At 69.2% G+C, this 57,399-nt stretch carries 48 protein-coding genes and 3 pseudogenes (1 of these 51 cut by a window edge); 22 read left to right on the top strand and 29 right to left on the bottom strand.

The annotated features are described in order from the left end of the window. Positions 1-19: 19 nt before the first annotated feature. The 4 genes from tdh (at position 20) to bla (ending at position 4,309) form a co-directional block, all read left to right on the top strand. Positions 20-1,048 (top strand): L-threonine 3-dehydrogenase, encoded by a 1,029-nt coding sequence (gene tdh / locus G3I60_RS03555; protein WP_138351784.1) that lies wholly within the window; start codon positions 20-22, stop codon positions 1,046-1,048. Positions 1,049-1,124: 76 nt separating this feature from the next. Further along, entirely contained in the window at positions 1,125-2,333 is a 1,209-nt protein-coding gene (locus G3I60_RS03550) for a glycine C-acetyltransferase (protein ID WP_138351785.1), read from the top strand. A gap of 4 nt (positions 2,334-2,337) precedes the next feature. After that, on the top strand, positions 2,338-3,285 hold the full coding sequence (locus tag G3I60_RS03545) for a LysR family transcriptional regulator (protein ID WP_164292264.1): 948 nt from the start codon (positions 2,338-2,340) through the stop codon (positions 3,283-3,285). Positions 3,286-3,382: 97 nt separating this feature from the next. Beyond that, positions 3,383-4,309: a class A beta-lactamase gene (gene bla / locus G3I60_RS03540; RefSeq protein ID WP_164292265.1), complete on the top strand. Its 927-nt coding sequence runs from the start codon at positions 3,383-3,385 to the stop codon at positions 4,307-4,309. A 43-nt stretch (positions 4,310-4,352) separates the two neighbouring features. Here the strand turns inward: bla and vanX are convergent, their stop codons facing one another. Genes vanX through vanH form a run of 3 tightly spaced genes read right to left on the bottom strand, consistent with a single transcriptional unit; the run spans position 4,353 to position 6,968 of the window. Then, a complete protein-coding gene (gene vanX, locus G3I60_RS03535) occupies positions 4,353-4,961 on the bottom strand; it encodes a D-Ala-D-Ala dipeptidase VanX (protein ID WP_164292266.1) in 609 nt (202 codons plus the stop codon). Then, positions 4,958-5,998: a D-alanine--(R)-lactate ligase VanA-Sc gene (gene vanA-Sc / locus G3I60_RS03530; protein ID WP_164292267.1), complete on the bottom strand. Its 1,041-nt coding sequence runs from the start codon at positions 5,996-5,998 to the stop codon at positions 4,958-4,960. Before vanA-Sc ends, vanX begins: the two co-directional genes overlap by 4 nt. Next, entirely contained in the window at positions 5,991-6,968 is a 978-nt protein-coding gene (vanH, locus tag G3I60_RS03525; protein WP_164292268.1) for a D-lactate dehydrogenase VanH, read from the bottom strand. Before vanH ends, vanA-Sc begins: the two co-directional genes overlap by 8 nt. Positions 6,969-7,134: 166 nt before the next feature. Between vanH and G3I60_RS03520 the strand changes: the two are divergent. Then, positions 7,135-7,284: pseudogene (locus tag G3I60_RS03520) on the top strand (UDP-N-acetylmuramoyl-tripeptide--D-alanyl-D-alanine ligase); the annotation flags it as partial. A gap of 84 nt (positions 7,285-7,368) precedes the next feature. On the opposite strand, the gene G3I60_RS03515 reads toward G3I60_RS03520, so the two are convergent. Both G3I60_RS03515 and G3I60_RS03510 read right to left on the bottom strand, forming a co-directional pair. Then, entirely contained in the window at positions 7,369-8,478 is a 1,110-nt protein-coding gene (locus G3I60_RS03515; protein ID WP_164292269.1) for a peptidoglycan bridge formation glycyltransferase FemA/FemB family protein, read from the bottom strand. Beyond that, the gene (locus tag G3I60_RS03510; RefSeq protein ID WP_164292270.1) at positions 8,475-9,650 is read right to left on the bottom strand and encodes an endonuclease/exonuclease/phosphatase family protein; all 1,176 of its coding nucleotides are present in this window, start codon (positions 9,648-9,650) and stop codon (positions 8,475-8,477) included. The genes G3I60_RS03515 and G3I60_RS03510 overlap by 4 nt, the downstream gene beginning before the upstream one ends. Before the next feature lie 87 nt (positions 9,651-9,737). Between G3I60_RS03510 and G3I60_RS03505 the strand changes: the two genes are divergently transcribed. After that, entirely contained in the window at positions 9,738-10,433 is a 696-nt protein-coding gene (locus G3I60_RS03505) for a response regulator transcription factor (protein WP_164292271.1), read from the top strand. A 10-nt stretch (positions 10,434-10,443) separates the two neighbouring features. Beyond that, positions 10,444-11,538, top strand: a complete 1,095-nt coding sequence (locus tag G3I60_RS03500; RefSeq protein ID WP_164292272.1) for a HAMP domain-containing sensor histidine kinase — start codon at positions 10,444-10,446, stop codon at positions 11,536-11,538. 52 nt (positions 11,539-11,590) lie between these two features. On the opposite strand, the gene G3I60_RS03495 is transcribed toward G3I60_RS03500, so the two are convergent. The 4 genes from G3I60_RS03495 to G3I60_RS03480 form a co-directional block, all read right to left on the bottom strand. Further along, a complete protein-coding gene (locus G3I60_RS03495; RefSeq protein WP_164292273.1) occupies positions 11,591-12,208 on the bottom strand; it encodes a hypothetical protein in 618 nt (205 codons plus the stop codon). Positions 12,209-12,561: 353 nt separating this feature from the next. Further along, positions 12,562-13,224: a hypothetical protein gene (locus G3I60_RS03490; protein ID WP_164292274.1), complete on the bottom strand. Its 663-nt coding sequence runs from the start codon at positions 13,222-13,224 to the stop codon at positions 12,562-12,564. Positions 13,225-13,651: 427 nt separating this feature from the next. Then, positions 13,652-14,038: a hypothetical protein gene (locus tag G3I60_RS03485; protein ID WP_164292275.1), complete on the bottom strand. Its 387-nt coding sequence runs from the start codon at positions 14,036-14,038 to the stop codon at positions 13,652-13,654. Positions 14,039-14,043: 5 nt separating this feature from the next. Then, entirely contained in the window at positions 14,044-15,675 is a 1,632-nt protein-coding gene (locus G3I60_RS03480) for an amidohydrolase family protein (protein WP_164292276.1), read from the bottom strand. 143 nt (positions 15,676-15,818) lie between these two features. Between G3I60_RS03480 and G3I60_RS03475 the strand changes: the two genes are divergently transcribed. The 5 genes from G3I60_RS03475 (at position 15,819) to G3I60_RS03455 (ending at position 24,835) form a co-directional block, all read left to right on the top strand. Continuing rightward, complete coding sequence (locus G3I60_RS03475; RefSeq protein ID WP_164292277.1) at positions 15,819-16,631, top strand: uracil-DNA glycosylase family protein; 813 nt, start codon at positions 15,819-15,821, stop codon at positions 16,629-16,631. Between the two features lie 138 nt (positions 16,632-16,769). Beyond that, complete coding sequence (locus G3I60_RS03470; RefSeq protein ID WP_343241915.1) at positions 16,770-18,743, top strand: copper resistance protein CopC; 1,974 nt, start codon at positions 16,770-16,772, stop codon at positions 18,741-18,743. 264 nt (positions 18,744-19,007) lie between these two features. After that, complete coding sequence (locus G3I60_RS03465; RefSeq protein ID WP_343241911.1) at positions 19,008-23,681, top strand: DUF6531 domain-containing protein; 4,674 nt, start codon at positions 19,008-19,010, stop codon at positions 23,679-23,681. Between the two features lie 30 nt (positions 23,682-23,711). After that, a complete protein-coding gene (locus tag G3I60_RS03460) occupies positions 23,712-24,455 on the top strand; it encodes a hypothetical protein (RefSeq protein WP_164292280.1) in 744 nt (247 codons plus the stop codon). Between the two features lie 5 nt (positions 24,456-24,460). Beyond that, positions 24,461-24,835: a hypothetical protein gene (locus G3I60_RS03455; RefSeq protein ID WP_343240755.1), complete on the top strand. Its 375-nt coding sequence runs from the start codon at positions 24,461-24,463 to the stop codon at positions 24,833-24,835. 85 nt (positions 24,836-24,920) lie between these two features. Here the strand turns inward: G3I60_RS03455 and G3I60_RS03450 are convergent, their stop codons facing one another. From G3I60_RS03450 to G3I60_RS03435, 4 genes are all read right to left on the bottom strand, one after another. Beyond that, on the bottom strand, positions 24,921-25,574 hold the full coding sequence (locus G3I60_RS03450; protein WP_164292281.1) for a GNAT family N-acetyltransferase: 654 nt from the start codon (positions 25,572-25,574) through the stop codon (positions 24,921-24,923). A gap of 130 nt (positions 25,575-25,704) precedes the next feature. Further along, the gene (locus G3I60_RS03445; RefSeq protein WP_164292282.1) at positions 25,705-26,517 is read right to left on the bottom strand and encodes an SDR family NAD(P)-dependent oxidoreductase; all 813 of its coding nucleotides are present in this window, start codon (positions 26,515-26,517) and stop codon (positions 25,705-25,707) included. A gap of 78 nt (positions 26,518-26,595) precedes the next feature. Further along, on the bottom strand, positions 26,596-26,934 hold the full coding sequence (locus G3I60_RS03440) for a helix-turn-helix domain-containing protein (RefSeq protein ID WP_164292283.1): 339 nt from the start codon (positions 26,932-26,934) through the stop codon (positions 26,596-26,598). Further along, on the bottom strand, positions 26,931-27,380 hold the full coding sequence (locus tag G3I60_RS03435; RefSeq protein WP_164292284.1) for an SRPBCC domain-containing protein: 450 nt from the start codon (positions 27,378-27,380) through the stop codon (positions 26,931-26,933). Before G3I60_RS03435 ends, G3I60_RS03440 begins: the two co-directional genes overlap by 4 nt. A gap of 334 nt (positions 27,381-27,714) precedes the next feature. Between G3I60_RS03435 and G3I60_RS45030 the strand changes: the two genes are divergently transcribed. Further along, on the top strand, positions 27,715-27,990 hold the full coding sequence (locus G3I60_RS45030; protein WP_239069461.1) for a hypothetical protein: 276 nt from the start codon (positions 27,715-27,717) through the stop codon (positions 27,988-27,990). A 17-nt stretch (positions 27,991-28,007) separates the two neighbouring features. Here the strand turns inward: G3I60_RS45030 and G3I60_RS03425 are convergent, their stop codons facing one another. Further along, positions 28,008-28,904, bottom strand: coding sequence for a LysR family transcriptional regulator (locus tag G3I60_RS03425; RefSeq protein WP_164292285.1), 897 nt, complete (start codon positions 28,902-28,904; stop codon positions 28,008-28,010). Between the two features lie 220 nt (positions 28,905-29,124). On the opposite strand from G3I60_RS03425, the gene G3I60_RS03420 reads away from it, so the two are divergent. The 4 genes from G3I60_RS03420 (at position 29,125) to G3I60_RS03405 (ending at position 32,130) form a co-directional block, all read left to right on the top strand. Continuing rightward, positions 29,125-29,859, top strand: a complete 735-nt coding sequence (locus G3I60_RS03420) for an alpha/beta fold hydrolase (RefSeq protein ID WP_239069460.1) — start codon at positions 29,125-29,127, stop codon at positions 29,857-29,859. Then, a complete protein-coding gene (locus tag G3I60_RS03415) occupies positions 29,856-30,674 on the top strand; it encodes an LLM class flavin-dependent oxidoreductase (RefSeq protein ID WP_164292286.1) in 819 nt (272 codons plus the stop codon). Before G3I60_RS03420 ends, G3I60_RS03415 begins: the two co-directional genes overlap by 4 nt. Before the next feature lie 64 nt (positions 30,675-30,738). Continuing rightward, positions 30,739-31,587, top strand: coding sequence for a class I SAM-dependent methyltransferase (locus G3I60_RS03410; protein WP_164292287.1), 849 nt, complete (start codon positions 30,739-30,741; stop codon positions 31,585-31,587). Between the two features lie 63 nt (positions 31,588-31,650). After that, positions 31,651-32,130: a hypothetical protein gene (locus tag G3I60_RS03405; protein WP_164292288.1), complete on the top strand. Its 480-nt coding sequence runs from the start codon at positions 31,651-31,653 to the stop codon at positions 32,128-32,130. A 98-nt stretch (positions 32,131-32,228) separates the two neighbouring features. Here G3I60_RS03405 and G3I60_RS03400 read toward each other — a convergent pair. The 3 genes and pseudogenes from G3I60_RS03400 to G3I60_RS03390 form a co-directional block, all read right to left on the bottom strand. After that, positions 32,229-32,666, bottom strand: a pseudogene (locus G3I60_RS03400) (phosphotransferase); the annotation flags it as partial. A gap of 101 nt (positions 32,667-32,767) precedes the next feature. Next, positions 32,768-33,010, bottom strand: a pseudogene (locus tag G3I60_RS03395) (helix-turn-helix domain-containing protein); the annotation flags it as partial. Positions 33,011-33,177: 167 nt separating this feature from the next. Then, entirely contained in the window at positions 33,178-33,846 is a 669-nt protein-coding gene (locus G3I60_RS03390) for a Type 1 glutamine amidotransferase-like domain-containing protein (protein WP_164292289.1), read from the bottom strand. 318 nt (positions 33,847-34,164) lie between these two features. Between G3I60_RS03390 and G3I60_RS03385 the strand changes: the two genes are divergently transcribed. Next, positions 34,165-34,530 (top strand): hypothetical protein, encoded by a 366-nt coding sequence (locus G3I60_RS03385; protein ID WP_164292290.1) that lies wholly within the window; start codon positions 34,165-34,167, stop codon positions 34,528-34,530. 134 nt (positions 34,531-34,664) lie between these two features. Here the strand turns inward: G3I60_RS03385 and G3I60_RS03380 are convergent, their stop codons facing one another. Beyond that, positions 34,665-35,069, bottom strand: coding sequence for a VOC family protein (locus tag G3I60_RS03380; RefSeq protein WP_232485746.1), 405 nt, complete (start codon positions 35,067-35,069; stop codon positions 34,665-34,667). Between the two features lie 393 nt (positions 35,070-35,462). On the opposite strand from G3I60_RS03380, the gene G3I60_RS03375 reads away from it, so the two are divergent. Next, complete coding sequence (locus G3I60_RS03375) at positions 35,463-36,482, top strand: aldo/keto reductase (protein ID WP_164292291.1); 1,020 nt, start codon at positions 35,463-35,465, stop codon at positions 36,480-36,482. 292 nt (positions 36,483-36,774) lie between these two features. Here the strand turns inward: G3I60_RS03375 and G3I60_RS03370 are convergent, their stop codons facing one another. Then, the gene (locus G3I60_RS03370) at positions 36,775-37,320 is read right to left on the bottom strand and encodes a DM13 domain-containing protein (RefSeq protein ID WP_164292292.1); all 546 of its coding nucleotides are present in this window, start codon (positions 37,318-37,320) and stop codon (positions 36,775-36,777) included. Between the two features lie 103 nt (positions 37,321-37,423). Here G3I60_RS03370 and G3I60_RS03365 point away from each other — a divergent pair, with 103 nt between their 5' ends. Then, the gene (locus tag G3I60_RS03365; protein ID WP_239069459.1) at positions 37,424-37,960 is read left to right on the top strand and encodes a protein kinase; all 537 of its coding nucleotides are present in this window, start codon (positions 37,424-37,426) and stop codon (positions 37,958-37,960) included. Positions 37,961-38,029: 69 nt separating this feature from the next. On the opposite strand, the gene G3I60_RS03360 is transcribed toward G3I60_RS03365, so the two are convergent. Beyond that, positions 38,030-39,343 carry an MFS transporter gene (locus tag G3I60_RS03360; protein WP_164292294.1) on the bottom strand — a complete coding sequence of 438 codons (1,314 nt, stop codon included), beginning with the start codon at positions 39,341-39,343 and terminating at the stop codon, positions 38,030-38,032. A gap of 56 nt (positions 39,344-39,399) precedes the next feature. Here G3I60_RS03360 and G3I60_RS03355 point away from each other — a divergent pair, with 56 nt between their 5' ends. Beyond that, entirely contained in the window at positions 39,400-40,368 is a 969-nt protein-coding gene (locus G3I60_RS03355) for a DUF5937 family protein (RefSeq protein ID WP_164292295.1), read from the top strand. Positions 40,369-40,441: 73 nt separating this feature from the next. On the opposite strand, the gene G3I60_RS03350 is transcribed toward G3I60_RS03355, so the two are convergent. Both G3I60_RS03350 and G3I60_RS03345 read right to left on the bottom strand, forming a co-directional pair. After that, positions 40,442-40,804: a VOC family protein gene (locus G3I60_RS03350; protein WP_164292842.1), complete on the bottom strand. Its 363-nt coding sequence runs from the start codon at positions 40,802-40,804 to the stop codon at positions 40,442-40,444. Positions 40,805-41,659: 855 nt separating this feature from the next. Beyond that, entirely contained in the window at positions 41,660-42,967 is a 1,308-nt protein-coding gene (locus G3I60_RS03345; RefSeq protein WP_164292296.1) for an ROK family transcriptional regulator, read from the bottom strand. 137 nt (positions 42,968-43,104) lie between these two features. Between G3I60_RS03345 and G3I60_RS03340 the strand changes: the two genes are divergently transcribed. Next, positions 43,105-45,702 (top strand): alpha-N-acetylglucosaminidase, encoded by a 2,598-nt coding sequence (locus G3I60_RS03340; protein ID WP_164292297.1) that lies wholly within the window; start codon positions 43,105-43,107, stop codon positions 45,700-45,702. A gap of 122 nt (positions 45,703-45,824) precedes the next feature. On the opposite strand, the gene G3I60_RS03335 is transcribed toward G3I60_RS03340, so the two are convergent. The 7 genes from G3I60_RS03335 to G3I60_RS03305 form a co-directional block, all read right to left on the bottom strand. Beyond that, positions 45,825-46,430 (bottom strand): sarcosine oxidase subunit gamma, encoded by a 606-nt coding sequence (locus tag G3I60_RS03335; RefSeq protein WP_164292298.1) that lies wholly within the window; start codon positions 46,428-46,430, stop codon positions 45,825-45,827. Then, on the bottom strand, positions 46,423-49,647 hold the full coding sequence (locus G3I60_RS03330; protein WP_164606464.1) for a sarcosine oxidase subunit delta: 3,225 nt from the start codon (positions 49,645-49,647) through the stop codon (positions 46,423-46,425). The genes G3I60_RS03335 and G3I60_RS03330 overlap by 8 nt, the downstream gene beginning before the upstream one ends. Positions 49,648-49,660: 13 nt before the next feature. Beyond that, entirely contained in the window at positions 49,661-50,893 is a 1,233-nt protein-coding gene (locus G3I60_RS03325; RefSeq protein ID WP_164292300.1) for a sarcosine oxidase subunit beta family protein, read from the bottom strand. A gap of 14 nt (positions 50,894-50,907) precedes the next feature. Further along, a complete protein-coding gene (locus tag G3I60_RS03320) occupies positions 50,908-53,355 on the bottom strand; it encodes an FAD-dependent oxidoreductase (protein ID WP_164292301.1) in 2,448 nt (815 codons plus the stop codon). Positions 53,356-53,607: 252 nt separating this feature from the next. After that, on the bottom strand, positions 53,608-54,600 hold the full coding sequence (locus G3I60_RS03315) for an ABC transporter substrate-binding protein (RefSeq protein WP_138351828.1): 993 nt from the start codon (positions 54,598-54,600) through the stop codon (positions 53,608-53,610). A gap of 22 nt (positions 54,601-54,622) precedes the next feature. After that, the gene (locus G3I60_RS03310; protein WP_164292302.1) at positions 54,623-56,647 is read right to left on the bottom strand and encodes a proline/glycine betaine ABC transporter permease; all 2,025 of its coding nucleotides are present in this window, start codon (positions 56,645-56,647) and stop codon (positions 54,623-54,625) included. After that, positions 56,647-57,399, bottom strand: the 3' portion of a protein-coding gene (locus G3I60_RS03305) for a glycine betaine/L-proline ABC transporter ATP-binding protein (protein ID WP_138351830.1). Its footprint extends 342 nt past the window's final position; only the last 753 of its 1,095 coding nucleotides appear in the window; its start codon lies off the right edge, out of view; it ends in the stop codon at positions 56,647-56,649. Before G3I60_RS03305 ends, G3I60_RS03310 begins: the two co-directional genes overlap by 1 nt.

Here is a 57,399-nt window from a genome sequence, read left to right as displayed (position 1 = left end):
GATTCCGAGGGGCTCCGCCGTGAAGGCACTGGTCAAGGCGAAGGCAGAACCGGGTCTGTGGCTGATGGACGTGCCGGAGCCCGAAGTCGGACCCGGCGAAGTGCTCATCAAGGTGCTCCGCACCGGCATCTGCGGCACCGACCTGCACATCCGCGACTACGACGGCTGGGCGCAGCAGGCCGTGCGGACCCCGCTGGTGCTGGGCCACGAGTTCGTCGGCGAGATCGTGGAAGTCGCCGCCGGCGTCGCCGACTTGGCCCCGGGCGACCTGGTCAGCGGTGAAGGCCACCTCATCTGTGGAAAGTGCCGCAACTGCCTGGCCGGACGGCGGCACCTGTGTCGCAGCACGGTGGGCCTGGGCATCGGGCGCGACGGGGCGTTCGCCGAGTACGTGACGCTGCCGGCAACCAATGTGTGGGTGCACCGGGTACCGGTGGACCTGGACGTCGCGGCGATCTTCGACCCCTTCGGCAACGCCGTTCACACCGCGCTGTCGTTCCCGCTCGTGGGCGAGGACGTACTCATCACCGGGGCCGGGCCCATCGGCATCATGGCCGCAGCGGTCGCCCGGCACGCCGGAGCCCGGCAGGTGATGATCACCGACGTCAGCCCGTTCCGGCTGGAGCTGGCCGAGAAGGTCGGCGTGAGCCTGGCTCTGGACGTCAGCAGCTCCACCATCGCGGACGGGCAGCGCAGGCTCGGTTTGCGCGAGGGCTTCGACGTCGGGCTGGAGATGTCGGGACGGCCCGAGGCGCTGCGCGACATGATCGCCAACATGACCCACGGCGGACGGATCGCCATGCTGGGCCTGCCGGCCGAGGAGTTCCCGGTCGACTTCGCCCGGATCGTCACCTCGATGATCACCCTCAAGGGCATCTACGGCCGGGAGATGTTCGAGACCTGGTACGCCATGTCGGTGCTGCTGGAAGGCGGGCTCGACCTGAGCCCGGTGATCACCGGCCGTTACTCGTACAAGGACTTCGACGCCGCTTTCGACGACGCCGCCGGGGGCCGCTGCGGCAAGGTCATCCTCGACTGGACCGCCTAGCTCCCGCTCCCCCGGCCTCCGCCGGAACCAGCCCGCGCACCATCAGACCTCCGCAGGAACAAGGAGAGACCCCATCATGCTCGACGCCGTCCGCGAGGACCTCCGTGCCACCCTCGATGAGATCCGCTCGGCCGGGCTGCACAAGCCCGAGCGGGTCATCGGCACCCCGCAGAGCGCCTCGGTCGACGTCACCGCGGGCGGACGCCCCGGGGAGGTGCTGAACTTCTGCGCCAACAACTATCTGGGCCTCGCCGACAACCCCGAGGTCGTGGCCGCCGCCAAGTCGGCACTCGACCGCTGGGGCTACGGCATGGCCTCGGTGCGCTTCATCTGCGGAACGCAGGAGGTGCACAAGGAGCTGGAGGCCCGCCTGTCGCGCTTCCTCGGCATGGAGGACACCATCCTCTACAGCTCCTGCTTCGACGCCAACGGAGGCGTGTTCGAAACGCTGCTGGACGAACGCGACGCGGTGATCTCGGACGCGCTGAACCACGCCAGCATCATCGACGGCATCCGGCTGTCCAAGGCACGCCGCTTCCGCTACGCCAACCGCGACATGGCTGACCTGGAGCAGCGGCTGAAGGAGGCCGCCGGAGCACGGCGCACGCTCGTCGTCACCGACGGCGTGTTCTCGATGGACGGCTATGTGGCCCCGCTGGAGGAGATCTGCGATCTGGCGGAGCGCTACGGCGCGATGGTCATGGTCGACGACTCGCACGCGGTGGGCTTCGTCGGCCCTGGCGGGCGCGGCACCCCGGAGCTGCACGGCGTGATGGACCGGGTCGACATCGTCACCGGGACGCTGGGCAAGGCGCTCGGCGGCGCGTCCGGCGGCTACGTGGCGGCCCGGGCGGAGATCGTGGAGCTGCTGCGGCAGCGCTCCCGCCCCTACCTGTTCTCCAACTCGCTGGCCCCGGTGATCGCGGCCGCCTCCATCAAGGTCCTGGACCTGCTGGAGGACGACACCACCGGCGAGGGCGCCGCGCTGCGGGCCCGCCTCTACGCCAACACGGAACTGTTCCGGCGACGGATGACCGAGGAGGGCTTCGAGATCCTGCCGGGCGACCACCCGATCGCCCCGGTGATGATCGGCGACGCCGAGCAGGCCGGACGCATCGCCGACCAGCTCCTGGAGCACGGCATCTACGCGGTGGGGTTCTCCTACCCGGTGGTCCCGCACGGCAAGGCCCGGATCCGGGTCCAGCTGTCCGCGGCCCACTCGGCGCCGGACGTGGAGCGCGCGGTGGCCGCCTTCTCGGCCGCGCGAGCGGCACTGGCAGAATGACCGGGTGATCGACACCCGCAGACTGCGCACGTTGCGGGCCGTGGCGGACCACAGGACGCTGACCGCCGCGGCTGCCGCGCTGTATCTGACTCCCTCCGCCGTCTCGCAGCAGCTGGCCGCCCTCGAACAGGAGGTCGGTCACCAGCTGCTGGTCCGCGACGGCCGCGGGGTCCGGCTGACGGCGGCGGGGGAGATCCTGGCCGCGCACGGCAACACCGTGCTGGCCCAGCTGGAGCGGGCCGAGGCCGAGCTCGCCGCCTACGCGGCAGGGCACGCCGGCGAGGTGACGGTGGCGTCCTTCGCCACCGGGATCGCCACCGTGGTCGCCCCGGCGATGACGGAGTTGGGCACCAGCCATCCCGGCATCAGGCTCCGGGTGCGCGACGCCGAGGGCGACGCCAGCCTGACCATGGTGCTGGACGGGCACGCCGACCTGGCCGTGGCGGTCGAGTACCGGGGCGCGCCACGCGAGGACGACGAGCGGCTGTCGAGGGTCCCGCTCTACGCGGAGCCCTTCGACGCGGTCCTGCCGCGAAGCCACCGGCTCGCCGACAGTGCCAGTGTCAGGGTCGCCGATCTCGCGGAGGAACCATGGATCGGCCCCTACCCCGGCAACCCCTGCCATGAGGTGGTCATGCTGGCCTGCGAATTCGCCGGCTTCCAGCCCCGCGTAACGCACTCCTCGGATGATTTCAGGGCCGTTGCCGCCCTTGCCGGGGCCGGAGCGGGGGTGGCTCTGGTGCCGCGCTCCGCGCTGCGCGGAGTGGATCTGCCGGAGGTTGTGGTGCTACCGGTCGCCGGGGATCCAGCGACCCGCCGGGTGTTCGCGGCGGTCCGGCGCGGAGCGGAGCAGCACCCGCTCGTCCGACCCGTGCTGGATGCCCTGGCCATGGCTGCCGACCGCGCCCGGCCACGGGAGGACCCGGCTGAACTACTCGGCCTCAACGGGTGATGTCCGCCGGGGCAACCGCCTCGACGACCGGTCGTCACAGCACTGGGCATTCACCTGTTCCCTTGGAAATCGCAGCACGCTTGTCGGAGGTTTGACCATGCCGTACACCCGTGCGCGACGTGCCGTTCTCGGCGGACTCGCCGTGCTCACCGTCCTCCCGCTGGCAGCTTGCGGCTCTGGCCATACCCCGGCTTCACCGGCTCCGTCCACCACGGCTTCCCGGCCGGATCCGGCCGGGAAGCCGTCCGCCGGCGATTTCCAGCGGCTCGAGCGCACATACGGTGCACGACTGGGGATCTACGCGGTGAACACCGGCAACGGGAGGGAAGTGGCCTACCGGGACACGGAACGGTTCGCCTATGCCTCCACGTTCAAGGCGTTCGCCGCCGCTGCCGTCCTGCGCGAGTACTCCCTGAACGGCATGGGCAAGGTGGTCAAGTACTCCCGGGCCGACCTGCTGAGCAACTCTCCGGTCACCGCGAAGCACGTCGAGACCGGGATGACTCTGCGTGAGCTGTGTGACGCCGCCGTCCGCTACAGCGACAACACCGCGGCCAACCTTCTGTTCGCTGCGCTCGGTGGGCCGAAGGGCCTGGCGGCCGCTCTCGCCGAGGCAGGCGACACTGCGACCCGGGTGGAGCGCCGCGAGCCGGAACTCAACGAATGGACCCCCGGCGCCACACGGGACACCACCACACCCCGCGCATGGGCCGCCAACCTGCGGGCCTTCGTTCTCGGAGACGCGCTCGGCAAGGACGAGCGCGCACAGCTCGCGCAGTGGCTGCGGACCAACACCACCGGCGACGAGCTCATCAGGGCCGGCGTCCCCAAAGGCTGGACAGTCGGTGACAAGACCGGCGGAGGCGGTGTCTACGCCGTCCGCAACGACATCGCCGTGGTGTGGCCCCCCAACGCCGCGCCCATCGTCATGGCGATCATGACCAATCGCGGCACAGCAGACGCCCCCTATGACAACAAGCTCATCGCGGAATCGGCGTCCGTGGTCGTCCGGACGCTGTCCTAGTGCGCTGCGTCCGAAATCCGTCGGCCCTGTCGGCCCGGACGAACTACGCGATGGGGAAATCAAAATAGGTGTCAGGATAAGGTTCGTCCTCGAGAGTGTAATGCCACCACTCGCAATCGTAGGCGCTGAAACCGCTGGCCTCCATGATGGAGAGAAGCTTCTGACGGTTTCTCGCTTCGCCGTGTCCGATCTCTTTTGCTCCATGATGTGAGATGTCGTCCATCAAGTCATGGTCGCCGCCCATGGGAGCGAGTTCACCGGTGGACAAGTCGTAGAGGGTGAGGTCAACGGTGCTGCCCCGGCTGTGGCCCGACTTCGCGGCCACATATCCCCTCTCGAACATCTCGGCTCTGCCGATGTTCGGATAGTGTCGTGACTTCGTCCGGCCGTCCTCCGGAAGCTTCGACCAGCGCAGAAAGCAGTCGACGGCGCGCTGGGGGCGATAACCGTCCCAGAGAAGCAGACCGAACCCAAGGGATTGGGCCTTCTCCCGCGCTCGTTCCAGGGCTGCGCACAAATCCCTCGTACCGACAACTCGATTTGCCATATACCCGTCCACCGGTTTACCGGTGAAGTTGTCCCACGTGGCGTACTTGGCGTCCCAGCGTATTCCGGATGCAAGCTCGTCCACAAAGACGAAGTCAGCCTTCATCGCCTTTTTCCCGCCAATGCCAGAGACACCGTCCGGTCGATCACCTCGGAAAGTGGCAACCCTGCGGCCGCCATCATTCTCGGATAGCGACTGTACGAGGTCAGGCCCGGCAAGGTGTTGACCTCGTTGAGGACCACTTCTCCATCGTCCTTGAGGAACATGTCCACCCGCGACAGTCCCCTGCATCCCAAGGCGCGGTATACGGCCTTTGCCGTCTCCTGAACGAGCAATCGTGACTCTTCCGGGATGGCGGCGGGAACGATGACCGCTGAGTTGTCGGAACCGGTCTCCGGCTGGTCCTCCTGATGGATCCTGAAGAAGCCGTGGGAGAGAGCGATTTGATCCACCTCGCCCGCGACCAGATCCTGATCGTTCCCCAGGATGGCGCATCCGATCTCGCTGCCGACGACAGCCTCTTCGATCAAGACCTTCGAGTCGTACTGCCGTGCGACGTCCACCGCACTCAGGAGTTCCTCTTCCCGGGATACCTTGGTGACGCCGAAGGACGACCCCGAACGGGCCGGCTTCACGAAGACCGGATAGGTGAGCCGGCCGGGATCGATCTTTTCGTCCGCCGTGATGGTCCAGAAGTTCGGCGTGGCGATTCCCGCGCTTCCGGCGACGATGTAGGCAAGGGATTTGTCCATGCACAGAACAGAACTCTGGACGTCGCAGCCGACGTAGGGGATGCCGGAGAGCTCCAGCAGACCCTGCATCGCGCCATCTTCGCCGAGTGTGCCATGCAGAACGGGCAACACGACGTCCAGGCGGATCGTCTCGTATCGCCCCTGCTCCTGGACCAGCAGTCCGTGCACGCTGCTGTCCGGTGACAGCACAGCAGGGCGGCAGTTGCCGTTCTCCCAATCCGCGTCGGGCCCGTCACCGAGCTTCCAGGCACCGCTCTTCGTGATCCCGATGTAGAAGGGCTCATACTTTTCGATATCGAGGTTTCGTGCCACCTCTCGCGCGGACTTGACGGAGATGGGGTGCTCTTCGGAACGGCCCCCGAAGATGATTCCGACCTTCAACCTAGCCATGCTGATTCCTTCTTTCGAATGCCAGACAGTTGGTGAGGGAGTTTTCCACCGTGTCGCTCAGGGCGTGGTCCGTGTAGTAGGCGGTGTGCGGACTGATGACCACATTCGGCAGCTCTTGCAGCCGCAACAGCGGTTTGCTCTCCATGGGTCTGTCCCGGCAGTCGGCGTAGAATATTCCTTCCTCTCCTTCGAGGACATCCAACGCCGCACCGCCCAACCTGCCGCTTTCCAATGCCTGCACAAGGGCCTCGGTATCGATCAGCGCACCACGCCCGGTGTTGACAATCAGCGCACCGTGCTTCATCAGCTCCATACGCTGCCGATTCAGCAGATGGTGCGTATCCGCGTTGAGCGGTGCATGGAGTGTGACCACATCGCTCCGCCGCAGCAATTCATCGAGCGGAACGTAGTCGGCAACGGCCGTGGGACGATTGTCATGGGCAAGGATTCGGCCGCCGAAACCCCGTAGTCTGTCCATGACCGCTGCGCCGATGCGTCCGGTGCCGATCACCCCGACGGTCAGATCACGTAGCTCTTTCCCGCGCACGTCGCTCAATCGGTAGTCGTGCAGGTCCGAGCGGCGGATGATGGATTTCATGTCCCGAAGTGCCATCAGCATCAACATCAACGTGTAGTCGGCCACGCTGTCTGCCGAGTAGCTGACGTTTTCCACTGAAATGCCGATGCTGTCCGCGTACTCCACATCGATATGGTTGCAGCCGATGCTCCGCGTGGAGAGGTACGTCACGCCGGCTTGGCCAAGCGCGAGAAGAGTGGCGTTGGTGACCTGAGTCTTGTGGCCGACGCTGATGCATCGGCATCCGGATGCCAGTTCACTATTGGCTTCGGACACCGGTGCGTCCGTGATGGTCAGCGTTACGCCGAAGCGCGGCGCCAGCTCTCGGAACAGAACGGCCTCATCCGGGCCACACCCGTAAATGGTGATGTGGGCCGGTTCGCTGTGGGTCATGCCTCCAGTCAAGGCAGTGTGACGTTGCCGGAACGTATGGGGTTTTCGATATGCCGGCGATACACCACCCGGCCTTCAATGAAGGAATGCCCTTCGACGAAACAGCCTCCCGCAGCCTCTGCCCTGCCGGCCTGCTCCCGCTCGGCGGCCCCCGCGCCGCGCGGTCATGATCCCGCTCAGCCTCGGCGAGATCGCCGAGGTCGTCGGCGGGAGGGTCCAGGGCGACAGCTCCGTGACGGTGACCGCGCCGGCCGTGCTCGACGGCCGGCAGGTCGAGCCGGGCGGCCTCTTCGTCGCCTTCACCGGCGAGCACGTCGTCGCCGGCGATGTGGTGCTCGTCAAGGCCTCCCGCGGGGCGCACCTCGACATGGTCGCCGCCGCGCTCGCCTGAGATACGGACTCATCGCCCGCGCCTCATATAGAGATCGAAAGCCCGGTAGACCATCGGCCGTAGCGGCAGGTCCCACTCGCCGACGTATCTCACCGCCTGACCGCCGGTGCCGACCTTGAACTGGATCAGTCCGACGTGCGGGTCGTCGGCGTCGAGGGTGGGGGTGACGCCGCGCAGGTCGTAGACGTCGCATCCGGCCGCCAGCGCGTCGCGGATCATCGCCCACTGGCAGGCGTTGGAGCCGCGGACCTCGCGCTTCCCGGTGGAGGAGGCGCCGTAGGAGTACCAGGCGCGGGCGCCTACGCGGACCAGGATGGCGGCGGCGACCGGATCGCCCTGGTGGTGCGCCAGATAGACCTTGATCCGCTCGGGGTCCTCGGCGCTCAGCGCCGCGAACATGGTCTCGAAGTAGCGCAGCGGCCGGGGCCTGAAGCGGTCGCGCTCAGCGGTGTGGATGTAGAGGTCGTGGAATGCTTTCAGGTCCTCACCGACCGTGACCTCGACTCCCTCCTTGGCCGCTTTCTTGATGTTGCGGCGCCACTGCTGGTTCATGCCCCTGAGCACGTCGCTCTCGGTCCTGCCGGCCAGCGGAACCTCGTACTTGAACTGCGGATGCCCGACCCCGAACCCGTCCTCCGGGCTCTGCGGCAGCCAGCCGGCATCCCTGAGCCGGCTGGTCACGTGGGCGCCGACCGGGCCGGCCCCCTGACTCCGCAGCTCGGTCAGCCGCTGGACGCCCGGGTCGGCGATACCCTCCTTGATCTGGGCCGCGCTCCAGGAGTCCGTGCACACCGGCGGGCCGAGCCGGATCGCGAACGCGCCGTGCGCCTTGAGGTACGCCGCCAGCGGGTCGAGCCACGCGTCGATGTCGCCGGCCCAGTCGATGACCGGGCCCTCGGGCAGATAGGCCAGCCTGAAGCGCTCGAACCGCGGCACCGGTCGGTGCAGGACGAGCCCGGCACCGACCAGCCGCCGACCGTCGAACCAGCCGAGGGACTCGCTGCGCCACTCGGTCTTGACGCGGCCCCATGCCGGGGTCTGCAGGAAACTGACCGACCGCTGGGCCCGCACGAACTCCAGGTGCTCGGCCGCGCTGATCGGCCCGACGGTCGGCCTCACGCCCGCCCCCTGCCGGTCGACCAGCTGATGCCGGCCGCCACCGGCAGGTGGTCACTGCCGGTGGCCGGCAGTGACCACGAACTTCTCGGCTGGACACCGCGGACCAGGATCTGGTCGATCCGCGCCACCGGGAAGTTCGCCGGCCAGCTGAAGCCGAAGCCGTCCCCGGCCGCGTCCTGGACCGAGCGCAGCTGCGAGGTGATGCCGGCGAACGCTCGGTCGTCGATGGTGCCGTTCAAGTCGCCGAGCAGCACCACCCGCTCGTTCCCCTCGGCGGCGATGGCCTTGCCGAGTGCCTGCGCGCCTCTGTCCCGCGAGCCTGTCCAAAAGCCCGCCCTGGGATTCACCCGCACGGACCCCAGGTGGGCCACGTACACCGCCAACGGCCCGTGATCGGTGCTCACCGTGGTGCGCAGCGCCCGGTTGTAGGCCATCTTGACCTCCATCGGCTTGGTGTCCCCCAGCGGACCGTAGTCCGTCTCGATGTCGACCGGCCGGGTGTCGGACAGTGGCAGCTTGCTCCACAGTCCGACCGTTCCCCGCACCGTGTGGTGGGGGTACAGCTTCGCCAGCTCCTTCTCGTACGTGTTCAGGGCCTGCGGTGTGAACTCCTCCAGTGCCAGCAGGTCCGCACCGGAGGCGGCCAGGTCGCGGGCGGTGCCGGCCGGGTCGGGGTTGTCGGCGCCGACGTTGTGGCTCACCACGGTGAGGTCACTGCCGGAGTGGGACTTGTCGACCAGCATCCCGCCGAAGAGGGTCAACCACATCGTCACCGGCAGCAGCAGCGCGACCACCGCAGAGGCGGAGCGGCGCCACAGCGCACCGGCCAGCAGCAGCGGGATGAACCCGCCGAACCATGGCAGGAAGGTCTCCACCAGGCTGCCGAGTCCCACGGTCCGATTCGGGATCTTCGCGTGCAGCAGCATGAGCAGGCCGAGGAGCAGCGCCAGTGCCGCGAGCACCAGGCCGCGCTTCCAGAACCCCGCCCGGAAGCCGACTGGGGCATCCCCTGCTCGAGCCCAACGGAGAACTCGGGGAAGGATCGCCCGGCGAACGCCCGCGCGCCAGGTCCCGCCCGTGCCGGCCGCCGGAACACCCGTTCCGGTACCTGTCGCGCGGGTATCCCCCGGGCTGTCCTGCGCTGTCTCCGCTGTTGGTGGGGTTCGGCTCATACCGCCAGTCAAGGCGGCGCGGTGTTGCCCGCACGTATGCGGATTTCGATACGCCGACGATATGCGCCGACCCGTAGCCTGAAGAACATGCGTGTGCTGATCGTCGAGGACGAGCCCTACCTGGCAGAAGCCATCCGCGATGGTCTACGCCTGGAAGCGATCGCCGCCGACATCGCGGGGGACGGCGACACCGCTCAGGAGCTGCTGGGCATCAACACCTACGACATCGCCGTCCTCGACCGCGACATCCCCGGACCGTCCGGCGACGAGATCGCCAAACGCATCGTCGCCTCCGGCAGCGGCATGCCGATCCTCATGCTCACCGCCGCCGACCGTCTCGACGACAAGGCCTCCGGCTTCGGACTCGGCGCCGACGACTACCTCACGAAACCGTTCGAACTACAGGAACTCGTGCTCAGGCTCAGAGCACTCGACCGCAGGCGTGCGCACACCAGGCCTCCCGTACGAGAGATCTCAGGTTTGCGCCTGGATCCGTTCCGCCGCGAGATCTACCGCGACGACCGCTACGTCGCGCTCACCCGCAAGCAATTCGCCGTGCTCGAAGTCCTCGTCGCCGCCGAAGGCGGTGTCGTCAGCGCCGAGGAACTCCTGGAACGCGCGTGGGACGAGAACGCGGACCCGTTCACCAACGCCGTACGCATCACGGTCTCGGCCCTGCGCAAACGCCTCGGCGAACCCTGGATCATCACCACCGTGCCAGGCGTCGGCTACCGCATCGACACGCAACCCGGGGCCGTCCACGGAGGAGAAGACCGTGGATAGGGCACCTGGGATGAGCGTTCGCCTCAAACTCACCCTCAGCTACGCCGGATTCCTCATGGTGGCCGGTGCCTTGCTGCTCGCGGCCGTGTGGGTGTTCCTCCTCCGTTATGTCCCGGACCGTGCGATGCTCATCAACCCTGATGACAAGCCCACGCATGGTGTCTTTCCCATCCGGTCCGGCCTCCTGAACGTCTTCGCGCCGAGAGCGGCCGCAGTACTGGCGATCCTGCTGGTGTTCGGCCTCGTAGGAGGGTGGATCCTCGCCGGCCACATGCTCGCCCCCCTGACCCGCATCACACACGCCACCCGCATGGCCACGAACGGATCACTTTCTCACCGGATCCGGCTACCGGGCAGCAAGGACGAGTTCCGCGAACTCGCCGACGCCTTCGACGCCATGCTCGCGCGTCTCGAAGAGCACAACGCCGAACAGCAGAGATTCGCAGCCAACGCCTCCCATGAGTTGCGCACCCCGCTGGCGATCTCGAAGGCACTGCTCGACGTGGCCCGCACCGATCCGAACCACGACACCGGTGAACTCGTCGACCGCCTCCACGCCGTCAACACCCGAGCCATCGACCTCACCGAGGCACTGCTCCTGCTCAGCCGCGCCGGTCAGAGGTCCTTCACCCGGGAACCGGTCGACCTGTCCCTCATGGCGGAAGGAGCCACCGAGACACTCCTCCCCCTCGCGGAGAAGCATGGCGTCACCCTCGAAACCAGCGGCGACGTCGCCCCGGCGAACGGATCGCCGGCACTCCTGCTGCAGCTGACCACGAACCTCGTACAGAACGCGATCGTCCACAACCTGCCGGAACACGGCAGCGTATGGGTCCACACCAGCGTCGGCCCCAAGACCGTGGTACTCACCGTCGAAAACACCGGCGAGCAGCTCTCGCCGCACCTGGTCGCGACGTTCACCGAACCCTTCCAGCGCGGTACTGAGCGCATCCACACCGCCCGGACAGGCGTCGGTCTGGGCCTGGCCATCGTCAAAACCATCACCCAGGCACACGACGGAACCCTCACCCTCACCCCGCGCTCTGCCGGCGGGATCCGCATCACTGTGGAACTACCCGCGACATCCCCGTGCACCGACGCGTGAAGAACTGAGCGGGTGCTGGGACCTGACCACAATCGGCGGAGTCTTCCGTGGCTCAGCCGGGTCGGAAGGAGACCCGGACGTTGGCGTCCAACGGGATGATCAGCACGTTTCCGCGATCCACAGTCCAGGACTGCGGAATGATGAACATCCGGTCGCCGGACTGGGCAAGCAAGCGCAGTCCCCGGTAGCGGAACCTGAAGTGTTGCTGCGGTGTGCCCTCGGGAAGGACGGTCTCCTGCACTCCCGGGTACTGGAAGTACAGCCGCTCGGTGGTGTCGAGCACCACCTGCGGTCTGAGCCACAGACGGTTCGTCAGATAAGCAGCGTCGCTTTTGCCATGGTCCTGGGCATAGATGTTCACCGCCCAGAACGACGAGAGCACGATCAGCGCGGCAACGATGGCCAGCGCGGCCTTCTCCCGTAGGACCGGGTACCGGCCGCCGGAAATCTTGACGAGGAGCAGTCTCCCGTACATCAGAACCACCAGACCACCGCCCAGGAACAGCGGTGTTCCCAGCGAGCCGGCGTAGAGCACATCGAACCCGCAGAGCAGCCCGACGAGGAAGAGCAGCAGCCCGCACGCGATCACGGCGAGCGAAGCCCAACGGACGTACGGCGGGGTGGGCGCGTCCGACCGGCCGAGTGACGCGACCAGGTAGTACGCGAGCACCCCCAGCAACCCGACGACCAGCGCCGCCCCGATGGGCAGGAAGAGCGCGCCGCCACTGCGCAGGGCGTAGTCCTGGGTGGAGAAGCCCAGGGTGGCCGCGTCGATCCCGAACTGCTCGTACAGCGCGTCGGTGTAGGCGAAACCGAAGTAGAGCAGCAGCGCCCCGATGAGCGTGGTGGGTGCGACCAGCGTGGTGAGCGTACCCAGCCAACCGGCCCAGGGTGAAGGACCCGCTTCGGGCTCACCGGCATCGCCCCCGTTCCCGCCGGTGCCGGGATCGGCGCCCGGGTCGGGAACAGGGGCCGGGGCAGGGTCTGGGACGGGGGCCGGCTCGGGGGCCGGATCGGCCGGGCTCAGGGTGTGCTCGCGTCGGACGTCGCGGGTCCTTCGGAGACATCGGGGGTATCGGGGGTGTCGGGGCTGTCCGGGGTATCGGGGCTGTCGGGGGTGTCAGAGGGTACGGGCGGGGCGGACGAGGGCGGATGGATCGGATCGCTGAACGTGGTGACGGGGCCGCCGCCGTCCTGGACCAGGATGCCGCACATAGTGTGCGTAATGCGCGGTGCAGTGGCGGCGAGATGGAATTCGTCGAAGTAGGTCGCCCCCGGCGCCACCGAGATGTGTCTACTCACCGACTGGGCCGGCTGCCCGGGGGTGCAGTCATGGAACTCCAACTGCGCTTCGTAGGCGGCTCCGGTGGTGTTATTCACATCCACATTGACCGGGTTGGGCCACTGCCCGGAGAATTTGGCGGACGGTTTGGGACCGTCCTTGAAGCCGCCGTTCGGCTTCGCAGTTCTTTTTTGACCCTCGCTGGACTCTTCCGAGCCCTCCACCGGTGGGGTTGCGTTCGGGTCGAGAGACTCCTCCGAAGTGGCGGACGTCCCGCCGGAGGAGCTGTCGTTGCCACCACCTGACGAGCATCCGAGGAGAAGTAGCGCCGCTGCGCCGAGCAGCGGGACCACTGCCAGGAATCGCCTGCCGCTCGCCGCGAGCATGGGCCGGGACCAGTCCATAGAGCCTCCGAGACTGAGGGGACGGACGGACCGAAAGTAGACCGGGGGCATAGGCGATGGGCACGCACAACACGGCGTCGAGGTGGAATTTCACGCGTCCGGGCGCTACGCCCTGCCCGGCGGGGAGGCCGGCCCCTTGGGAGTCGCGTCCCCCTTCGGGGCCGCGGGGTCATCGGAGTCCGGAACCTCTGACGCGTCGGCGTCAAGTTCGCGCATGCGGCGGTGAATCGCATCGCGCGGGTTGGCTGCACGAGGCTCTTCGTCTTCCGGCGGTTCCTCTGGTGTCCGACCGGCTTTGGACCGTTCGATCAGCGCATGGATCCGATCCGCGCGCGCCTTGCTGTCCTCGGAGCCCACGGAGCCCTCCGAACTCCCGGGATTCTTACGGCCCTTCGGGTCCTTGGGGCCTTTGGGGTCCGCTCTCCCCTCACCCATGGTCCCGAGCTCCACCTTCCCAGGTGCCTTCCAGCGTCTGACCTGACTGGAGACCCTGAATCTGGGTCCGCCAGGCGTCGGCGCGTGAGGTGGTGGACTTCTTGACCAGCGCGGTCAGGGTCTTCGCTGAGGTGAAGCGGTCGGACTGCGGACCGCTGTCGGCGATGCGTAGCGCCGTCTTGGTGCGGGAATCGATGGCGGAGCGCAGGCTGCCCGCGCGGGCGGCCAGCTTTCCGAGGTCGCGGAACTGGGGCTTGGCGGTGTCGAACCAGACCTGCTGCCACCAGTGGTCGGTGACCGGTTCCCGCCAGCTGAGGTATCCGCCGGGTACCGCCGGCGCTTCGCATCCGAGGAACGAAGTCCGGGTCGAGTCGTTCAAGTCCGTCAGGTCAGGAGTTCGGAGAGCTGGGCTCCGAAGTGGTCGGGCAGGTTGGGCTCGTCGGCAAGAAGGGCGAGGAAGGCGGTGTCGGACGAGGCGGTCAAGCCGTCGAGGGACAGTGGGACGAGCCGGTCCTGCCGCGCAAGGCGTGTTGCGATCTGCGGCCCCGTCGGCTGCCCGCCGTTGCCGCGCAGTGCCAGGCGTGGGCGCAGCTCCGCGCCGGTGGGTCGTATCTCGTCGAGTGCGAGCTGCCAGTGCAGGTCGCCGTCGGGCCGGGCCGTCACCCGCGGCTGCGCGGCTCGTGCTGCCAGCGCCGGCAGGTCGTGCAGCGCGTGGGAGAGCCGGCTGGTGGCCTCGGCCAGCGTCACCCCGGCGACGATCGGGTCGGCGGAATCCTGCTGGAGGTTGAGTACATGATCGGCGGGGGCGCCCGTGGCCGTGTCTTCCAGCGGCGCCCCGGGAGCCAGGGCCGTCATGAGCCGGCGGGTGCCGTAGCGGGCGACGCCGTCGATGGTGACGAGGCGGATGTCCTCGTCACCGGCGTCGATCAGGGATCCGTAGGGATCGCCGGCAGCGCCGGAGATGGTGAGCAGGTCGGCGCGCATGCCGGGCCGCAGCGAGCCGAGGGTTTGGTCCCACTGCAGAATCGTGGCCGCGTCCCGGGTGGCCATGGCGACCAGTTCGCGGTCGGAGAACACTCCCCCAGCCGCGTCGGATGCCAGACGGGCGGCTTTGAGTTCACCGAGCAGGCCTTTGCTTCCGGAGATGGCCCAGTCCGAGCCCAGTCCGATGAGAACGCCGGCCTGTTTGGCGGCCGCGATGTCGGCGGTCTTCCCGTACAGCAGCAGGTTGGACAGCGGCGACCACACCATCGAGCCGCCGTGGTCGGCGAGTATCCGGAAGTCTGCGCCCGTCAGCGCGGTGCAGTGGATGCCGACCAGGTTCTCCGTGATGGCCCATTGGCCCGGCTGGAACTCCAGAGCCTGGAAGTGCGCACGCGCGGCAGCGTCGGTGCCCTCGGCCAGATGCAGCAGGAGCCGGTGCGGCTGCCGCAGCCGGGCCAGGAACCGGGCCGCGTCCACCGCCTCGACATCGGCTATCCGGGAGCCGGCCTCCGGCAGCGCGGGGTCGTCGGTCTGCTCGACGTTGCGAACGATCCCCCGATACATCCGGCGCGCCCCGGCGTTGCTGAACAGGGCGATGCCCTGACTCGTCGTCGTCCCGTTGACCAGGGCCTTGGCCTCGACGTACCGCACCACGGCGGGCATCAGCCGGGGATCCTCGCCGAGCACCGTCATCGGTCCGGTCACCAGGCGGTGGTAGTCGGGGTTCCGGCTACCGCCCCACTGCGACCGGTTGCTGTACTTCTTGGGCACCGGCCACAACTGCAGAACGTCGTAGGGCAGATGGTTGTGCAGTTCGATCAGACCGGGGTATATCGTGCCGCCGCTGACGACCGGAACGATGTCCTCGAACCCCGGCGGTGCGGGCGCCCCGGCAGGCTGCACCGCCTCTATCACCCTGTCCCTGATGTACAGAACACCATCGGCGACGACGGTGTTGTGCGGGTCGAGGGTGACAAGCCGCCCGCGCAGTGCGAACGGTGAGGTGTCCGGGGCGTTGGCTGGGGGCGGCATAGGTGCGTCCCTTCGCTGCGCCCACAAGGGACGACCGTCGAAGCGTTCGGGCCAATACCATGGCCCTCTTCCAGAATGCCGTGCGCCTACCGATATGTCACCATTTGGCATATCCATTCGCCCACCTGGAGTAGGAGCCCCACGTGCATGAATTCGACCCGGGCTACGCCCTCGAGCCCTATGCGACCCTGGCGCGCTCCTACCCGGGCCCGGAGGTCTATCCGGCCGAGGACTTCCGCATCGAGTGGGGCCCGATCTTCCACCGTGGACGGCTCGACGGCACCGCCCGCGTCCTGGTCCTCGGCCAGGACCCCGCCGCCCACGAAGCCATCGCCCGCCGCATCCTCGTCGGCACCGCCGGCCGCCGCTTCCAGGGCTTCCTGAGCAAGCTCGGCATCGACACCAGCTACGTCATGGTCAACACCTATCTGTACAGCGTGTACGGCCAGCACGCCGGCAACGCGCACGCCACCGACCCGGACATCGCCCTCCACCGGCACGCCTGGCTCGACGCCCTGACGGGGCACAACCCGATCCAGGCCGTCATCGCGCTGGGCAGCCTCGCCGACACCGCCTTCCACACCTGGCGCAAGACCCCGGCAGGCGCCGCCTTCACCGGCGCCTACCAGCACGTGCTCCACCCCACCTACCCCGACAGCGCCGCCGCGTCCGGCGCCGACCCGATCGAGGCGATGACCAAACTCCTCACCAGCTGGAACACGGCGCTCGACGCCCTCCACGGCACGGTCACCGCCGACACCGACCGACCGTTGGTCCGCTACGGCAGCACCCTGACAGCCGCGGACCTCGCCACCATCCCCGAAGCCGACCTGCCGCCGGGTCTGCCCGCGTGGATGCGCTCCGACGAGCCATGGGCCGCCCGAAAGGGGGCCACTTCCGCCGAGAAGCGCGCCACGATCACCGTGCGGATCCCGGAGGACCTCAGACCTTTCTGACGCGGAGCCTGAGTGACCGCAGGACACTCCTCCTTCGGCTTACTGAGCAGATGAGGGCCGGAGTGCGTACTCCTTGGCATGCTCCTCGCCGCAGTTGTCTCCCTCTGTGTCTCCGCGCAGTGTGTTGCCGCTCGCCCCGTGCGGTCGGTACGGGCACGGCTTCGCGATGAGAGGACAACGCGAGGTAGAAGCCTGGGGCGCGTCCTCCTGTTGTTGTGCGTCGCTGTGGGGGTCCTGCTCGGCGGGGCCGGCTCTGCCGCCTCGCACGCGGTACTCCGTGGGAGCGACCCGGCGGACGGTGCCATTGTCAAGAGAGCACCGACGGTCGTCACCCTCACCTTCACCGAGGGAGTCACGGTCTCCGATGACTCCATCCGGGTGCTCGACCCTGGCGGTCGGCGCGTCAACGAGGGACAGCCCAGGCATGCCGCGGGGAAGTCCGGCACCGTGCAGACCACACTCCGCGGGAACATGCCCAGGGGTACGTTCACGGTCGCGTGGCGCGTCGTGTCCGCCGACAGCCACCCGATCTCCGGCGCCTTCACCTTCTCGGTCGGCGAGCCTTCGGCGACGTCGGCGATCGTGCCCCGGTCGTCGGCCGGCGACACAGCCGCGGGGCGTCTCTACGACCTCGGCAGATACGTTGCCTACCTAGGGTTTTCGCTGCTTGTCGGTACAACGGCCTTCGTGCTGGTGTGCTGGCCGGCCGGCGCAGGGCAGCGTCGGCTGCAACGGCTCGCGGTCGCCGGCTGGTGCGTCCTGTTCGTCTCGACGCTGGCCATGCTCATCCTGCGCGGCCCGTATGAAACGGGCAGCAGTCCTGGCTCCGGCTTCGAGCTCGCCGCGGTGCGTCGGACCCTGGACACCAGGCCCGGCGCGGCGCTGGGTGGGAGAATCGCGCTTCTCGCCGTAGCGGGCATCTTCCTCTTCCTGACCACAAGGACGCTGAGCCACACGCTGGTTCGGGACCCACCCGGGAAAGAGAACGCCACGGCCGGTTGGTGGCCGGAGCGGGCAGGACACCGGACTCTGATCGTGACAGGCGTCGTTCTGGCGCTCGCCCTCGCGCTGACCTGGGCGGCAGCGGAACACGCCTCGGTGGGCATTCAAGTGCCGTTGGCGATCCCGGTCGCGATGGTCCACCTCCTGGCCATGGCCCTGTGGATGGGGGGTCTGGCCGCATTGTTCATCGCCCTCCGACGCTCGTCCCAGGACTCTTCACTACCGGTCACTGCCATTTCCCGGTTCTCACGCATCGCGTTCGCCTCGGTCGTGGCTCTCCTCGGGACCGGCATCTACCAGTCCTGGCGTCAGCTCGGCTCATGGGATGCCCTCACCGGCACGTCCTACGGACGATGGCTGACCCTCAAGACCCTTGTCGTTCTCGGACTGCTGGCCGCCGCGACCTATTCACGCAAGTGGACAGGCGAGCTGATCCGCGATTCCAGTGAACCGCGTGTCCTGGCGTGCAGAGCGTCCGCCCATGTGAGCGCACTGGTCGGCGTATCACACGAGGCAGGTGGCAGCCGCTCGCTCCCGGCACCGGACGACGACCCTCCCGCCGTCGGTTCCGGCCCGGATCCCACTGAGCCGGCTTCCTCTCCCAGCCCACGTCGCCGACTGCTCCGCACGGTCGGAACGGAAGTTGCCATAGGCATCGCGGTATTGGCGATCTCCACCGCCCTCACCGGAACGCAACCCGGTCGAGCAACCATCGAGCAGTCCGCCGAAGCCGCCTCGACAACCGTCCCAGGCATTGCCACCGTGCTGGTCCCCTTCGACATGGGCACCCACGGCGGGCGTGGACAGGTACAAGTGACCCTTGAACCCGCGCGCGTAGGTGACAACACGCTGCAGGCGGTCATTTTCGCCGGGGACGGCGGCATCGCAACCGTCCCAGAACTACGCATCACCTTCACGCTGCGCAAACAGAGTATCGGCCCGCTGGATTCCAAGATCGTCAACCGTGGGGGTTACTGGGGCACGGAGAGCGTCAAGCTCCCCATGGCGGGCAGTTGGACGATGAATGTCACGGTACGAACCTCGGAGATCGATCAGATCACCACGACGAAAGACGTGAACATCGCGCCGGACCAAGCTCCGCAGGAATGACGGCAGCCCGCGCGGTTCCTCTCCCGTCCGCGGCCTTCCCTGCGGCCGACGTGCGCCTCGATGCCCACCGGCGCGCCGGACCGGGAACCGAACTGCTGCCCCCGGCAGTCTTCCTGACCGTCAACCGCACCTTCCGGACCCTCGGACGTGGGGGTCGGGTGGAGGCTTCGCTTCCGGATGTGCCTCCGCCACCCGAATGTCGATAAGGTCAAGCTCAAGCAAAACGTCGAACGTTCGGCGGTGATGGATGCACGGGGGCACAAAGTGGCGAATCGTCCGACGGATTGGCATGTGCTGGACCTGGACCGGGATCCGGTCCCCGGGGACCCGTACGAGGTGAAGGAACTCGCCCGCAAACTGGGCGACTTCGCCGACGACGTGTCCTCGGCCCTACGGTCCGTCCGCGGGCTGAGCGGCAACAACGCGGTGCAGGACTGGGCCGGCCTGGCAGCCGACGCGTATCGCGAGCAGTTCGGCGACCTGCCCGGCGAACTGGACAAACTGGAGAAGTCCTACCGGCTGGCGTCCGGGGCGTTGGAGACGTACTGGCCGAAGCTGGAGACCGCACAGGCCGACGCCGACCGGGCCCTCTCGCAAGGTCGTGCCGCCCGCCAGGACCTCGATGCCGCCAAAGCCACCCAGACCAACGCCAATGACTGGGTGAAGCGGGCCGGCGACAAGTCCAAGGAGTACCAGGCCGACCCCAAGCCGGGCGTGGAACCGCCGTCCGCAGAAGAGGTCCGCACCGCCACCCGTAACGCTCTGGACGCCTCCAACGCCCAGAAGTCCGCGAACACCGCCGTCCACGACGCCCAGCAGCGCCTGGACGCGGCGAAAGAACTCGCCGCGCAGGCAGCCCATCTGCGGGACACCGCCGCAAGCACCGCTGAACACGCCCTGCACGAGGCCTCGGACGCCGGCATCAAGAACAAGCACTGGTGGGAGAAGGCGGTCGACTGGGTCGCCGACCACTGGGACGAGATCGTCGCCGTCTGCAAGGTGATCGTCGCCGTCCTCGGTATCATCGTGATGATCATCGGCGGGCCGCTCGCCTGGATCGTGCTGGCCGCAGCCCTCGTGGTGCTCGCCGACACCCTCATCAAATACGCGCAGGGCAAAGCCGGCCTCTGGGACGTGCTCTTCGCCGCGATGGACTGCATCCCCGGCTTCAAGGGCCTGACCACCCTCGGCGGCCTCGCCAAGATGGCCAAGAACCTGCCCGCGCTCCTCAAGAGCGGCAAGGCCCTGGAGAACGTCGCCAACAGCCTCCGCAAGGGCGGCCAGGGCCTGCGGGACGCCTACAACTCCCTGCGCAAGGGCGCCAAGGACGAAATCGGCGCGGGCAAGCCGATGGAGGGCCGCTGCAAGGGCGGCGACCCGATCGACATGGTCTCCGGTGAAATGCTCCTCTCCGAGACGGACGTGGAGCTGCCCGGCCTGCTCCAGCTCGTCATCGAGCGCACCCACATCTCGTCGTACCGCTCCGGAGTCTGGTTCGGCCCGTCATGGACCTCCACCCTCGACCAGCGGCTGGAGGCCGACGCCGAGGGGCTCGTCCTCGCCGCCGAGGACGGGATGCTGCTGGCCTACTCCGTGCCCCGCCCCGACATGGCGGTCCTGCCGCACCACGGCCCGCGCTGGCCGCTGCACTGGGACGGCACCCCCGGCGGAGAGATACGCATCACCGATCCGGCGACCGGCCACACCCGCCACTTCACCCTGGCCGAGCCGCCTCCCGGCGCCTTCAACGGGCTGGTGGCGCTGCCGCTGCGTGCCATATCCGACCGCAACGGCCACCGCATCGACATCGAGCGGCTGGAGGACGGCACGCCCGTCGAGGTCCGGCACAGCGGCGGCTACCGGATCGCGGTCGAGACGCATGAGCGCCGTATCACCGCCCTGCGTCTGCTCGACACCGATGACGGCCCCGAGGGCACCGTCCTGCGCCGCTACGCCTACGACGTCAACGGTGACCTCTCCCGCGTCGTCGACGCGGTGGGCCACGCGGCACTTCTCGCGTACGACGCGGACGGCCGGATCATCGAGCGCGTCGACCGCAACGGCAGCTGGTACCGGTTGGAGTACGACAGCGCGGACCGCTGTGTCCGCGGTACGGGCTCGGACGGCTTCCTCGACTGCGTCATCGACTACGACACCGAGAACCGAGTCAACCGGTACACGGACTCCCTGGGCCACACCACCACCTACCGGTACAACGAACTGCGTCAGCTCACCGCCCGGACGGACGCCGAGGGCAACACCACCATCCGCGAGTGGAACGCCGACAACCGCCTGGACTCCGTGACCGACGCCCTCGGTCGCACCGTCAGCTACGGCTACGACGAAGCCGGCAACGTCGCTTCCCTCACCCGGCCCGACGGACTCACCATGCGGGCCGTCTTCAACGACCGGGCGCAGCCCGTAGAGGTCGTCGAAGTGGACGGCGCGACCTGGCGGTACACATACGACGAGCGGGGCAACCGGCTGTCGGTCGTCGACCCGGGCGGCGCAACGACGCGCTACACGTACGACGAGCGGGGCTGCCCGTCCTCGACCACCGATGCCCAGGGCCACACCCGGCGGGTGACCGCCGACCCGGCCGGGCTGCCCCTCGTGCTCACCGACCCGCTCGGCCACACCACCACCGCCCGACGCGACGCGTTCGGCCGCGTCCACACCGTCTCCGACGCCCTCGGGCGCGTCGAACGCTACGGCTGGACCACCGAGAGCAAACCCGCCTGGCGCGAGACCCCGGACGGCGCCCTGGAGACCTGGGAGTGGGACGGTGAGGGCAATCTGGTCGCGCACACCGACCGGATCGGGAACACGGCCCGCTACACCTTCACCCACTTCCACCACCCGGCCACCCGCACCACCGCGGACGGCACGCGGTACACCTTCGGCTACGACACCGAGGCGCGGCTCGCCACCGTCACCGATCCCCGCGGCCTGACCTGGGACTACGAGTACGACGCGGCGGGCCGGCTGGTCCAGGAGACGGACTTCGCCGGCCGGACCCTGCGCTACACGCCCGACCCGACCGGGCAGCTGACCGCCCGGACCAACGGCGCGGGCGAGACGACCACCTTCGTCAGGGACGTCCTGGGACGACCGGTGAAGGAGCACTCGGTCCACGGGACCAGCACCTTCACGTACGACCCGGCCGGGGGCGTGCTCCGCGCCGCCAATGCCACCACCACCGTGGACCACGAGTACGACGTCTTCGGACAGATGCTCTCGGAGACCATCAACGGCCGCACGACGACCTACGCCTACGACGTCCTCGGACGGCGCACGCAGCGGCGCACCCCGGCCGGCACCCTCTCCACCTGGACGTACGACGCCGCAGGCCGGCCCGTGACCCTGGACACCGACGGCAACCGGATCGACTTCGACTTCGACGAGGTGAACCGGGAGACCTCCCGCGCCCTGGGACCCGATCTCTCGCTCACCCAGAGCTGGGACGTCAGTGGCCGGCTGAGCGCCCAGACCGTGTCGCACGGCGGGAGCGCCGCCGGCTCCATCCTGCAGCAGCGTGAGTACGCCTACCGCGCCGACGGCTTCCTCGGCGGGATTCAGGAACTGACGAGCGGCAGTCGGCGCTTCGACCTCGACGCGGAGGGCCGCGTCACCGCGGTGCACGCCCACGGGTGGACCGAGACCTACGCCTACGACAGCGCCGGAAACCTCACACACGCCGACACCCCCGCCCACGCCGGTACCGATCCGGAGACCGGCGCACCGGATCCCACCCGCGAGTTCACCGGCAACCGTCTGCGCCGGTCGGGCCGTACCACCTACGAGTACGACGCCCAGGGCCGGCTGATCCGCCGCCACACACGGCTGCTGAACGGACAGACCCGTACCAGCACCTTCACCTGGAACAGCGACGACCGGCTGACCGGCACCGTCACCTCCGACGGCACCCGGTGGGCCTATCACTACGACCCGGCGGGCCGCCGCACGGCCAAGCAGCGCCTCGCTGAGGACGGCACGGTCGCGCAGGAGACCCGCTTCAGCTGGGACGGCACCCGGCTGGCCGAGCAGATCACCAGCACGGGCGCCGCGACCACCTGGGACTACGCCTCCGGCACCCACCGGCCGCTGACCCAGCTCGACCGGGAGCCCGGCCGTTCCGACCCTTCCGTGACCGACGTCCGCTTCCACGCCATCGTCACCGACCTGTCCGGTGCCCCGGCCGAACTCGTCTCACCCGACGGCCGGCTGGCCTGGCAGCTGCGCACCACCACCTGGGGCACGCCCCTCCCCGGCTCCTCCGAGGGCGCCGAGGTGGACTGCCCGCTGCGCTTCCCCGGGCAGTACGCCGACCCGGAGACCGGCTGGCACTACAACTACTTCCGGCACTACGACCCGGATACGGCCCGCTACCTCTCCCCGGACCCGCTCGGCCTGTCCCCGGACCCCAACGACTACGCCTACGTCACCAACCCGTTCACCTTCTGCGACCCGCTCGGACTCGCCTCGATCAACGGCCCTGGAGGGCTGTGGATGCGCGACCCGAACTCCCCGCCGTCGGTCGGACACAACCGCGACAGCGAGTTCCCGAGCAGCTACCGCCAGACCACCCATGACGCGATGACCGCGAAATGGACCGAGCAGGGCATCGCGCAGGGCGGCACGCCGGTCTACCTGGACGGGCCCAACAAGGGCCAGCGGATCCCGCGCAGCGAACTCGACTGGTTCAACTCCCGCGGTGAGTCCATTCCCGGCGACCCGAAGATCCTGACCTACGAACACCTGCACCCGTGTGTCGACCACTACAACGAGACCGGCTTCAACACCGACCGCGCCGCGCGCGCCGATTTCTACAACGACGTCGATAACCTGGAGCCCATGACCCGCAGCGAGAACTCGCGCGGCGGCTCTCAAATGGACAATTACCGCCAGGACACGGGGCCGAACTACTCCTGCACCTAACGGGGCGGGACAACGAGAAGGAGACAGACGATGGACCTCACATCCACGGTGTCCGCGCTCCCGGGCGCCACACCGGTCGAGGGGCTGCCTGACGCCTGGCACTGGTCGCGCGCGGTGTTCAACTTCGACGCTGTCCTCACCCCGGACAAGAGCCGGTCGTTGCAGATGAACGTCATGGGCCGGTACGACGCGGGGCTGGCCCGCGCCGTTCTGGAGTTCGCCCGTGAGCACAGCGCGGAGTTCGCCGCCGGGGACCGGCCACTGGTCGCCGTCGGGGGGTTCTCGTATCCCGGCTGGGAGTTCGACACCATTGTCGCGGTGGGTCGCGCCGTGCACGACTACCATTCCCAGGCGCTTCCCGAGCTCCACCAGGCGACGCTTGCGGTCTTTCCCGGATACCGGAACGAATTCTCCGGGACCGAGACCGAGGACGAGGCGTGGGAAAGGTTCAGGAAGATGCTGCAGCCCACCAAGCTGGAGCGCGAGCAGGTGCCCTTCCTGAAGCTGAGCTACACCAACACCCGCACCCAGGGCGGCAGCAAGGGCCCCGACCGCGTTCTGGCACCCCTGTCCCGGCTGCTGCGCGAACTGCCGCTGCTGGAAGACGCGCCCGGCAGTCACGTCGAATGGGAGAACGCGGCCGGCGAGGTCTCCCGGGCCGAGTGGGACACGGCGCTGACCCTTTCCGGGGCCTCGGGGAAGCGCGAGATCACCATCGATGAATTGCTGAAGTACGCCGAGCAGAACGTGACGGGTGCGGGCAGCGGATCGTGACGCGGGTGCGGGCGCGGACCTGGAGCGGGGACACGTGGGACGACCCCCACGAGGACCAGCTGTACGACCTGCTCAGCGAGATGAACCTGCTTCATCGATTCGTCATCGTCGAACGCGTCGATCCGCCACTGCCGGGAGAACACTTCATCCAGGTCCACCTCAACGACGACCTGAGCTGCCTGATCGAGTACCGCGAGGGCGGGCCCCAGGCCCACTTCCAGGCCGACGTCCCCGCCCCGTTCGACATGTACGGCCATGACGTGGTGGCCGACGTGGTCAAGAGCTGGGCCCGCGACGACGGGCGCTGGCGCGACGCCCTGCCCTGGAGACCGCTCCTCGGCAGTGCCGACGCCGCCGGCAACGCCGAGGAGCGGCCCTGAGACCGTGGACCGCCTCAGGGAGAGCCGCTCCAGGCACATCGGGCATGGGCCTTCTCCGAAGGCGAGGCCTGGCCGGAGAGCGATCTCACCGAGCGGCAGCCGACGGCTCGTAGCAGAGGCTCGTCATCGGGGAGTGCATGGTCCAGCCCAGCGAGGAGTAGAGCGCCCGGCCCTCGGGCGTGCCGACCAGGACGCCGGTCCTTGCACCGGCTTCGTACGCGGTGCTCTGCAGCGTGCGCATCACCAGGCCGCCGAGCCCCTGGCGCCGGTGCTCGGCGGCGGTCTCGACCTGGTCGACCACGACATGGGCGCCTGCCTGAGCGATCTGTCCACGGGCGGCGAAGTGCCCGGCAGGCGTGCGGACCAGCACTCGGCCGACGCCACCCCGGGTCCAACTGGTGAGCGTGTACCCGGCCGGCACCTCAGGGTGCTCCGGTCCCAGGTGGCAGGTCATCAGAAACCCGGGACTGTCGCACCGCCAGCCCGGCCCGGCCCAGGGCAGGACCGCCTGCTCCTCGGCGAACAGCTTCAGCCACGTCCCGGGCGCGCTCGTCGCGGCGACGATCTTGCGCACATCGGCCTCGGAGGGCTCCGGCAGCACGTGCCGGGCGACGTGCTGGGGCTGCCCGACGTCGATCGTCCACCCCCACGGCTCGTCGATCGGGTCCGAGCTGCCGCGGGAGACGACCCAGCCGCTGATCCACATCCGCGCGAGCTCACTGATCCTGGTGTCCGGCATCGCCGCCCGCCCCCTGATGGGTAATAGGTGCTAGTTCGTAGTGCACCTTACTCAACAGGGGTGGGAGTTGACCATAGGAGCAGGTCGCCCGACCGAGGACCGCAAGCGATCGCCACCGGACATGGCGGCCTCAGTCGACCAGCGCGCCGGCGGACAGGTTGGCGATGGTTCCGGTCATGGCTCCAGCCCGATCCGAAGCCAGGAACGCGGCTGTCTCCGCGATTTGGGAGAGCGTGGGCAGCCTCTTGAGAAGCGTCCCCTGCACCATCCCCCCGCCTTCGAGCATTTCCTGGACCGACTGCCCGGCCGCTGTCGCGGTCTGCTTGAAGAGGTCCTTGGTGTAGGAACCGGCTGCCGGCGCATCGACGACAGCGTGTGGACGGATGCAGATCACCCGGATGTTGTCGGGTGCCAGCTCCGCGGCCAGAACCCGCGAGAAGGCCTCCTTGCCGGCCGCGCTCACGCTGTGCCCCAGGATGCCGCGCACCGCCAGTTTCGAACCCGGCTCGGACAGGGTCAGGATGACGCCAGGACGCTCGCGGCCCATGTGCCGTGCCACAGCCTTGCTGGTGATGAACAACGTCTGCAGAAAGCCATCGATCGGCCGCATGAACTCTTCCAGCGAGAGGTCCGCCAGCAAGGTCCCCTGGTCGTGCATGACACTCACGGCGTTCAGGGCGATGTCGATGCCGCCGGCCGTCGCCGCGACCGCATCGGCGTGCTTCGCGACCGCCTGTTGATCAAGAACGTCGACCTGCGCGGTCTCGACCCTTCCTCCCGTAGCGGCGATATCACGCGCCACGGCGTCGAGCTTCGCCTGCGTCCGCCCGGCGATGAAGACCCTCGCTCCTTCCCGGGCGAACACCCGCGCGACGGCGCCGCCGATGGCGCCCCCGCCTCCATAGATCACGGCGTTCTTGTCGCCGAGCAGCAATCCACTCATGGTGTCCTCCACAGGTGACTGGTTCTTCCGGATGATGACGCAGGCAGCGCGGTGTGATCTCGCCCGGCGGCCTGTCGGTCAGTCGCGCCTCTGACGCTGGATCTCTTCCGCGATGCGCTTGATGCGGTTCAGTCGCGCATCCCACGTCTTGCCGACCTCATTCAGCTGCCGGACGGCACGGGCCAGCTGCGCCTCGTCGACCTCGTAGCGCCGCTCGCGGCCCATCGGTGTCGCGTGCACGAGGCCTGCGCGATCGAGGACGCCCAGGTGCTTGGTGACCGCTTGGCGCGAGATCGGGAGATGCTCGCTCAGGCTGGTCGGCGTACCGACTCCTTCCGCGAGCAGCAGGTCGAGCAGGCGGCGCCTGCTCGGGTCGCCGATCGCCGACCAGAGTTCGTCGTCGACGGCGACGGTCACTGCGTCACCGCGGAAGGGGCGTAGCTCTGCAGCCTGGGCAGGAACAGGTCCCAGCCGCGCTCGTGGTCGTGGAAGGACTCCTCGAGCACGGCGGCTTCCCAGCCCTTCTCCCGCCAGCCGCTCTCGATCAGGCGCACGATCGTGCCGTCTCCGGAGGGCTCGAGCTCGAAGGTGACCAGGAGAGAGTTGTCCGCATCGGGCAACTGACCCTCAGGAGCGACCCAGCGGAACGCGAACCTGCGGGGCGGATCCACGTCGACCACCGTGATCGCTTCGACCCCGGCACGGTCGCCCCACACCAGTTCGCCGACCGCTCCTGGCACAGGCTCGAACGACGCGTCATCGGACCACCACATCTTGATGTGCTCGGGACGACTCACCACATCGAACACGATCTCCGGTGCCGCGTCGATCCGGATCTCGCGCTCCAGCTTTCCGAACTCCATCACGGACCTCCGATAGGCAACCATTGGTTGCACATGACTCTAGTGGCGGCACCGGCCATCCGCAACCTCTTGTTGCGCAACGAGCGCGAGTGCGCTCCGCGGCGACATCACCCGATCCATGACTCTCTTGACAACTGCCCACGCACCCGACGGGCAACTACCCGCTGCATAGCCGCAAACCGACCGCACCGGGCGTCGCGTTCATCGGCGACGCCGTCCTGACCGGCGATCCCCTGTGGGGATGCGGGTGGGCCCTGCAGTCCGCGCTATGGCTGGCAGAGGCGGTCGCCCCCGGCCGCAGCCAGCCGGGGGCGACCTCGACAGGTCACTCGCGATGTACGCGCGCAGGCACCGGCGCCGGCTGCGCGGCCACCAGTTTCTGGCCGCCGACTTCGCCAAGGCCCGTCCGTTCAATCCCATGGAGCGGCTGATGTTCTCGGCGGCAGCGCGCGATGAATCGGCGCCCCGGCACATGCATCTGTTCGCATCCCGCCTGATCGGTCCGCTGCGCTTCTTGAACCCGGTTGCACTGGCCAAGGCCTCAGCCGTCAACATCAAGCATCGCGGGGCGACTGCGCCACCCGCGGCCCTGTCACACACCGAGTCATGACCGGCTCCCCTCCCTGCTCACGCGCGCTCGGCGATCATGCCTACGACGTCCACGGCGATCTCGATCGCCCGTGCCGCGAGTGGGGAGTGGGTCCGATCCGCCTGCCACAGCAGGAAGATCTCGCGTGGCGGGAGCGCCGGCCGGAGTTCGTGGATGGACAGCGACTCATCGGAGCCGACGTCGGCACCGCGGACGGCGAGCTGCGGCAGTACCGCCACACCCATGCCGGCGCGCACCATCGACAGCACGGTTTCGTTGCCGGCGGTGCGGAACACGATCCGCGGCCGCACGCCGCGGTGTGCGAGCGCCTGCTCCAGCCGGGCCTGGTCGCAGATCGGTGGGTGCGCCACCATCGGTGCGGCGTCGAGTCCGGCCGGATCCACCGGTCCGTCGGGGAAAGTGCCGCGGCGTGCCACCAGCAAGTAGGGATCGTCGAGCAATTTGAGGTGTTCGACGTCGCCGTCGACACGGCCGTCGAAGAACATCAGGTCGAGTTCACCGACGTGTGGCCGGTCGGTCTCCTCCTCGAACAGCCTGATGTCGCAGCCGGGGTGCTCGTCCCGGAGCCTGCGGACGACCAGCGGCAAAATCACGTTGGACACGCTCTGGAAGGTGCCGATGTCGACCCGGCCGTCGCCGGCCTTGAACCGGTCCACGGCCGCTGCCATCGACTGGGCCTTCGCCAGCAACTCGCGTCCGTGTGCCAGCACCACGGCGCCGAGCGGGGTGATCCGCACCGGTTTCGGCCCGCCGGGCCGGTCGAACACGGCACCGCCGACGGCTTTCTCCAACGCCGCGATCTGCTGACTCACCGTCGACTGGGTGTACCCCAGCCGCGCGGCGGCCCGCCCGAACGAGCCCTCGTCAGCGACGGCGGCCAGCGTGGTGAGATGCCGCAGTTCGACGTCAGGCACGCGGTCCCCTCGTAGCACTAGACATCGCTGATCGTGATTGCTTTGATCGGATTCTATCGCTTTTCGCGATGGATGGCCTGGCCTAGCGTGGGGTTCATGACCCACAACCTTTCCCACGGCGAGAAGCTCGTCGAAATTCAGCGATATCGAGCTGTGCGTCGAGACCTTCGGAAACCCCGCGAACCCGGCGGTCCTCCTCATCGATGGTGCGGCCGCCTCCATGCTCTGGTGGGAAGCCGAACTGTGCGAACAGCTCGCACACGGCGACCGGTTCGTGATCCGCTACGACAACCGGGACACCGGCAGATCCACCAGCTACCCGCCCGGGCACCCGGGCTACACGTTCACCGACCTGGCCGGGGACGCACTCGGCATCCTGGACGCCCTGAACATCGAGCGCGCCCACATCGTGTGCCGGTCCATGTCCGGCGGAATCGGGCTCATTCTCGGAGTGGGCCACTGCGACCGGGTCGCGTCACTGACGTTCGTCTCCACTTCCACGGGCGACGACCACCTCCCACCGCCGTCGCCCGAGCTCACCGGCAACACCCCCGCCGACCCGGACCCCGCCGATCACGCCGCGGTGGTGGACTTCGTCGTCGCCTCGGCAAAGGCGTACTCGGGCGGCTCGCCCTATTTCGACGAAACCGCCACGCGTGCGCTGGTCGAGCGGGACGTGACCCGCACACGCAACATCGCGTCCACCCTGACCAACCACTACGCGATGACCTTCGACGGGCCGTCCCACGGCTTCGCCGACATCAAGGCGCCCACTCTGGTGGTGCACGGCGACCATGACCCGTTCCTCCCACTCCCCCACGGGCAGGCGCTGCGCGACACGGTTCCCGGTGCTCAGCTGCTGGTCCTGGAAGGCGCGGGGCACGACCTCCCGAGGCCGCTGTGGGACGTGTTCGTACCCGCTCTGATCCGGCACACCACAGGCGGCCGGACATGACCCGGTTGCGTTCGGCCCTCTGGCTGCCGATCTTCGACGATCTCGCCGAACCGATGGTGGTCGCACGTCTCGCCGCCGAGGCGGAGGAGGCCGGCTGGCACGGCGTGTTCGTATGGGACCACCTGCGCTGGCGGGCGCCGATCCGGCGGGTGGCCGACCCGTGGATCACGCTGGCCGCCATCGCCACCGCCACCCAGGACCTTCGGCTCGGCCCCATGGTCACACCTCTAGCCCGTCGCAGGCCGCCCAAGGTCGCCAGGGAGACCGCGACGCTGGACCGGCTCAGCGGCGGCCGCCTCACCCTCGGCGTCGGTCTCGGCAGCGACCGCTTCGCCGACGAGCTCCGCGCGACCGGCGAGGAACTCGACGACCGCCGGCGGGGGCAGATGGTCGACGAGTCCCTGGAGATCCTCACCGCCGCATGGTCCGGCAAGCCGGTGCACCACCACAGCCGGCACTACACCGTCGACGGCATCTCCTTCCTCCCCCGGCCGGTGCAGCGGCCCGGCGTGCCGGTGTGGGTGGCGGGGCTTCCCGGCAACGTCAAACCGCTGCGCCGCGCAGCCGGGCACGACGGCTTCTTCCCGGTCAATCTCGAACACCCGGACCAGCTCGCCGACATCGTCGCCACCGTCACCGAGCTCCGCCGGGGACGGACGACCCCGTACGACATCGCCGTCGCCCTCCCACCCGGCGCCGATCCGACGCCCTACGCCACGGCGGGAGCCACCTGGTGGCTGACGGAGTTCCCACCGGAAACGGTGTCGCTGGACCAGGTGCGAGGCGTACTGCGCGACGGACCGGTAGAGCCTTGAGACATCGACATCCGCACGACCGACAGCATGTCGAAATCGGTATCGAGAGGATACGGTGACCGTGATGTCCGACCAGCAGGGAACCCAGACACCGCCGAGCTCCAGGCCGACCGCGGGTGAGCACGCGACCGGAGCTACCGAACTCTTCGACTACGACGCGGAGTTGCGGCTGTACAACGAGCACTTCCGCGCCGCTGCCCGGGTCGGCTCCCACGACCGTGTGCTCGACATCGGCTGTGGCACGGGCCAGACCACGCGCGAGGCCGCCCGCGCCGCCGTCGCCGGAAGCGCGCTGGGCGTCGATGTCTCCGCACCCATGCTCGAACGGGCCCGTCTGCTCAGTGACGAGCAGGCACTGCCCAACGTCAGCTACCAACTGGCGGACGCCCAGGTTCACCCCTTCCCACTGACGCATTTCGACCTCTGTATCAGCAGGTTCGGAACGATGTTCTTCGCCGACCCGGTCGCCGCGTTCACCAATATCGGGCGCGCTCTGCGTCCCGCAGCGCGCCTCGTGCTGCTGGTCTGGCAGGACCGCGACCGCAATGAATGGGCGTCAGCGATCCGCCAAAGTCTCACTGCCGCAACCGCCGCACCCATCCCGCCCGCCCCCGGTCGGGACGCGTTCTCCCTCGCCGACCCGGGCAGCACGGAAGACATCCTGACGGCGGCCGGCTTCACGGACGTCACCTTCACCGACGTGCACGAGCCCGTCTACTACGGCCCGGACACCGCCACCGCCTTCGACAATGTGCTGCGCCTGCTGAAATTCCAGGACCTGCTGGCCGACCTCGACGCCGCGACCGCTGAGCAGGCACGCACGCGGCTACGCGCCACCCTCGCCGCCCACGACACCGGCAACGGCGTGTACTTCGACTCGCGTGCCTGGATCATCACAGCCCACCGCCACTGACCAGCACGACGCACCACCGTCCCGGACGGGGCTTGTCGAAAGCACCGCATGGGAACAGCGACGATGCCAAAATCCAGTATGCGAAGAGCGATGGCGGTCCTGGCCGCTTCCATGATGGTGGTGCTGGCCGGTTGCGGGGGCGGGGACTCCGACTCGGCGTCGGTGGCCTGGACGAGCCCGTGCGACCTGCTGACCACCGCAGAGGTCGAGCAGGCGATCGGCGCCAAGGTAAAATCGGATGCCATCGAGGGCAGTTACGGCTATGAATGCCACTGGCGGCAGCCTCAAGCCCTCAGCACCTGGGTGGTGTGGCTCAAGGTCAACAAGAGCAGAGCCCAGTGCGGTGAACCGGGCACGCGCATAGCCGACGAACTGGATGTCAATGCCTACAAGGGCACGAGCGACGGGGTCGTGAGAGTCGGCGGCCCGTACAAGGACCACTGCCTGCGCCTGACCAGCTTCGTATCCACCACTCCCGGAGAGACCGTCACCGAGGACCAGGCCGTCGACCTCATGCGCACGATCAGACGCCGCCTGGAGTAACCGGCCGGCGCGACGCGCACCCGCCTCTCATCCCTTCAGTCCTGTCTGCGAGCCCTTCCACGAAGTGCCGCTGGGCGAAGGCGAAGACGATCAGGACATCCCCCGCGGTTTCGGCCCGCGGGCGCCCCGTCGGGGGCCGGTCGGTGCAGGGCTGTCAAGAAGGCGGCCAGGGTGACGGCCGCTTCCGTGGCGCGCGTGGCGGGGGCGCGGTCCGCAGGCTCGCCCGGCACCCAGGTCGTGACGAGCCAGGGCCGCGGAAACCGTTCGGAGGGCTCACCGAGGCACTGCGGGACGGGAATCTGCAGGGGAAGGTGCGGAGCGAGGATGGGCAGCCAAGCGTGCTCCTTGCGCAGCAGCGCGTCCGCGGACTGTGTCGCCCAGGGCAACCGGACGGCGAGGTCGTCGCCGAGCCGCCACACTTGGTTGTCCCAGCCTCGCGCTCCGAGCTTCAAGGGGCGATCCGCCAGGTCCGGATGCTGCTCACGCAGCAGATCCCGGATCAATTCCCCGTTGATGTCCATCTCGGTGGCTGTCATGTGGGGCAACGGTAGTTGGGGACCGGCCTACCTGGCTTTCGGGCGAACCCGAGTCGTGCCAGGCGTCGAGCCAGAACGGTCCGCCGCCCCGAACAAGCCCCCTACCCGGCATTGTCCACGCGGAAGGCGCGCCGGTAGGCGGCAGGCGTGGTGCGCAGGGCCTTGTGGAAGCGCCGGCGCAGGTTGACGGCCGAGGAAAGGCCGACCCGGCGCGCGATGGTCTCCACCGGCAGGTCGGTCTCCTCCAGCAGGGCCCGGGTGGCGGCGATCCGCCGGTCCAGCAGCCAGCGTCCGGGGCTGATGCCCAGCTGCTCGCTGAAGTGCCGGGTCAGTGCCCGGACGGACCATGCACGGCCCCACGAACACCGCCCGGCGGTTGCCGCGTCAGATTCAGTTCTCCTTGATCCAGACCACGTGGTGAGGCCCGCGAGCGGTCCTTGCATGCCGGATTCAGGATCAGGCGCTGAGCGCCGTACCGCCCCGTGCCCCAGGCTCCGCACCAAGCGTTGGGTCACGGATGAAACCGCCACCGTCCTTCGGAGATGACGTCCACCTTGTCGTCACTGACGCGAACAGCCGTCTCGTCGTCGATGAGGTAGATCGGGAAGTCCGCCCGCGCGGCGATGCGATCAGCCCAGGCCTCGTCCCGTTCCGGGAAATCCGGCGAGTTCAGGTGCGGCTTCAGGTACCAGTCGAAGAGACCGAACGGCGGGTCCACGGTCGTCGCGCCGAGCACATGGAGGTCAGCAGCGTCCCCGATCACGTCGGCGGAGTGCTCGGTGAGATTCCGGCTGAAGATCATCGATCCGGCACTCACTCCCACATACACCCGACTCTCCAGCACCTCCAGGAAGCCGCCGGCCAGGTCGTTGTTGGTGATGCTGCGCGCGAGGTGGTAGTGATTGCCGCCCTCGACATAGATGACGTCGGCGTGGAGCAGCCGGTCGAGCACCATCCGCCGGGGCAGGCCGTTCAGCTCCAGGACGTCGAACTCCCGCCAGCCGAGACCGTGCAGCCTGCTCATGTCCGCAACGAGCGACCCGTGGTCCCCGGGCTCGGCGAGGGACGCCGTGGGAATGTATGCGACGTTCGCCGACCCGAACGGCTTTCCCAGTGTGTCCCGCAGCGCATCCTGCAGTGTCTTGTTGCGCAGCCCGCTCGACGTCAACAGAAGCTCCATCCGGCGAGCCAACCACGGCCGACAGGCGCGCGCAACGAACTCTTGATCACCATGACTGTCATGGCATGACGGCATCGGAAACAGGCACTCGGAAACAGGCACTCGGCCGCCAGGAACGAGCTGGTCGGGCGCCGGGCTTCGGTGCTCGCGCGCAGCGATCGGCGTGCAGCCGATGACCAGGTGTCCCCACGCTGATCGCCGCCACCCGTGGTCCTGGCCGCCAGGCCTTGCGGACCCCGCGTTCGATGGCCTGCTTCGGCGGCCCGCGGTGGCGCCGCCGCCCAGGCACTACAGGACAATCACCGATATTCTGGAGGCATGACGCATCCGTCGCAGAACGCCGCGAACGGACCGCCGGACGCGCTCGCCGCCGCCCGAACGGCGGTCAGCGGGTATCTGGATCGGCAGGTGGCGGTCGGCACGTCGGGCGCTGCGGACCAGCTGAGCCGATGGCAGGTCACCGGGACCACCGACGAACACATCGCCGAGGCGACCGCCCAGGCGGCCTGGGACCAGGTCGGCGACAAGCCCAGCGGTCTGTACGTGACCGGTCTCGAGGACCTGCGGAAGGAGTACGCCCGGCTCTGGCACGAGGCAGACCTCGTCACCCGCGGGTTGCAGCAGCTCGGTCATGATGTGGCCGGACTCGACATCCCCCACCCCCCGGACGACGAGGGCGCGTGAGTACGCCGTAGAGGTCGCTGGCCGTCCCGCTGCAGCACGGCGAACTCATCGCCGCCGGAGGCGCGTGATGAGTCCGTCGCGCTGTACGGCGAGGACAACCCGCCCCGCCCCTGACGAGGACAGCACGCGCCAGGTCACTGCCCCTCGGGCAGATTCAGCTGCCAGGAGACGCCGAAGCGGTCGTTCACCCAGCCGAACTTGGTACTGAAGCCGTACGAGCCCAGCGGCATGAGCTCCGTGCCCTGGTCGGCGAGGGCAGCGTAGAGGCGGTCGAGCTCGGCCTCGGTGTCGCAGTTGACGAACAGCGACACCGCCGGGGTGAACCCGAATTCGTGCTTGACGTAACTGTCGATGCACATGAACCGCTGTCCGGCGAGCGAGAACGTGGCGTGCTGAACCGTGCCCGCCTCACCGGGGCCGTCAGCCCCGTAGCGGGTGATGTCGACGACGCCTGAGTCCTCGAACAGCGACGTGTAGAGGGTCAGCGCCTCCTCTGCCCTGCCTTCGAACATGAGGAAGGTGGTGATCTTCTGCGGCATCGAGGCCATGGTGCTGCCCTCCGGGTGATGACGTTGGTCCTTAGAGGACGAGGCTAGGACTTACCGCTGACGCCGGCCTCACGGACACACGTCCCGACCACTCGGGGTTGAGCCACTCGGACACATGTCCGTGGTTGCGCGGCAGGGACGCGACCCGACTGCGGTGGGGCGCCCAGCGGCCGCCCATCACGGTCGCCGCCGTACCCCGCGCCACATCCTCGGCCGGCCGCCGGCTTGCCAAAACGGAACGTCGTTCCGTATCGTTAATCGGAACGCGGTTCCGTTTGCTCGCGATGTCGGAGCAGGGGCCGCGGAGGCCACAGGGGCCGCAGCGGCCCGACGGCCAAGCCCTGTATTGCCACCACGCTTCACCCGCAATGGAGGAACACGGTCATGCAGTACCGCACTTTGGGCCGCACCGGTGTGCAGGTCAGCTCCCTCGCACTCGGCGCGATGAACTTCGGCAGGATCGGGCGCACCACCCAGGACGAGGTCACCGCCATCGTCGACGCCGCCCTTGAGGGCGGGATCAACGTCATCGACACCGCCGACGCGTACAGCGGCGGCGAGTCGGAAGAGCTGGTCGGTAAGGCCATTGCCGGCCGTCGCGACGACATCGTGCTGGCCACGAAGGCGAGCCTGCCGATGGGTGACGAGCGCAACCGTCAGGGCAGTTCGCGCCGCTGGCTGGTCACCGAGCTGGACAACAGTCTGCGCCGCCTCGGTGTCGACCACGTCGATCTCTACCAGATCCACCGGTGGGACCCGAGCACCGATGACGAGGAGACGCTGTCGGCGTTGACCGATCTGCAGCGCGCGGGAAAGATCCGTTACTTCGGCTCCTCGACGTTTCCCGCGTACCGCATCGTGCAGGCCCAGTGGGCCGCTCGCGAGTACCACCTGCGCCGTTACGTCACCGAACAGCCCAGCTACTCGATCCTGCAGCGCGGCATCGAGACTCACGTGCTGCCCGTGACCGAGCAGTACGGGCTCGGGGTGCTGGCGTGGAGTCCGTTGGCCTCGGGCTGGCTGTCCGGCGCGATCCGCGAGGGCAAGGACATCACCACCAGCCGCTCCACGTTCATGCCGCAACGCTTCGACACCGCCATACCCGCCAACCGGGCCAAGCTCGATGCCGTCGAGCAGCTGGCCAAGGTCGCCGACGAGGCCGGCCTGACCTTGATCCAGCTCGCACTCGGATTCGTGACCGCGCATCCGGCCGTGACCACCGCACTCATCGGCCCCCGCACCCTGGACCACCTGCGCTCGCAGCTCGACGCCGCCGACACCGTGCTCGCCGCCGACGTACTCGACGCCATCGATGCCGTCGTCGCCCCCGGCACCGACCTGGCCGCACACGAGAAGAACGACACCCCGCCCGCGCTCCTCGACCCGGCACTGCGGCGCCGCTGACCGCCGAGCCCACTCTCGCGGGCGGCGCCTGAGGCATCCCGACTACCGGTGCTGCCCGATGCGTTCCCCGCCCGCGCGTACCAGGAGGCCGGGGCAGCCGGCGGGGTACTCGTGAACGAAGCTGAGCGCCGCCGCCCGCGCCGGTTTCGCTCGTTCAACTGATGGCCACGGCCCGGGCGCACCGGGAACAGCCAAGGACGGCCGCGGCCGGCTGACGGGCAGCCCCGAGCCACCTCCCGCCGGCCGTCCGGAGACGGCGGGCGGCCCGTGGAGCGCCCCGCCGACGGGTGACTCACGCCGCGCGCTTCAGCTCCGCCGCACCGAAGGAGACGTCGAATCGGTCGCACCAGATGCTGACGCTGGTGTAGGTGGCCAGGTCGATGTCATCGGGCAGGTCGTAGTTCTGGTCGCCCTTGTTGCCTTTGAGCTTGCCGAGACTGACATGCTTCCCGTCGTCGAAGACCCGCCAGCCCGCCGTGCCCTTCTTCACCGGAGCGTCGGTGACCAGGACCCGCAGGTCGGGGCCATTGCTGGTGTCGAGACCCTCCAAACGCAACGTCCGCTTTCCGTCCGCGAGTTGGATGATGCGTACAGAACCCTTCGTCGCGTGCTCGTGGCTGATCAGCTCGCCGGTCGCAAGGACGGACGGCATCGCCCGCCCGCCATCGGCCTTGGCGGGGGCGGCGGTCGGCACCGCGTCGTTGACCGTCTCGTCGACCCACAGCTTCCACGGCTGGAACCAGTACAGGCCCACGGCCAGCAGCAGCACCGCGACGCTGGACAGGGCGATGCCCAGCGGCTTCTTCAGAAAAGTGAGCAGTGCAGTGACCGCGCGCATGATGCTGATTCCCTCTCTCGTTCTTCGAAGAGGCCGGATCCCCTGCGCCCCTTTGCCCCATCCAGCTAAGCGGAACAAGGGGTCCTGGTGCGCCCTCACGCTGATGACGAAAGTCTTACGTGGGTGCGGTGTCGTCCGGACGGAGCTGGCCGCCGATCCCACGTTCCGCAACCGGTTCGGCCGGGAGATCGAGGCCGCGCGCCGGGTCGGCGGATTCCATACGGCGTCGGTGGTCGCCGCTGATCCCAACGGCGAGCCGCCCTGGCTGGTCACCGAGTACATCCCGGGCCCCTCGCTGCATGACGTGCTGCGCCGGCACGGCGCGCTTGCCGCCAAGACCGTCCAGACCCTGGCCATCGGTGTCGCCGACGGCCTCGAAGGCATCCATGCTTGCGGGATCGTGCACCGCGACCTCAAATCCAGCAACATCATCGTCGGCGAATCCCTCGAGTCCGCCCTCGCCATGCTGCCGTCCCACCTGTCCGAACTCGTCACCCGCTGCCTCGACCACGACCCCACCGGGCGGCCGACCCCCACCGAGGTCGTCGCGCAGCTCTCCGTGAAGGGATCGTCGGCCGGGGACCGGCTGCCGCCGCCCGTGCGCACGATGGTCGATCTGCACAACGCGTCCACTGCGTAAGGCGATGACGGGTGCGGTGTCCCCGCCGGCGCTGGGGCAAAGCCGAATGGTCTGGCTTGAGTGAATGCCTCAGGCGGGCTTCCTCTCCTGAACGAGCTGGGGCTCAGTCCGGCGGTCGGGCTGAGGGGGCTGAGGCAGTTCGGTGCGGGTGCGGACCGGGGACAGGAGGACCGGCAGGAACGCGACGGCCATCAGCCCGCCGCCCACCCACAGCGTGGTGCGCGGTCCGGCGAACTCGCCGAGCATCCCGGCCACCGCGGAGCCGACTGCGATGGCGCCGGTGAGCAGGAAGCGGAACGTGGCGTTCATGCGGCCGAGAAGGGCGTCCGGGGTCAGTTGCTGGCGCAGACTCACACCGAGCACGTTGTCGACGCCCATCTTGAAGGTGACCAGGAGCCAGCCGGCGCCCGCCACATACAGCCACCCGCCGCGGTCGATCAGCGGCACGAGGAGGGCTGCGGGGGCCAGACACAGGCCGACGAGTCCGAGGGTGCGGCCGTAGCCGAGGCGCGCGGCGATGGCGCGGGCGGTGCGGGCGCCGAGGAAGATACCGACACCGCCGATCGCCCAGTACAGGCCCAACACCCCTTCGGGCAGGTGGAGTTCCCGCACGAACAGGACCGGAAGCAGGGTGTTCACGATCACCGCACCGAGATTGAGCACGGCTGCGGTGAAGGCGAGGGCCCGCAGCTCCGGGTTGCCCAGTACGTGCCGCAGGCCCTGGGCCATCTCCGCACGCAGGGATGTGGTGCGATCTTGTCGGGCCGGGGTCTGCTGTGATGTGCGTACGCCCATGAGTCTGATCGCCGAGGCCAGATACCCGGCGGCGCTGCAGGCCACCGCGAACGGCGCGGTGAGCAGCTGAACGAGACCGCCGCCCGCGCCGCGGCCCGCGACATTGCCCGCGGCCTGAAGGCCGACCATCGCGGCATTGGCCCGCACCAGTCCGTCCCGGCTCACCAGTTGCGGCAGCATGGTCTGCGAGCCGACATCGAAGAACACGGTCGCGCAGCCGTTGAGCAGCACCACGGCGTAGAGCTGTCCGAGAGTGAGCCGATCCAGCCACCAGGCCACCGGAACGGAAACGAAGAGCACCGATCGCACCAGATCCGCGACGATCAGCACCCGCCGCTGCCGCATCCGGTCCACCCAGGCCCCAGCGGGCAGCCCGATGAACAGGAAAGCGGCCGTGCCGAGGGCTGCGAGCAGGCCCACCTGTCCGGCGCTCGCGTCCAGTGCGGTGACGGCGAGCAGCGGGACGGCGACGTACGCGATGTTGGTGCCCAACTGGCTGATCGCGGTCGCGGTGAACAGGGCGCGGAAGTCGGGTATCTGCCACAGGGAGCTCGCGGTGCTCGGTGGCCGGGCCGGTGATCTGAACATGGCGCACAAAGTGCCCCACGGTTCGCTGCGCGCCCCAATGATTTAGTGTGAACTAAATGCTGCAGATCGAGTTCACGGCCGAGGACGTGGCCCGCACCCGCTTCGCGGTCTCTCCCCTGTGGGAGGTCGTGGCCAGTGTGCGGGTCCTCAAGGGCGCCGATGAACAGGGCCTGCACCGCCGCTGGACCGACCAGGTCCGCCCCCGCCTCGCGGCCGCGAAGCTGGACCTGGCTCCACTCTCCGCCCTGGTCCAGGTCCCCACGTACGGCATCCCCGGCTTTCTGGTCCCGCCGCCGACCACCCCGCAGCCCTCCCTCGACGTGGAACTGGCGACGCTGCGCGCGACCCCTTTCGACCTCCTGCGGACCTCCTCCGACGCGGCCCAGCCGGGAGTGGAAGCCCTGCGCGCAGACCCGCAGCGCGGCCTGGCCCGGCTCGCGGACACCATCGCCGCCTACTGGGACGTGGCGATCGCCCCGCACTGGCCGCGCATCCGTACCCTCCTCGAGGGCGACATCCTGCACCGCGCCCAACTCCTGGCCGAGGGCGGCGCCCGGCGTCTCTTCGACGACCTCGACCCCCAACTCGGCTGGGACTCCGGCACCTTGAACCTGGCGCACCGTTTCGTCAGCGGCGAGCGCACCCTGGACGGCCGCGGCCTGCTGCTGTGCCCCTCGGCCTTCATCTGGCCGCGCATCTTCTCCACGATCGGCTACGACCCCTGGCAGCCGACCCTGCGCTACCCGCCCCGCGGCGTCGGCACCCTCTGGAACCCCCGCACCGTCCCGACCCCCACCGCCCTGTCCGCCGTCCTCGGCCGCTCCCGGACTCTGCTCCTCGCCCATCTCACGACCCCCGCCACCACGACCGACCTCGCCGCCCGGACCGGCCTGACCGCCGGCGGCGCATCACAGCATCTGACGGCCATGCGAGCAGCCGGCCTGGTCACGGCCCACCGGACGGGACGCCTGGTGCTCTACGCGCGGACGAGCGTGGCAGAGGCACTGCTGACAGCCGGGGACTAGACCGTTTGTGTTGCAGCATGATCCGCCGCCGAACGCCTACGCGAAGCCGCCAGAAGGGCCAACGTTGCCTGGCCTAATCACCATCGCGGCACAGGCAGAAGGGGTGACCGGCCGGGTCGAAGAGCACCCGGACGCTCTCCTGCGGCTGGAACTCCGCCACGGTGGCGCCCAGGGCGACCGCCTCGGCGACCGCTGAGTCCAGGTCTCCGACCTGGAAGTCGAAGTGCATCATCGGGCGCTGGGCGCCGTCGACCGGTGGCCACACCGGAGCCCGATAGCCCTCCGCCTGCTGGAACACGAAGAACGGTCCTTGCGGAGAGGCGGCGACGATGGCCGTTCCCGGCTCCTCGTGCCCGATATGCCAGTCGAGAAGTTCGGCGTAGAACCTCGCCAAGCGACTGGGGTCCGGCGCTTCGATCGTGGTGCCCCACCACATACCGCCTGTTCGAGATCGCATGCCTGAGCCTAGCCCGGGCCACCGGCACAGGCACAGGCACAGGCACAGGCACAACGATGCCGGCCCCCGGCCCATCTGATCGTGGGTTCATATGCGTCCCCGGGTGACGCACAGACCTGGGAGACGCGGGTCTGATCGACCTGCTCCGCGCCCGGGAGCCGGAAGAGTAGGACCTGACGGTGCACCATCTCCCGCACCGGGCCGCCAGGTTCCCGTACCGGCGAAGCGCCGGCCGTCGTCGGAGTCAAAGCCCTGCCCGCCCAGCGGGTGGACTCAGTGACCCCCGGGCGTTTCGGTGACCGGCGGCAGGGACGGCCAGGGCGTGGGGCCGGCTGAAGGTGGCGACCAGGAGTAGTCGTACGGTGGCGGGCTCCACGGTGCGTGGGCAGGCGGTGGTTTGAACGGTCCTGCCCGATTGGCCATGAGGATCAACATCGTCGCGGCGAAGACCACGCTGACGACGATAAGGGCCAGGCCGAGGGGGTTTCGGGGGTTGTAGTAGTAACGACTGGTTCCCCAGTTGCTTCGTTTGAAGACCGGCTCGTCCTCGTCATGCACAGGCTGCGTCCCAGGTCGAAGGTGTTCCGGGGCCGGCATCGTCCAGCGGGCCTCCGCTCGCTCCCGCCGGGAGCTGATGGCACTTTAGGTCAGGAGGTGCGGCCTGCCGAACGGGGGGTGGTCGGGAAGTATCCCGTCACGGAGCGAGCAAGGCCGTCGCGGCGCTTCATGGCGTCGTCACGCTCGGGGAGTTGCCGCTCGGCCTGGACGACGAAAGACAGCGACCACCTACACGCGGCGACCCGCCGCCTTCGACCGCTGCATCCCTGCGGCCGCTCAGCCCTGTCCGCTCTGCAGCGTAAGGCCCAGGCGGGATTCGGCGGCTTCCAGGGCCAGCCGGACGGCTCCCAGGGCCACGCCCTGGCCGCCCAGTTGGGAGGCGTCGATCACGGTGGGAACCAGGGTGTGGCCCTCGATGTGGCGGCGGATCGGGTCGAGGAGGATGTCGCCGGCCTCGGAGATTCCACCGCCGATCACCAGGTGGCCGGGGTCGAGGAGAAGGAGCAGGACGGCCAGGCCGCGGGCGAAGCGAGCGGCTACCCGGTCGACGACGGCCAGGGCGACCGGGTCGCCGTCGGAGGCCGCGGTGAAGAGCGGGGCGAGGCCACTGCGGCCGTCCGTCAGTCCGGGTGGTGCCGCGCGCCGGGCGTCGGTGTACGCCGCTGCCGCGAGGCGGCGGATCTCGGCCGCGCCGACGAGTCGTTCGAACGGTCCCATGCCGTCGGCGGGCAGCTGCGATCCGTCGGACGGCTCCACTCGCGTAACCGGCTCCGTCGGCGAGTCCAGTCGGGCGAACAGGTCGAGGAAGCCGAGTTCGCCCGCGGCCCCCGAGGCCCCGCGGAGCGGTACGCCGTCGATGATGATGCCGGTGCCGATCCGCTCGCCCCAGTGGACGAGGACCATGCTGCGGGTCTCCCGGGCCGGACCGTAACGCAGCTCGGCCAGGACGGCGAGGGTCGCGTCGTTGTCGAGCAGGACCGGGCAGCCGAGCCACTCGCGCAGCTCCGGCACAATCGCCGGCCCGGCCCAGCCCGGGATGCTCGGTGCCTTCAGCACCACCCCGCGTTCGCGGTCGACGATGCCGGGCGTTCCCGCGCAGACCGCCCACAGGTCGGTCGGTTCCAGGCCCGCCCGCCGCGCCGCCTCCGTCAGCCCTTCGCGGACCAGGGCGACGAGTTGGGGTGCGTCCGCGCCGGGCGGGACGGTGGCGCGGTGGGTCGTGAGGATCTCGCCGGAGAGGTCGGCGATGAGGACCAGCACCTTGTGCGGACCGATGTCGACGCCCGCGACATGCCCCATCTCGGAACGGAACCGGACCCGCCGGGCAGGTCTGCCGGGCCGGCCCTCCTCGCCGCTGCCGGTTCCCGTGCCGGTGCCGGGGCCGTCGTCCAGCGGGCCCACCAGCCCGTCGTTGCCCAGATCGGCCAGCGCCCTGGTGACGGCGGGGCGCGAAAGGCCGGTCGCCGCGGCCAGTTCGGAGACCCGGGCCGTACCGCCCGCGGCCTGCCGAAGCGCCGTCAGGACCGCCTGTCCGTTGATCCGCCGCAGCACGTGCGGTCCGGTCGCTGCCAGCTCTGACGGCATCAGATCACCCTCCCGGACACAGTGTCGCAGCCGGGATCGGGCCCGCGACCCCTTGACGGACGACTTCAGGGCTTCCATAGTATCGAACGGTTCGTTACTAACACCTCGCGGAAACCGACCGGACTAGGCGGCCTCGCATGAGATGGAAATCCAGCGCCCGCGCAACGCTCTCGTCGATCGTCCTGCTGATGGCGTCGATGTACGGAGATCCCACCGCACACGCGAATCCCAACCCCCCTTCCCTCTCAGCCGCGTTCGACCCCGCACCGGCGAGCGCAGCCCTGTCCCGGTTGCTGCCGGCCCGGGCAGCAGCGCAGTTCTCCCTCGTGCCGGTGCCGAAGCCGGCCTCCGGCGACGCCTTCACGCTCTCCGGTTCGGTCGGCGCCATCACGGTCGCGGGCACCTCGCCGGCCACGCTGCTCACCGGCGTCGGCTGGTACCTGGAGCACGTCGCGGGTGTGGACATCGGCTGGCCCGGTGACAGCCTCGGCAAGCTCCCGGCCGCCTTGCCTGCCGTGCCGGACCCGGTCACCCGCTCGGCGACGGTCCCCCACCGGTACGCCCTCAACGACACCGACGACGGCTACTCCGGCGCCTACCGCGACTTCGCCTCGTACCAGCACGAGATCGACGTGCTGGCTCTGCACGGCGTCAACGAGGTCTTCGTCCAGATGGGCGCCGAGTACCCCTATTACAAGGCGCTGCAGAGCTTCGGCTACAGCGGCGCCGAGCTGCGATCGTGGATCCCGGGCCCCGCGCACCAGGGCTGGTGGCTGCTGCAGAACATGTCCGGTTTCGGCGGACCCGTCTCGGAGCAGCTGATCAACGCCCGCGCGGCCGAGGGCCGGCAGATCACGGACCAGCTCCGCGCGCTGGGCATGACTCCGGTGCTGCCCGGCTACTACGGCACCGTGCCACCGGGGTTCACCGACCGGAATCCCGGCGCCAAGGTGGTGGCGCAGGGCGACTGGGTCGGCTTCCAGCGGCCCGACTGGCTCGACCCCACCAACGCCGTCTTCACCCGGGTCGCCGCCGCCTACTACGCCGCGCAGCGCACCCGGTTCGGTGACAGCACCCTGTACAAGATGGACCTGCTGCACGAGGGCGGGCTGCCCGGAAGCGTCAACGTGACCGACGCCGCCACCGCGGTCCAACACGCCCTGGACACCGCCCACCCGGGCGCGACCTGGGTCATCCTCGGCTGGCAGAACAACCCATCTGCCGCTGTGCTCAAGGGTGTTGACAAGGCACGCATGCTGATCGTCGACGGTCTCTCCGACCGCTACGACAACCTCGACCGCGAAACCGCGTGGGGCGGCACCCCGTACGCCTTCGGCGCCATCGACAACTTCGGCGGCCACACCAGCATCGGCGCCAACACCAGTACCTGGGTGAGCCGATTCCAGCAGTGGCTCAGCAAGAAGAACAGTGCTCTGCAGGGCATCGCCTATCTGCCGGAGGGGACCGGCGGCAACCCCGCCTCCTTCGACCTGTTCACCGAACTGGCCTGGCAACCGGGCCCCATCGACCGGACCGCCTGGTTCGCCGACTACTCGGCACGCCGCTACGGAGGCGCCGACGCTCACGCAGCTGCGGCCTGGGAGCTGCTGCGCCGCGGCCCGTACAGCACCGCGTCGGGTACCTGGAGCGAGCCGCAGGACAGCCTGTTCACCGCGCGCCCGGGGCGCACCGCGAGTCATGCTGCGGAGTGGAGCCCGGACGGCATGCGCTACGACGCGGCCACCGTGCAGAACGCACTGGCGGAACTGCTACAGGTCGCCCCGGACAAACAGGCCTCGACCGCCTACCGGTACGACCTGGTCGACGTCGCCCGCCAGGCACTGGCCAACCGCAGCCGGGTACTGCTGCCGCAGATCAACGCCGCCTACACGGCGAAGAACCTGACCCAGTTCCGCGGTCTCGTCACCGAATGGAAGGGCGATGAGGCCCTGCTCGACCAGCTCGTCTCCAGCGACCCGGCGTTCCTGCTGGGCACGTGGCTGACGAGCGCCCGCGCGTCGGGGGCCACCGCCGCGGAGAAGAGCCAACTGGAGTACGACGCCCGGTCCATCCTCACCACCTGGGGCGACAGGGCGGCCAGCGAGGCGGGCGTGCACGACTACGCCAACCGTGAGTGGGGCGGCCTGATCTCCGATCTCTACGCCAAGCGGTGGGCGGCGTACTTCGCCTCGCTGGACACCGCACTCACCGGCGGCACTGCTCCGGTGGCGATCGACTGGTTCGCGATGGACGACAGCTGGGCCAGACAGACCAACAGCTACAGCACCTCGCCCTCCGGCGATCCGATCGCACTGGCCCAGCACGTCAGGGACGCCCTTCCGCCCATCGCACCGTCGGGCCCGATCACTGGCATCGGCGGCGCCTGCGTCGACATCACGGGCGGCAGCACGGCCGACGGCACGCCGCTCCAGCTGTACGGGTGCAATGGGACGCCCGCCCAGAGGTGGACCGTCTCGGCGGACAACACCCTGCGGGCCAACGGCAAGTGCATGGACGTCAGGGGCGGCGCCGTGACCCCCGGCACCGTGGTGCAGCTCTACACCTGCAACGGCACTCCCGCCCAGTCCTGGACACCAAGGAGCGACGGCACGCTGCGGAACACCAAGTCCGGCCTGTGCCTCGATGCCGGCGGCGGCAGCTCCGCCAACGGCACCGCCCTGATCATCTGGACGTGCACCGGCAACGTCAACCAGCGCTGGTCGCTGCCGAGCTGAGGTCCACGACATCCCCCTCATCGCAGGTCCGTCTGCACTGCGGTGATGGAGCCGGCGTCGCCGGCCGGGACACTGGCGGGCGCCGCCCGCCAGTGTCCCGGCTCCGGGGTCAGGGCCCGTTCTCAGAGGTATTCGGTGGCGGCGTCGAGGAGCCAGTCAGCGACATAGTCGGCGAAGGAGGAACGGACGAGGAGCCAGAAGCCTCCCTTGCGGCCTACGACGACGACCTGCGCGCGGGCGAGCGTCGTCTGTGCGCAGCGGCCGGGGCCGAAGGCGCGGGGGTGCAGGTCGAGGGAGCAACCGTGGGCGAGCAGGTCGCGGGCGCGGGGGCCGGCGACCAGCAGGGTGGTGCGCTGGGCGGAGACGTCGGTGACAGCGGCAGGCTCCTCGCCGATGGCCGCACGGATCCGGCTCTCCAGGTCCTGCTGGGTGCCGGGCCGGCCGACGACGAGCCATTCATCGGGTCCCAGCCAGAGGACGGCCAGGTCACGGACGGCGTCACAGGCCCGTACCGCGGTGTCGGGTTCGAGAGGAAGCGGGAGGCCGAGCGCGAGCCCGACGGCGTCGCCGGCGGGGCCCTTGGGGTCGAGGCGGACGTTGAGCTGAGTGAGGAAGGGGAGTTCGGCCAGGCGCAGATCGCCGCTGGAGGTGCGGGTGGCGGCGGCGAAGCGGTCGGCGGCGTGCGCCAGGGGGCTGTGGCGGGTGGTCCGGGTGGCGGTCTCAGCCATCGCGGCGGGCTCCCTCGGGGTCGTAGAGGACGGGGCTGGCGACGGTCACCGGGATCAGCCGGTCGCCGACGGGGGCGTAGAGCCGCTCGCCGATGCGGTCCCGGCCGCCCTTGATGAGGGCGAGCGCGAAGGTCCGGCCGAGGGCGGCGCTGCGGTAGCTGGAGGTGACGTGACCGAGCATCGGAACGGGAGGTGCCGGGAGCACGCTGTCGGCGACGAGGTGGGTGCCCTCCGGGAGGAAGGCGCTGGGATCCTCGGGGAGCAGCCCGACGAGGTGCTTGCGGTCGGGGCGGAGGGTGTCGGCGCGGCTGTAGGACCGCTTGCCGACGAAGTCCGGCTTCTTCTTCGACACGACCCAGCTCATGCCGAGGTCCTGCGGGGTGACTGTGCCGTCGCTGTCCTGGCCGATGATCGGGTAGCCCTTCTCCGCGCGCAGGACGTGCATGGTCTCGGTGCCGTACGGGGTGATCCCGTACGGGGTCCCCGCTTCGTCGAGCGCCTCCCACAGGGCGAGGGCGTCCCACGGGGAGATGTTGATCTCGTAGGCCAGCTCGCCCGAGAAGCTGATCCGGCAGACGCGGGCCGCAATGCCCGCGACGGTCGTGTCGCGCCAGGCCATGAAGGGGAAGCTGTCGTTCTGCACGTCCAGGCCGGGGGCCAGGCCGCCGAGGACCTCACGGGAACGGGGACCGACGAGAGCGACGGTGGCCCACTGCTCGGTGACGGAGGTGCAGCGGACCCGCAGGTCGGGCCATTCCGTCTGCAGCCACTCCTCCATCCACTCCAGGACGGCGGCCGCGTTGCCCGTGGTGGTGGTGACGATGTAGCGGTCGTCCGCGAGGCGGATGGCGGTGCCGTCGTCGAAGATCATGCCGTCCAGGCGGGCCATGACGCCGTAGCGGATCATGCCGACCTTCAGGGTGCTCATCATGTTGGTGTAGATCCGGTCGAGGAAGACCCCGGCGTCCGGGCCCTGGACGTCGATCTTGCCGAGGGTGGAGGCGTCCATGAAGGCCACGCCCTCGCGGGCGGCACGGCATTCGCGCAGGACGGCGGTCTCCATGTCCTCCCCGGACAGCGGGTAGTACCACGGGCGCTTCCACTGGCCGACGTTCTCGAAGCGCGCACCGTGAGCGGTGTGCCAGGGGTGGAGGGCGGTGAGGCGGGCCGGGTCGTGGAGGACACCTCGGTCGCGGCCCGCGAGGGTGGCGAAGGAGACCGGGGTGTACGGGGGCCGGAAGGTGGTCGTGCCGAGGACGGAGATGTCGACACCGAGGAGGTGGGCGACGGTGCCCGACGCCAGTACGCCGGAGGTCTTGCCCTGGTCGTTGGCGGTGCCGGCGGTGGTGTAGCGCTTGGTGTGCTCGACGGACCGCATCCCGGTGCCGGCGGCCCGCGTGAGGTCGGCGACGGTGACATCGCGCTGAAGGTCGACGAAGCTCGACGCCTCGGCGGCGCCCGGGACCACATGGACGTGCGCGGGCGGGGAGGCCGGCTCGGCTGTCACCGGCGGGAGTTGGGAGGTCGCAGCCGGGTAGCCCGCGGCCTCGATGGCACGGATGCCGGCCGCCGCGCCCTCGGCGAGGACCGCTGCCAGGTCGAAGACGCCGTTGGCGGAGCCCGCCACCTCGACCGCCTGCCGGCAGCTGTCGGGGACGAAGGAGCCGAGGGCGTCGTCGTAGCGGAGCTTGCCGCCGGCCTGACTGAACAGGTGCGCCACGGGGTTCCAGCCGCCGGAGACCAGGAGCAGGTCGGCGGTGAACTCGCGCTGCGGTGCGTCGGACCCGCCCGATCCCTGCGATCCGTCCGGCCCTTCCGATCCGTACGGCGCGACGGTGACCGAGGTGAGGCGGTCCCCGCCCTGTGTGCCGATGACCGCGTGGCCCGCCAGGACTTCGACACCGGGGACCTGCGCGCCCGGCTCGCGGCGGGTGTCGACGATCGCCACGACGTCCACGCCCGCGGCGGCGAGGTCACGGGCGGCGGCGTAGGCGCTGTCGTTGGTGGTGAAGACGACGGCCCTGCGCCCAGGGACGACTCCGTAGCGGTTGACGTAACTACGGGCCGAGGCGGCCAGCATGACGCCCGGGCGGTCGTTGTCGGCGAAGGCGAGGGAGCGCTCGTGGGCACCGGTGGCGAGGACGACTCGGCGGGCGCGGATGCGCCAGACGCGCTCGCGGGAGACGTTGTCCGGGGCGTGGGCGCCAAGGTGGTTGGTGCGGCGCTCCACGGCGAGGAGGTGGTTGTCGTCGTAGTAGCCGAAGACGGTGGTGCGGCGCAGGACGCGTACATCCGCGCTCGCTTCGAGCAGCGCCGCGACCTCGGCCGGCCAGGAGGGGAGCCGGCCGGTGCTGAGGAGGGTTCCGCCGAGCTCGGGCTGGTCGTCGGCGAGGATGACGCGGGCACCGCTGCGGGCGGCGGCCGCGGCCGCGGCCAGTCCGGCCGGGCCGTCGCCGACGATCAGCACGTCGCAGTGGGCGTGCACGGCGTCGTAGCGGGCAGGGTCGGGCTCGGTGGCGAGCCGTCCCCTGCCGGGGAGGCCGGTCGCGACGAGGCCGTCGTACAGCTCGACGGTCGTCGCGGGGAGCATCGGCTCGGGGAAGGGCTCCTCGATCTGGATGACGGCGTTGGGTTCTTCGACACCGGCGGAGAAGATGCCGCGGGGGCGGCCGAGCTTGATGCTGGTGTTGGTCCGGATGACGCCGTTGGCGAGGAGGGCGGAGGCGAGGGTGTCGCCGGGATGGCCTTCGTAGGCGACTCCGTCGAAGGTGAACGCCAGCCGGTCGCTGCGCGCGATGCGGCCACCGGTGGCGCGCCGGAACGGCTGGGTCTCCCCCGCCCGGTCCCGTTCCGAAACCGGGGACTCCACCTCTGGACCCCCAGGCTTCGTGGTCGGCTGCGGGCCGGTGGTCGTGTTGCGCCCGCCCTCCCCCAACTCGCCGCGCTCGCCACGCGGAGCGGTCTGCCCGCAGCGAGGTTCGATGAACTCGTTCGTCGACGTGTCACGTACCGCGTTGAACCACCGGCGGCACCCCGCCGAGTGCATCCAGCGCTCGGCGAAGGGCCCCTTGGGGTTGTCGCGGAAGAAGAGGTAGCGGGCCCACTGCTCGTCCGTCAGGGCCGAGGGGTCCTCGGGGTAGGCGAGGTGCGCCTGACCGCCGTAGTGGAACTCGGCCTCGTCGCGGGGTCCGCACCAGGGGCATGGGATGAGCAGCATGGTTTCGGGCTCCTCAGTGGGCTACCGCGGCCGCGCCGTGCTCGTCGACGAGCGCGCCGGTGGTGAAACGGTCGAGCGAGAAGGGGGCGTTGAGGTGGTGCGGGGCGTCGTGGGCGATGGTGTGGGCGAAGACCCATCCCACGCCGGGGGTGGCCTTGAAACCACCGGTGCCCCAGCCGCAGTTGAGGTACAGGTTGTCCACCGGGGTCAGGCCGACGATCGGTGAGGCGTCGGGGCTGACGTCGACGATGCCGCCCCAGGTGCGCAGCACGTGCGCGCGGGCGAAGACGGGGAAGAGCTCCAGCGCGGCGGACATCTGCTCTTCGATGATGTGGAAGGCGCCGCGCTGGGTGTAGGAGTTGTACGAGTCGATGCCCGCGCCCATGACGAGCTCGCCCTTGTGGGCCTGGCTGACGTAGACGTGCACGGCGTTGGACATCACCACGGTGGGGTGGACGGGCTCCAGCAGCTCGCTCACCAGCGCCTGCAGCGGATGGCTCTGCAGCGGCACCTCGAAGCCCGCCATGGCGGCGAGGACCGAGGAATGACCCGCCGAGCAGAGCGCGACCTTTCCCGCCGCGATCGGGCCGAGGGTGGTCTGAACCCCGATCACCCGGCCGCCGGCGATGTCGATGCCGGTGACTTCGCAGTTCTGGATGATGTCGATGCCGGCGGCGTCCGCCGAGCGGGCGAGACCCCAGGCGACGTGGTCGTGCTTGGCGATGCCCGCGCGGGGCTGGTACGTGGCGCCCATCACCGGGTAGCGCACGTCCGGGGAGATGTTGACGATCCGGCAGACCTCTTGGACCTGCCGCGGGTCGAGCCATTCGGCATCGACGCCGTTGAGGCGGTTGGCCTCCACGCGGCGAACGCTGTCGCGCACGTCCTGGAGGCTGTGGGCGAGGTTGAGTACGCCGCGCTGGGAGAAGAGGATCGGGTAGTCCAGCTCCTCCTCCAGGCCCTCCCAGAGCTTGAGCGCGTGCTCGTAGATCCCGGCGCTCTCGTCCCAGAGGTAGTTGGAGCGGATGATGGTGGTGTTGCGGGCCATGTTGCCGCCCGCGAGCCAGCCCTTCTCCAGGATCGCGACGTTGGTGATGCCGTGGTTCCTGGCCAGGTAGTGGGCGGTGGCGAGGCCGTGTCCGCCGCCGCCGACGATGATGACGTCGTACGACTTCTTCGGCTCGGGCGTGCGCCACAGCCAGTCGGGGTGCTCGGGGAGATCGGCGCCGGGGGTGCGGGGGCTCATCGGGCGTCTCCTGACTAGCCGCGGAGGCGGGACATGGACGGGTCGAACAGCGGCTCGTCGGCGACCTGCGCGGCGACCCGCTGATCGAAGTAGCCGACGTGCAGCACACGCCCGGGGGTGGCGAGCTCGGCCGGGAGCCAGGTGTAGGCGATGCCTTTGCCGATGGTGTACCCGTAGGAGGCACTGGTGACGTAGCCGACGGGGCGGTCGCCGTCGTAGACGGGTTCCTTGCCCATGACGACGGCGGACGGGTCGTCGATCGTCAGGCACGTCAGGCGGCGCTTCACCTCCGCCTTGCGACGCTCGAGGGCCGTCTTGCCGATGAAGTCGGGCTTGTCGAGCTTGACGGCGAAGCCGACGCCGGCTTCGTAGGGGTCGTGCTCGTAGGTCATGTCGGTTCCGAAGGAGCGGTAACCCTTCTCCAGGCGCAGGCTGTTGAAGGCACCGCGGCCGGCGATGATGCCGCCGAGCGGCCGGGCGGCGGCCCACAGCGTGTCCCAGAGTTTCAGGCCGTGGTCGGCCGTGGTGTAGAGCTCCCAGCCGAGTTCGCCGACGTACGACAGCCGCATCGCTGTGACCGGCACGGAGCCGATGTGGGCGCGCTTGGCGCGGAAGTACTTCAGGCCGTCGTTGGAGAAGTCGCAGTCGGCCAGCGGCTGCAGGACCTGGCGGGCGAGCGGGCCCCACAGGCCGATGCAGCAGGTGCCGGGGGTGATGTCGCGGACGGCGACCGAACCGTCGTCCGGGAGGTGGCGGGTGAACCAGTCGTGGTCGAGATTGCCGTTCGCGCCGACCTGGAAGAGGTCACGGGCGAGGCGGGCGATCGTGACGTCGCTGCGGATGCCACCGTCCTCGTCCAGGAGGAGCGTGTACGTCACCGAGCCGACGGACTTGTCGATCTTGCCGGTGGACAGCCGCTCCAGGAAGGCCGCCGCGCCGCGTCCGCTGACCTCCAGGCGCTTGAGGGCCGTCATGTCGTACATCGCGACGGTCTCGCGGGTGGTCTGGGCCTCGGCGCCGACGATCGGGGACCAGTAGCGGGCGGCCCAGTCGTTGGGGGTGGGGATGGAACGGCCCTCGACCAGTGCGGCGTTGGCCTCGTACCACTGGGGGCGCTCCCAGCCGTTCGCCTCGAGGAAGACAGCACCGAGCTCCTGCTGCCGTCCGTAGAAGGGGCTGGTGCGGATCGGGCGGGGGGCGCCCGGCGGCTGGAGCGGGTGGAGGATGTCGTACACCTCGACGAAGTTCTGGCAGTCGCGGGCGAGGACGTACTCCGGGGAGAGCTGGTGCGGCTCGAACCGGTTGACGTCGCACTCGTGCAGGTCGAAGGAGGAACAGTATCCGTCGACCAGCCATTCGGAGACGGCCCGCGCCACGCCGGCGGAGTGGGTGACCCAGACGGCCTCGGCGACCCAGAAGCCCTTCACCTCCGGTGACTCGCCCAGGAGGGGAAGCCCGTCGGTGGTGAAGGAGAACAGGCCGTTGATGCCCTCCTCGATCTTGGCTTCGCGGGTGGCGGGGAGGAGGGACTGCGTCTCGGTCCAGGCGTCCGCGAAGTCGCCCTCGGTGAACTTCAGCACCGACGGCATCTCGTCGGCCGCGTCCGCTGCCTGCACCGAGCGGATGTCGTCGACGGAGACCGGCATCGGGCGGTGACCGTAGGAGCCGATGCCGATGCGGTCGAAGCGGTCGCGGTAGTAGAGGTCGGCGTCCTGGTGGCGCAGGATCGGGCGGACGGCCTCCTCCGTCTGGCCTTCCAGGGCGGGCACCGGGCCGGTCCACGCGAGCTGGTGGGCGAGCGGGGTGAGCGGGAGGTTCATGCCGACCATGCGGGCGATCTTCGGGCCCCAGATGCCGGCGCAGCACACGACGATGTCGGCGGGGATCTCGCCCTGGTCGGTGCGGACGCCGCTGACGCTTCCGTCGCTCTGCAGCACGTCGAGGACTTCGTGGCGGGCGAGGAAACGGACACCGCGCTCCTTCGCCCGCCGGATCTGCGCCTCGACCGCGAGCACGGACTTGGCGAGGCCGTCCGTGGGCACCAGCAGCCCGCCGAGGACTCGCGAGGGGTCCACGAGCGGGTGGAGTTCCACGCACTCCTCGGAGCTCAGCAGCCGGGCTTCGACGCCCCAGGCGGTGATCCAGCCGTGGCGGCGGTGGAGTTCGGTGAGGCGGTCGGTCGTGGTGGCCACTTCGAGGCCGCCGACCTGGAGGAAGCAGGGCTGGCCGTCGACGTCGAGGGAGCAGAACTTCTCGACGGTGTAGCGGGCGAGTTCGGTCATCGTCTTGGAGGAGTTGGTCTGGAAGACCAGACCCGGGGCGTGCGACGAGGAGCCTCCGGTGGCGGGGAGCCGGCCCTGGTCGACGACCGTGATCTCCGTCCAGCCCGCGGCCGACAGTTCGTCCGCCAGCGCCGCTCCCACGACGCCCGCTCCGATGATGACCACTCGGGGTCCCGCCATCGCCGCACCTCCGCCTTACAGCAGTCCGAGTTGCTTTCAGCGCAACAAGCTTCAGGTTGCGCAACTCAATGTGCCGGTCCCTCCGGGAGGTGTCAAGGGGGCAAACGACAGTGCCCGGAGGGCTGTCGGAACAGCTCTCCGGGCACTGCGGTGTGCTCTCGCCGGCGTGCGTCACGCCGGTGGTCAGGTGGGGCTCCCCCGGACGTCGTCCGGGAGGTCGCCGACGGAACGTTTCTCCCGCCACCCGACAGGTCACTTCAGCCAGGCGGCCACCTTGTCGCCATTGGCCTCGACCCACTTCTTCGCAGCCGCCTCGTCCGACATCTTGTCGACGGCGATGTACTTCGCGACGAGGTTCTGATCGTCATTGGTCCACGAGAAACTCTTGACCAGGCTGTAGGCCGGACTGCCCGACGCGGCGAACTTGGTACTGACGATCTTGTCCAGGTCGTACACGGGATAGTCGCAGGCGACCGCCGCCGCGACGGCGTCGCAGCCCTCCTTGTACGGGGGCAGGTCGACCTTGACCAGCGGCACCTCGGAGAGGAACCACTGCGGCTCGTAGAAGTAGCCGAGGATCCACTCCTGCTTCTTCTCGGCCTGCCGGAAGGCCTGGATGAGCGCGGTCTCGCTGCCCGCGTACACCACCTTGAAGTTCAGGTTCAGATTCTTCACCAGCGCCGCGTCGTTGGTGACGTACGACGGGTCGCCGTCCAGCAGTTGGCCCTGGCTGCCCGACTCCGAGGTCTTGAACTGCGACGCGTACTTGTTGAGGTTCTTGTAACTGGTGATGTCCGGGTACTTCTTCGCCAGCCACGGCGGTACGTACCAGCCGATGACCCCGTTGTTGCCGGTGGGGCCGGCCGCCACGGCGGTCTTCTGATCGGTGATGTACTTCTTCTTCAGGTCGTCATGGCCCCAGTTCTCCAGGACCGCGTCGACCTCACCGGTCCCGAAGCCCTGCCACGCGACCTCCTCCTTGAGGTCCTTCTTCTTGACCGTACAGCCGAGTTTGTGCTCCGCGACGTAGGCGACGACCGCCGCGTCCGCCTCGTAGCCGACCCACGGGTTGACGGCGAGATTGAAGGTGCCGCACTTACCGCCGGAGCTGCTGCCCGCGGCGGAGGGGGTGTCACCGACCTTGGCACCGCCGCAGGCGGTGAGGGCGAGACCCAGTACGGTCAGTCCGGCCGCGCCGGCGCGCCATCTCGCGGGACGGGTACCCGCGACGAGGTGTATTGCCATGTGTCGTGCTCCTTTTGACTGCCTAGTGCCGACGGCCGTTCACCGCCGTGGTACGGCGCGCCGCCGCCTGTGTGATCCCGTCGAACATGACGCCGAGCAGCACGATGGCGAGTCCCGCCGCCAGCCCCTTGCCGTACAGCTCTCCTTGCGAGAAACCGGCTACGACGTCGTAGCCGAGGGCGCCCGCACCGACCAGGCCGCCCACTACAACCATCGACAGCACGTAGATCAGGCCCTGGTTGACAGCGAGAGCCAGGGCGCTGCGTGACATCGGCAGTTGGACTTTGGTGATGATCTGCCAGGTATTGGACCCGGCAGCCGTGGCCGCCTCGACGGTGGTCTCCGGCACGGCCCGCACCCCGTCCGCGATGATCTTCATCGTGACGGGCGCCGCATAGACGACCGCGGCGACGATCGCGGTGAACCGGGTCGCCCCGAACAGCGCGAGGAACGGCACCAGATAGACGAACGGGGGCATGACCTGCGCCGCATCCAGAGTGGGCCGGATGAGCCGGTCGGCCATAGGGCTGCGCCCCATCCAGACGCCCACCACGACCCCGAGGGCCATCACCAGCACCGTCGCCACGGCGGTCGACGCCAGCGTCGTCATGCTGTCCGACCACATGCCGGTGCCGACGAGCAGGGCCACGCACACCCCGGCCGTCACTCCGGCCCGCCGGCCGCCCAGCACGGCTCCGACGGCGACCAGGACGGCGCCGACCAGCCACCACGGGGAGTCGGTCAGCAGCGACTGGAAGGGGTTGAGCAGACCGTTGGTGACGGCGTCACGCAGGGCGTTCGTCATGCCGGAGAGGTGGTCCTGCGCCCAGGTGGTCACGGTGTCCGCCGCACTGGCGATGGTGCTGCCGGTACTGCCCTCGCCGGGGAACTCCGCCGCCCACACGTAGGTGTGCGACAGATACACCAGGACCGCGGCCACCACGCCGCCCGCCACCAGCAGATGCCGGCGCCACTTCACGAACGGGCCGCCCAGGCGACCGGGAGCCCGGCCGCTCCCCTCTGCTGAGGGGACCCCGGTCGCGCTGCGCTCGCTCGCCGCCGTCGTAACGCGGTCGAGGACGATGGCCATGACGACGATGGCGAGACCAGCGTTGAACGCTGTGCCGACGTCCAGCGACTGCAACGCCTTGACCACGGTCTTGCCGAGCCCGGGTGCGTCGATCAGCGCGGCGATGGTGACCATGGCCAGGGCGGCCATGATGGTCTGGTTGATGCCCATCACCACGGTCCGCTTGGACATCGGCAGGAGCACCTTGGTGAGCGTCTGGCGCCGCGTCGAGCCCAGCGAATAGGCCGCCTCGACCGTCGTCGCCGGCACGGACCGAATGGCGTGCGCGGTGATACGGATCGCGGGAGGCGCCGCGTAGATCAGCGTGGCGATCGTGGCGGAGGCCGGCCCGATGAGGAAGAACAGCGTGAGCGGGGCGAGATAGACGAAGGTCGGCATCGTCTGCATGAAGTCCAGGAACGGCGTCATGATCCGGTTGGCCCGGTCGGACATCCCGGCCCACACGCCGAGCGGGATGCCGATGAGGAGCGAGACGAAGACCGCCGAGAGCGTCAGGGCCAGGGTGTCCATGCTCTCCTGCCACAGGCCTTGCAGCCCGAAGAAGGTGAAGCCGGCCATGGCGAGCAGCGCGACCCGCACGTTGCCCAGGGCCCAGGAGAGGTAGCCGACGATGCCGACGACACCGAGCCACCCGATCTGCGGGACTCCGCGACCGCTCGAGGGCTGGGAGATCAGCGACTGGATGAAGGTCACCAGGTTGTCGATGACCAGCCGGATCTCGTTGAAGAAGTAGAGGAAGAGCGGATTGCTGTTGCGGTCGGCGCCGATCGAGTCGTTGACGTCGTTGAACCAGCGGTGCAGACCGGTCAGGTCGGCCGCCGCCAGCGCGAGCGTCTGGTGGCCGCGGAACACGGCGAAGATCAGCAGCCAGAGGGCCAGTATCCCGGCGACGACGAACCGGCGCGGGATGGCGCGGATCGCCCCCAGTCGCCTGGGCGCCTGGGCGACGACGGCCATCACGCGCCGCCTTCCACGCCCGCGATCACCGCGAGGATCTCCTCGTCGCCGACGACACCCAGCAGCTTGCCGTTCTCGACGACCTTGACCGGCTTCACCGCCTCGAACACCGCCCTGGTGGCGTCCCGCACCACCACGTCCGGGCCGAATTCGGGTCCGTCGAGATCGTCGTCCGGCCCCGCCGGGCGCATGATCCAGCGCAGCGTCAGGACATCGGCACGCGGCACGTCCTTCACGAAGTCGCGGACGTAGTCGTCGGCGGGAGCGCCGACCAGTTCGTCGCCCGTACCGCACTGGACCGTCTTGCCGTCGCGCATGATCAGGATGCGGTCGCCCAGCTTGAGCGCCTCGGACAGGTCGTGGGTGACGAAGACCATGGTCTTGCCGACCTCGTGGTGCAGCCGGATGACCTCGTTCTGCATGTCCCGCCGGATCATAGGGTCCAGCGCCGAGAACGGCTCGTCGAAGAGCAGCACATCCGGATCGCCGGCCAACGCCCGCGCGAGGCCGACGCGCTGCTGCATACCGCCGGAGAGCTGGTCGGGGTAGGAGTTCTCGTAGCCGGACAGGCCCACCAGCTCGACGACCTCCAGCGCGCGCTTGGTGCGCTGCGCCTTGCCCATGCCGCGGATCTCCAGGCCGTACGCGACGTTGTCCACCACGCACCGGTGCGGCAGCAGCCCGAAGTGCTGGAAGACCATGGAGAACTTGTGCCGGCGAAGCTCCCGCAGGCGCTTGGGGTCGGCGTCGCG

This window comes from Streptomyces sp. SID13666 (genome assembly GCF_010548325.1).
Classification (GTDB): Bacteria; Actinomycetota; Actinomycetes; order Streptomycetales; family Streptomycetaceae; genus Actinacidiphila; species Actinacidiphila fildesensis.
This window is presented reverse-complemented; position numbering and strand designations above follow the sequence as displayed.

What these genes read in the sequence shown, in the direction of transcription:
- G3I60_RS03350 (WP_164292842.1), bottom strand. Translation starts at nt 40,804, where the DNA reads ATGTGGTGGGGCACCACGATCGAAGCGCCGGACCCCAGTCGCTTGGCG.
- G3I60_RS45030 (WP_239069461.1), top strand. Translation starts at nt 27,715, where the DNA reads ATGTACGCGCGCAGGCACCGGCGCCGGCTGCGCGGCCACCAGTTTCTG.
- G3I60_RS03390 (WP_164292289.1), bottom strand. Translation starts at nt 33,846, where the DNA reads ATGGAGCTTCTGTTGACGTCGAGCGGGCTGCGCAACAAGACACTGCAG.
- G3I60_RS03480 (WP_164292276.1), bottom strand. Translation starts at nt 15,675, where the DNA reads ATGCCGCCCCCAGCCAACGCCCCGGACACCTCACCGTTCGCACTGCGC.
- G3I60_RS03315 (WP_138351828.1), bottom strand. Translation starts at nt 54,600, where the DNA reads ATGGCAATACACCTCGTCGCGGGTACCCGTCCCGCGAGATGGCGCGCC.
- G3I60_RS03420 (WP_239069460.1), top strand. Translation starts at nt 29,125, where the DNA reads ATGCTCTGGTGGGAAGCCGAACTGTGCGAACAGCTCGCACACGGCGAC.
- G3I60_RS03410 (WP_164292287.1), top strand. Translation starts at nt 30,739, where the DNA reads ATGTCCGACCAGCAGGGAACCCAGACACCGCCGAGCTCCAGGCCGACC.
- G3I60_RS03415 (WP_164292286.1), top strand. Translation starts at nt 29,856, where the DNA reads ATGACCCGGTTGCGTTCGGCCCTCTGGCTGCCGATCTTCGACGATCTC.
- G3I60_RS03310 (WP_164292302.1), bottom strand. Translation starts at nt 56,647, where the DNA reads ATGGCCGTCGTCGCCCAGGCGCCCAGGCGACTGGGGGCGATCCGCGCC.
- G3I60_RS03450 (WP_164292281.1), bottom strand. Translation starts at nt 25,574, where the DNA reads ATGCCGGACACCAGGATCAGTGAGCTCGCGCGGATGTGGATCAGCGGC.
- G3I60_RS03360 (WP_164292294.1), bottom strand. Translation starts at nt 39,343, where the DNA reads ATGTTCAGATCACCGGCCCGGCCACCGAGCACCGCGAGCTCCCTGTGG.
- vanX (WP_164292266.1), bottom strand. Translation starts at nt 4,961, where the DNA reads ATGAAGGCTGACTTCGTCTTTGTGGACGAGCTTGCATCCGGAATACGC.
- G3I60_RS03340 (WP_164292297.1), top strand. Translation starts at nt 43,105, where the DNA reads ATGAGATGGAAATCCAGCGCCCGCGCAACGCTCTCGTCGATCGTCCTG.
- G3I60_RS03460 (WP_164292280.1), top strand. Translation starts at nt 23,712, where the DNA reads ATGGACCTCACATCCACGGTGTCCGCGCTCCCGGGCGCCACACCGGTC.
- G3I60_RS03345 (WP_164292296.1), bottom strand. Translation starts at nt 42,967, where the DNA reads ATGCCGTCAGAGCTGGCAGCGACCGGACCGCACGTGCTGCGGCGGATC.
- G3I60_RS03385 (WP_164292290.1), top strand. Translation starts at nt 34,165, where the DNA reads ATGACGCATCCGTCGCAGAACGCCGCGAACGGACCGCCGGACGCGCTC.
- G3I60_RS03550 (WP_138351785.1), top strand. Translation starts at nt 1,125, where the DNA reads ATGCTCGACGCCGTCCGCGAGGACCTCCGTGCCACCCTCGATGAGATC.
- G3I60_RS03435 (WP_164292284.1), bottom strand. Translation starts at nt 27,380, where the DNA reads ATGGAGTTCGGAAAGCTGGAGCGCGAGATCCGGATCGACGCGGCACCG.
- G3I60_RS03320 (WP_164292301.1), bottom strand. Translation starts at nt 53,355, where the DNA reads ATGGCGGGACCCCGAGTGGTCATCATCGGAGCGGGCGTCGTGGGAGCG.
- G3I60_RS03505 (WP_164292271.1), top strand. Translation starts at nt 9,738, where the DNA reads ATGCGTGTGCTGATCGTCGAGGACGAGCCCTACCTGGCAGAAGCCATC.
- G3I60_RS03375 (WP_164292291.1), top strand. Translation starts at nt 35,463, where the DNA reads ATGCAGTACCGCACTTTGGGCCGCACCGGTGTGCAGGTCAGCTCCCTC.
- G3I60_RS03445 (WP_164292282.1), bottom strand. Translation starts at nt 26,517, where the DNA reads ATGAGTGGATTGCTGCTCGGCGACAAGAACGCCGTGATCTATGGAGGC.
- vanH (WP_164292268.1), bottom strand. Translation starts at nt 6,968, where the DNA reads ATGACCCACAGCGAACCGGCCCACATCACCATTTACGGGTGTGGCCCG.
- G3I60_RS03330 (WP_164606464.1), bottom strand. Translation starts at nt 49,647, where the DNA reads ATGCTGCTCATCCCATGCCCCTGGTGCGGACCCCGCGACGAGGCCGAG.
- G3I60_RS03490 (WP_164292274.1), bottom strand. Translation starts at nt 13,224, where the DNA reads ATGGACTGGTCCCGGCCCATGCTCGCGGCGAGCGGCAGGCGATTCCTG.
- bla (WP_164292265.1), top strand. Translation starts at nt 3,383, where the DNA reads ATGCCGTACACCCGTGCGCGACGTGCCGTTCTCGGCGGACTCGCCGTG.
- G3I60_RS03370 (WP_164292292.1), bottom strand. Translation starts at nt 37,320, where the DNA reads ATGCGCGCGGTCACTGCACTGCTCACTTTTCTGAAGAAGCCGCTGGGC.
- G3I60_RS03405 (WP_164292288.1), top strand. Translation starts at nt 31,651, where the DNA reads ATGCCAAAATCCAGTATGCGAAGAGCGATGGCGGTCCTGGCCGCTTCC.
- vanA-Sc (WP_164292267.1), bottom strand. Translation starts at nt 5,998, where the DNA reads ATGGCTAGGTTGAAGGTCGGAATCATCTTCGGGGGCCGTTCCGAAGAG.
- G3I60_RS03500 (WP_164292272.1), top strand. Translation starts at nt 10,444, where the DNA reads ATGAGCGTTCGCCTCAAACTCACCCTCAGCTACGCCGGATTCCTCATG.
- G3I60_RS03355 (WP_164292295.1), top strand. Translation starts at nt 39,400, where the DNA reads ATGCTGCAGATCGAGTTCACGGCCGAGGACGTGGCCCGCACCCGCTTC.
- G3I60_RS03365 (WP_239069459.1), top strand. Translation starts at nt 37,424, where the DNA reads ATGACGAAAGTCTTACGTGGGTGCGGTGTCGTCCGGACGGAGCTGGCC.
- G3I60_RS03510 (WP_164292270.1), bottom strand. Translation starts at nt 9,650, where the DNA reads ATGAGCCGAACCCCACCAACAGCGGAGACAGCGCAGGACAGCCCGGGG.
- G3I60_RS03325 (WP_164292300.1), bottom strand. Translation starts at nt 50,893, where the DNA reads ATGAGCCCCCGCACCCCCGGCGCCGATCTCCCCGAGCACCCCGACTGG.
- G3I60_RS03335 (WP_164292298.1), bottom strand. Translation starts at nt 46,430, where the DNA reads ATGGCTGAGACCGCCACCCGGACCACCCGCCACAGCCCCCTGGCGCAC.
- G3I60_RS03380 (WP_232485746.1), bottom strand. Translation starts at nt 35,069, where the DNA reads ATGCCGCAGAAGATCACCACCTTCCTCATGTTCGAAGGCAGGGCAGAG.